This is a genomic window from Microbulbifer thermotolerans, from assembly GCF_001617625.1.
In the GTDB taxonomy this organism is placed as follows: Bacteria; Pseudomonadota; Gammaproteobacteria; order Pseudomonadales; family Cellvibrionaceae; genus Microbulbifer; species Microbulbifer thermotolerans.
Genome location: NZ_CP014864.1, coordinates 1,597,254 through 1,654,924, shown reverse-complemented (window position 1 = coordinate 1,654,924; position 57,671 = coordinate 1,597,254). Strand labels below are relative to the sequence as shown.

Sequence of the window (57,671 nt, the reverse complement as noted above, 5' to 3'; positions counted from 1 at the left end):
TTTAGTTAACTTAAAGGCCTTGAGGCGACCAGTAGAGGGCACATGCGGGCCGCGGCACAGGTCTTCGAAATCGCCCTGGCGGTAGAGAGAGATATCCTCTTCACTTGGAATATCGGCAATAATCTTCGCCTTGTACTCCTCTCCCATACCGCGGAAGTATTCGACCGCTTCTTCACGCGGCATCAGCCGGCGGCTGACCGGAATGTCTTCCTTTGCCAGCTCCTCCATGCGCTTCTCGATCTTCTCCAAATCTTCCGGCGTGAACTGGCGCTCATAGGCAAAGTCGTAATAGAAGCCATCTTCTATCACTGGGCCAATGGTGACTTGGGCTGTCGGATACAGCTGCTTCACTGCCTGCGCCAGCAGGTGCGCTGTGGAGTGCCGGATAATTTCCAGGCCTTCCGGCTGCCGATCAGTGATAATGGCCAGTTCCACATCCCGGTCAATAACATAGCTGGTATCGACTTCCTTGCCATCCACCACACCGGCTAGTGCAGCTTTGGCCAAACCAGGACCAATATCGGCAGCAACTTGACTAACGGAAACAGGGTTAGGGTATTCGCGGCGGGCGCCGTCGGGGAGCGTAACAACAGGCATTGTACTTCCTTATCAGTGGCGATCCCTACCAAAGACCGCATGAACCAATTTGAATATTGCGGGGCTTCCACATCTGGCGGAAGCACTGCGAAGATGGTAGACCCGAGCGGACTTGAACCGCTGACCTCTGCCATGTCAAGGCAGCGCTCTAACCAACTGAGCTACGGGTCTGCAATAGCTTTTAAAAATTGCAGCGGGAGACCCTTGCTGCAAGGAGCGCGAACTTTAGCACCCAACCTTAAGGTTTTCAACAACTTAGTGAACACCAAAATAAAAAAAAACGCCGCGACCAGTATCAGCACCTCTTGTTAGGGAACCTCTGATTAATTCGCTTCCTGACGGTAAAAATTCTTTGGAGCCAGATGAGAAGCTCAGGTGATAGGATGGCCATTTCGAAACCGTCGGATACAGGGATGTATCCGTCGGAGCTACAGGGAAGTACTCGTGCGTTTTCGAAATGGCCATCCTATTGCCTGAGCGCCACGGAACTAACCAAAGCGTTCACGCGAATTAATCAGAGGTTCCTTAGGTGACCAAACCAATCAAGCCTCCCCACCCTCTTTGAGGCGGGCAATTTCGTCACGCAGCTTGGCGGCCGCTTCAAATTCGAGATTTTTGGCATGTTGATACATCTGCTCTTCCAGCGCCTCGATCCGCATCCAGCGCTGCTTGTCAGACAGCGGCTGCCTGTCCACTTTGAACACACCCTTTTTCTCTGCCACCTTGCGTTTCGACTTGGGCACACCCGGCGCCACCGCACCCTCCATGATATCGACCACACTTTTGCGGATTCCCCGAGGAGAGATGCCGTGCTCCACATTGAACTGCAGCTGCTTGTCACGGCGACGCTGGGTTTCCTCCATAGCGCGCCGCATCGAGTCTGTAACCTTGTCCGCGTACAGGATAGCCCGCCCCTCGAGATTCCGCGCCGCGCGACCTATGGTCTGAATCAGCGAACGGTCTGAACGCAGGAAACCCTCCTTGTCGGCATCAAAAATAGCCACAAGGGCCACCTCGGGCATATCCAACCCTTCACGAAGTAGGTTGATTCCCACCAGTACATCGAACTCACCGATACGCAGATCGCGGATTATCTCAACGCGCTCCACCGTATCAATGTCCGAGTGCAGGTAGCGCACCCGCACTCCGTTTTCGTCCAGATATTCGGTTAAATCCTCCGCCATCCGCTTGGTAAGCACAGTGATAAGCACCCGCTGATCGGCATCCACACAGCGGTGTATTTCCGACAGCACATCGTCCACCTGGGTCGAAGCGGGACGCACCTCTACCTCCGGGTCCACCAGGCCGGTGGGACGCACCACCTGCTCGACCACTTGCCCGGCATGCTCTTCTTCATAGGGCCCTGGAGTAGCGGAAACAAAAATAGTCTGCGGTGCCAGCCGCTCCCATTCCTCAAACTTCAGCGGGCGGTTATCCAATGCCGACGGCAGACGGAAGCCGTACTCCACCAGTGTTTCCTTGCGCGACCTATCCCCTCGGTACATGCCCCCGATTTGCGGCACTGTGACGTGACTCTCATCAATAAACAACAGAGCGTCATGGGGCAGATAGTCAAACAGAGTCGGAGGCGGCTGACCGGCGTCACGGCCGGAGAGGTAACGGGAGTAGTTTTCCACCCCATTGCAATAACCCAATTCCTGCATCATCTCCAAATCGTATTTGGTGCGCTGCTCCAGACGCTGAGCCTCCAACAGCTTGCCGTTATCGCGCAACTGGGCAAGACGCTCGTGCAACTCCGCCTTTATCTGCTCCATGGCGTTGAGAATGGTTTCCCTCGGCGTTACATAGTGCGACTTGGGGAAAATAGTGATTCTGGGCACCTTTTTCAGGAGCTCGCCAGTAAGCGGATCAAACAGAGTGATCTCTTCAATTTCCTCATCGAACAGAGACAGGCGCACCGCCTCCAAGTCCGAATCCGCCGGGTAAATATCAATAATGTCACCTCTCACACGGTAGGTGGCCCGGCGAAAATCCGCATCGTTACGCGTGTACTGCAGTTCTGCCAGTCGGCGCAGGATGGTGCGCTGATCCACAAGATCTCCCCGATCCAGGTGCAACACCATTTTCAAATACTTATCCGGATCCCCCAGGCCGTATATGGCCGAGACAGTCGCCACCACAATGACATCGCGGCGCTCAATCAAAGCCTTGGTCGCGGATAGGCGCATTTGCTCAATGTGTTCGTTGACCGAGGCATCCTTCTCAATGAAGGTGTCAGACGAGGGCACATAGGCTTCCGGCTGATAGTAGTCATAGTAAGAAACAAAGTACTCCACCGCGTTCTTGGGGAAGAACTCCTTGAACTCACCGTATAGCTGCGCCGCCAGCGTCTTGTTATGCGCCATTATGATGGCCGGACGCTGTAACCGCTCGATGACATTGGCCATAGTGAAAGTTTTACCAGAACCGGTCACCCCCAGCAGGGTCTGGTGGCTGAGGCCATCCTCCACTCCCTCAACCAACTGCTCTATCGCGGCTGGCTGGTCGCCTGCCGGGCTGTACTTACATATCACCTGAAAAGGACGAGACTCCATAACCTCACTGCCGACTAGAGTTTAAAGGCAATCCGCGATTGTAGGTTGTCGCCATGGCCACCACAAATGCCCGCACAACGTCAGTAGAATTCGCTCAACCAACGATCCTGCGCCGCTTTTTTAGACAGCCGGAGGGTAGAAATTAAATTACTGGCAAATCAATAAGTTAAAGTGAAAAAAAAGGGTTGACCAACAGAGAAAGCGCCTATACTATACGCGCCATCTGAACGGCAACGGCCGCAAAGATATTCCGCCTTAGCTCAGTTGGTAGAGCAAGTGACTGTTAATCACTGGGTCGCTGGTTCGAGCCCAGCAGGCGGAGCCAAACAGAAAGGCCCCGGCGAAAGCCGAGGGCCTTTTTTATTGTATTGCGGCTGAAAAAGCAACCCAGTCTGTTGCCCACTCGCAGAAAATAAAAAGCCCCGCTGAGGTACAGGGGGCTTTCGCATCAGAATAAAAAGTGGAGGGAGACGCGCGGTTTAATCCGCTCGAGGCTCTATCGATGGCCTTCCCCTATATAAATAGGAATTAGGGGGCCTCTAATTAATTCATTTCCTGGTGGCAGAGGTTCTTCGGGGGCGGATGTGAAGCTCAGGCGATAGGACGGCCATTTCGAAGCAATCGGATACAAGGCGGTATCCGGCGGAGCTACAGGGAAGTACTCGTGCGTTTTCGAAATATCCGTCCTACTGCCTGAGCGCCCCGGAACCTACCATTGTGTTCACGCGAATTAATCAGAGGTTCCTTAGAGGTTTATCAGCGCCGCGCACCATCCGTCGGCAGCGGCAAGCGCTCTACCTGCCCCACCTTGGCCCGAGTCTGCCTCTCCCGCTTCTGCTCCCAAACCACATCCACCAAGTTTTGCTTGGGTGCGTAGTCTTTTACCGCTTCCCGCAGAATCCGGTGTACCTGCTCGCAGTCGTGCCGGCTACAAGCCTCCCGCAACTCCCCGACCAATATTTGCAAACGATCACTGGAAAGCCGCTCTTCCTCGGCACGCATAATCATAGGGTGGTCCGTGCCGGAGACATTGTCACCGAGCAGCAGCTCTTCGTAGAGTTTCTCACCCGGTCGCAGACCGGTAATTTGAATTTCAATATCACCGTCAGGATTTTCCTCATCCCGCACGGTGTGCCCCATAATCTGGATCAGGCGCTTGGCCAGATCGTAAATGCGTACCGGCTCGCCCATATCCAAAACAAAGACCTCGCCGTTACGCCCCATGCTTCCGGCTTGCAGCACCAACTGAGCGGCCTCGGGAATAGTCATAAAATAGCGGGTGACCTTGGGGTGGGTAACGGTGACCGGACCACCAGCGTTAATCTGATCTGTAAATAGCGGGATAACAGACCCGGAAGATCCTAACACATTGCCGAAACGCACCATGCACACACGAGTCTTTGCAAAGCGCCGACCAAAATCCTGGCAGACCAATTCGGCAAAACGCTTGGTCGCCCCCATTACATTGGTCGGGCGCACGGCCTTATCCGTGGAAATAAGCACGAACTGCTCCACCCCATAAGCCTCTGCAGCCTCGAGCACGGACAGAGTCCCAAGCACATTGTTATCGGCGCCTAGCACCACATTCTGTTCCACCAGTGGCACATGCTTGTATGCCGCCGCGTGATAAATAGTGTTGACAGAAAAGCTTTCAATAATTTCCGCCATTCGCGTGCGGTCGCGCACATCGCCAAGCAAAGCTGTCACTTTTAACGGCTGCCCTTCGTCCTGCTGCTGCTGTTCGAGCTCACGCTCAATTTGATAAAGGGCATATTCGGAGTTTTCCACCATCACCAGATGCGCGGGCCCCCAGTGTGCGATCTGCCGACACAGCTCCGAGCCAATGGAACCGCCGGCACCAGTGACCAGAACCACCTTGCCACTGATGGAGCCGGCGATCAGCTTCTTTTCCGGCTCCACCGGTGCACGGCCAAGGATGTTCTCGTAGATTTGCGAGACATCCGCCACCCGGCCAGCACCATCGACCAGCTCCTCAACCCCTGGTATTACTTTTACCACTAGGCCGCGCTCGCGCAGCCCACGGGTGATCTCCCGGCGACGGCGCTTAGGTACACCTGGCATCGCCAGGAGCACCTCAGCAATATCCCGTTCGGCAACGACTTCGAGGATATTGGCCGGATTGTAGACAAGTACACCATCTATCAAGGTGTTCTGCTTGGAAGCATTGTCGTCGAAAAAGGCCACCGGCTTGTAGATCTCACCGTGAATTAGTGCCTTGTACATTTGAAGGCCGGCAGTACCAGCGCCGTAAATAGCGACGCGGGTCTTGTGGATCTCCAGTGCCATCTGATAATAAATTCGTACTAGCCAGCGGGAACCGCCCACAGCAATAAGCGCAAAGCACCAATAAATCACCGGCACCGAACGCGGCACGCCAGCAAAGGTCAGGTAGGAGGCCACCGCCAGTACCACAGCAGAGGCTGTAACCCCCTGCAATACCGCCACAATGGCCTGCTGCCCCATATACCGAATAACGGTACGGTACAGCCCCAAGCGCAGAAAGATAAAACTGCTGGACCCCAGTGTAAGCACCAGACAGAGCAGCACTTCCACTTCAAATAGCGGGGACAACCCGTTGAGACGAATAGCCATAGCCACAAAAAAAGCGAGGCTCAACATCAACTGGTCGAACAGCAGCATCAAAAATGGCTTATGGTGTTTTTGCACCGCCCGCCAGATGCGTATCACTAGATCCCCCCAAAATTATTCCCAACCGCGGGGGACTCTCCCCCATCGCGGCTTTATCCCCACTACGCCATACCAAGCCAGACCAGCGAAAATGCAAGTATAGATGCGGCCAACATTAATCCCAGCTGCCAATAAAGGGTCTTTTTAACCCCTATTCGAAGGGCACTACGCTGATAAATATGTTCGCGATGGGGCTCCCACCAGCGTTTTCCCGAAATAATACGCCGCATCAAGGTGAGAGAGGCATCCAGCCAGAATGGAGCAAAGATTACAACTGGCACCAACAGGCCGAAAGCCCCCTTTTGCCAACCGAGCAGGCTGACGGCAACCGCGGCCAGGCCAAGCGATGTAGAACCCGCATCCCCGAGAAAAATACGAGCCTCAGGCCAGTTGTAGCGCAAAAAAACCAATGCGGAGACCACTAGCAATGCGCAGACTCCCGCCAGCTCTTCCTGCCCCCGCCAAGCAGCCACCAGCCCCAGGGCGCCAAAACCGACCGCCGTCATGCTACCTGCGAGGCCGTCCATACCATCCATAAAATTGTACAGATTGACCATCCACACGCCGCCCAGCAACAACAGGGGATACCACCACCAGGAAAGGCTCCCCGACAGCGACAAAAGCACCAGGGCCACTGCCAGCAAATGCACGGCAAAACGTACTGGCACGGCGACATTACGCAGATCGTCGATTACAGACACAGCCAGAAGCAGAGCAAACCCAGACAGCAGCGGCATTGGCATGGATGCAGGGCTTATCGCCAACGCGACCGCACAACCTGCTATCAGCGCCCAGCCACCTGTACGCGGCACCGGCGTTTGGTGCATAGAACGGTGATTGGGCAGATCCAGAGCCAAATCACCCATACGAGACAACAATACAGCGGTCAGGCCGTAACTCACCGTCGCCCCCGCCAACACCGCGACAATCCACTCCACCATAAACACTGTCACGAAATACTCCGCAAAAAGTGGCAGTAACGCTCTTCCGCACGCCACCGCAGTGCTTTGCGCAACCGGGCAGCGCTATATAGCTCGCTCTCCTCAAGCTCAAGCAGGGTCCGCGCAATTGGCAGCCGACGCAATGGGCGCGCCGCCGCGAGCAATAGCCGCATCAGGCGAGAACTGGCTCGCACACGGGCACCGCGGATCGCGCTCACAATAGCTGCCAAGTCATAAAAAGTGGGCTCCGCGGCAATAAACACTTGCCGATTACAGTGCTGCGCCTCCGCCAGTAGGACAATAGCCTGAACCAGGTCTGAAAGGCTGATAAAACTGCGCCGGCCACTGGCGGGAAGTAGCGGCGCAATGTTTCCGACAAATCCCAAAAGTCCAAGCCAGCGCCCGGCCCTCCCTCGGGAACCTCTGCCCCCCGTATCAATACCGTAAACGGATGCGGAGCGGATCAGGTTGACACGGCAATTGCTAAGCTCAGCAAGCAGTAATCGCTCGCCGAGCCATTTACTATGGCCATACACATCGGTGGCCGGCACACCATCGTCTTCACCTGCTACTCGCCCCCTGGGCGGACGCTTCGCCTTGACACTGGAAATATAAGTAAAGGACTCCGCGCCAGCGCGCTCAGCACAGCGCAGCAACATTAAGGGGCAGTCGCTATTGAGCCAATAAGCCTGTCTCGGATGGCGTTCACACTCTGCGCGGCTTGCCAACCCGGCGGCATAAACAACACGATCCCCCGCTTGAAAAATATGTGAAAAGTCGCTGCCAGGTGACAGCTGTAGAGATAAATGCTTACAGCCTACAGGGCCATCAGGCGCACGTGATACAGATAAAACCCGCCAACCGCTTGAATTCAGGCGGCGGCACAATGCCCTTCCAATATAGCCTGTACCGCCAACCACAACCCAGCGCGCCATTTTCTATTTTCCCCAACAAATCCTTATAATGCGAATTTCTCACCTGTACAGAAAAAAGCCCTAAGGTGCCGTACTGGCCCTACCTCACTCCCACTGCAACTTATCGGCAACTGCCAACCCGAAATAAGAAAGCAAGGCAATGAAGGGCTTATGATTCACAATCAAAACTCATAGCTCCACAGCCGCCCCACTGTTTTCGATTATTTTCGGCCGGGAAAAACGATTACCTCAAAGCCGCGACACTTTATCAGATTTGAGCGCTAATTTGTTCCTCAGTTGATTACACGGTGTTACACAAAAAAGAGTTCCCTATTTTTTTTCACCGAGCTCAGCCAGGATATTCCGCAAGGCCATCATGGGATCTGCCGCAGCGGTAATCGGTCTACCAATGACCAGATAATCCGCCCCCCAGGCTAACGCTTGAGCTGGTGTCACAATACGCCGCTGATCATCAGCGGCAGCTCCGGCTGGACGGATCCCCGGTGTAACCAGCGCAAATCCATCTCCGCATTGCCGCTTCAGTGCTTGTGCCTCGCGCGCGGAGCAGACGACACCATCCAAGCCACTGCTTTTTGCCAGATCGGCCAGGGCTAATACCTGCTCTTCCAGTGGTCGGGTAACACCAACCGCAGACAGCTCTTCCGGTGCTGTGCTCGTCAACACGGTTACACCGATCAACAGTGGCTTGCTGTCACCGAATGACTGCAGAGCGTCCACAGCGGCACTCATCATTCGCGCGCCACCACTGGCGTGGACGTTGACCATCCAAACACCCAGTTCAGCCGCGGCCCTGACTGCCGCAGCGACAGTATTGGGGATATCGTGAAACTTGAGATCGAGAAAAACCTGGAAGCCGCGCTTCACTATATCTCGCACAAGTCCAGGGCCAGCGGAGGTAAAAAGTTCCTTCCCCACTTTTACACGGCACAGGGCGGGATCCAACTGATCCACCATACCCAGCGCAGCTGCAGCCGTGTCATAGTCCAGCGCGACGATGACGGGAGAAGAAACGTGACTAAACGAATTTCGGGATTGCAAAACAGTACCTCTCAGAGATGCGCAATACGCACGCTGTTTATCATCAAATTCAATGGCGCAATGTACCGCTCACTCGCCTTCCACCCCTTTTACTGACCGTACAGAGTCCCAGTGCTTACAGCTGGGACATAGCCAGTGGAGTTGATTACCGGAGAAACCGCAATTGCTACAGCGGTACTGAGGGCGACTGGCGATCAACTGATCGATCAGTGTTTTCAATAGGGACAGATTCTCCCGCGCGCGTCCCTGGGTACTGTCAATATGCAAATCGAGGAAATAACCCAGGCCACGCAGTGACGGGCGCAGCGCCAACTGCTTGCCCATAAAGGCGGCTGCGGCCGCCTCACTCTGCTGATGTTGAATACGCTCTGTTAGGGCGATGAGCACACTGTTGGACGGATGCTCGCGCAACAGGGATTCCAGGTAGCGATCCAACCCTTTTTCATCCCCCACCTGCTCGTAACAGGCAATCAACAACTTGAGAATCTCGGGAATATAATCCGGATTCTGCTTGGGGATCCTCTGAAGCACCTTTATCGCCTCGCGAGGCCGGTTGAGCAAATGCTCCAAATTGCCCCAAAGCAAATTGGCCCGCACTGAATTGCGATCATAACCAAGTGCCGCATCAATATGCCGGCGCGCGCTCAGATAGTCCTTACTGTTGATTGCCTCCTGCGCGAGCTCACAGCAGAAATGTGCTTGAACAGGCGCCCACTCCGGCGAGAGACGTTTGAAACGGCGGCCGTGTAGTAAATTTACCGCGTGAATTGCCTTGGCCCACTCCCGCTCGTCGCGATATACCTCCACTAAGTGTTCAAGGCTGGTATTACGCAACTCTGGGGACGTCTCCACCAGCTCCTGGAGCAAACGTTCAGCCCGATCCAGCCAACCAGCAGCAATGTAGTCCCGCGCCAATTCCAGCTGTGCCTTTTGCTGACTCTGGCGGGCCAAACTGGGCCGGGCGAGAAGGTTCTGATGCACACGAATGGCCTGATCGTACTCACCGCGTTTGCGCAGCAAATTGCCGAGAGCCAAATGGGTGTCGAAGGTGGCGCTGCTGACTTCGAGCGAGTCAATAAACTTATCAATAGCGTCGTCGTGACGCTCGCTCAACAGGTAGTTGAGGCCCTGGGCATAGGAATGCGCCAATGCCCGCTGTTGTTGACTGCGCTCCGCATTCTTCCTGGTGCTGGACCGCCCGAGCCACCAGCCTATGGCAACGGCGGCGAGCAGAAAAAAGAAAAACGTGAGATCGGCCATTCAGTCTCCGGACACTTGGCGTCGCACCGTGTGCAGTTCCCGCTCCAGTCGCTGCAACTGCCGTTCCAATCCGCGCGCCCGTCGCCGCTCGGCATAAAAAGGCAACAGGCTGGCCACGAAGCCCAGCAGAAGGCCAATCAGCAGAAAGCCGATCAACCAGAAGCCAACACCCCCTTCAGGCAGGGCGAAGCCCGCAAGCCTGGGAGCGATGACATCCGGGTTGTCCGCCGCGAAATAAACTCCGGCAACAATACACAGGAGGGCCAACAGCCCATAGATGAGACGCATCAGCCAGCGCAGAAAAGACAAGGGAACCTCCGCGTTCCGCAGGGAGTGGTTAAAGCGACAATCGCACGACTGGCCCAATCATACTTCGGTCTCGGTTTCGCCGTGCATACTCCGGTTGACTCTGTCGCGTAACTCTTTCCCCGGTTTGAAATGAGGCACATACTTACCCGCGAGAGCCACTGCATCCCCGGTCTTGGGGTTGCGGCCGGTTCTCGGCGCGCGATAGTGCAGGGAAAAGCTGCCAAAGCCGCGGATTTCAATCCGCTCCCCCCGAGCCAGTACATCTGACATGGTATCCAGCATTACCTTGACCGCCAGCTCGACATCCTTGACCGGCAGCTGATCTAACCGCAACGCAATCCTTTCGATCAGTTCAGATTTGGTCATGTGCCCCACAACCTTTTGTAAGTGCTTGATTATTCTAGCTTAAGGCGGCAATCATCTAATAGAAAGCCGGACTGGGCAACCCCGGTCCGGCTTTCATATTACCCAGAGCTATTAGCCAAGGGCACACAACAAATGAGCGCTATTACTCTTTGTTGTTCATCTGCGCTTTGATCAGGTCACCGATAGTCGCGGGCTGAACCTGCTCAGCCTGCTTCTTGCTGTGATCCTTGATCGCCTGCTTCTCTTCATCCTGATCCTTGGCTTTGATAGACAGGCTGATCACACGGTTTTTGCGATCCACGCTGGTGATTTTGGCTTCGACTTCGTCGCCTTCTTTCAACACATTGCGTGCATCTTCCACTTTATCGCGGCTGATTTCGGAAGCGCGCAGCACGCCTTCCACTTCATCTGCCAGGGAGATAACCGCCTGCTTGGCGTCAACTTCCTTCACGGTGCCCTTGACGACACTGCCGCGATCGTTGGCAGCCACATAGTCTGAGAAGGGATCAGACTCCAGCTGCTTGATGCCCAGAGAGATGCGCTCGCGCTCGGCGTCGATACCCAGGATAACGGTCTCGATTTCGTCGCCTTTCTTGAACTTGCGCACCGCTTCTTCACCGGCCTCGTTCCAGGAGATATCGGACAGATGCACCAGACCATCGATGCTGCCGTCCAAGCCGATAAAGATGCCGAAGTCAGTAATTGACTTGATCTTGCCAGAGATACGATCGCCCTTGGCATATTTGCGCGCGAAGGCATCCCAAGGATTCTCCTGGCACTGTTTGATACCCAGAGAAATACGGCGGCGCTCCTCGTCGATATCCAGAATCATCACCTCGATCTCGTCGCCAACCTGGACGACTTTGGACGGGTGGATGTTCTTGTTGGTCCAGTCCATTTCGGAAACGTGTACCAGACCTTCGACACCCTCTTCCAGCTCGGCAAAGCAGCCATAGTCGGTGAGGTTGGTTACAGTCGCCTTCACGCGGCTGTTTTCCGGATAGCGCTGCTTGATGGATACCCAAGGATCCTCGCCCAGCTGTTTCAGGCCCAGGGAGACACGCTGGCGCTCGCGGTCGAACTTCAGCACCTTAACTTCGATTTCATCGCCAACATTGACGATCTCGCTCGGATGCTTGATACGCTTCCAGGCCATATCGGTGATGTGCAGCAGGCCATCGATACCACCCAGGTCGACGAAGGCACCGTAGTCGGTCAGGTTCTTCACCACACCTTTCACGGTCATGCCTTCCTGCAGGCTGGCCAGCAGGGCTTCGCGCTCTTCGGAAGTCGCAGCTTCCATCACGGCGCGGCGGGACACCACCACATTGTTGCGCTTGGCATCCAGTTTGATGACTTTAAATTCGAGCTCTTTGCCTTCCAGGTGCGAGGTATCGCGAACCGGACGCACATCGACCAGAGAGCCCGGCAGAAACGCGCGGATACTGGCCACATCGACAGTAAAGCCACCTTTGACCTTGCCGCTGATAACACCCTTGACCACTTCGTCCGCGGCATGGGCCGCATCGAGGATCTTCCAGGCTTCAGCGCGCTTGGCTTTCTCACGGGACAGACGGGTTTCACCGAAACCGTCTTCCACCGCTTCCAGGGCAACCTGTACTTCGTCGCCCACTTGCAGGTCCACTTCGCCCTTCTCGTTCGCGAATTGGGAAGCGGGGATAACGCCTTCGGACTTCAGGCCTGCGTGTACGGTCACCCAGTCTTTGTCCACGTCGATTACCACACCGGTCACAATGGCGCCGGGGGCCATCTCTACGCTTTTCAGGCTCTCTTCAAAAAGTTCAGCAAAGCTCTCGCTCATTACATTACCTATATAAATGGGCCCAGCCGTTGGTAACTCTCTAGTCTAGTCAACCGCCAGCCACTGCCCCACCGCGCTGCCAGCACGCGGGTCGGATTACAACAACGGCCGGGCGATTCTGGCTGAACCCGGCCGCTGTCTTTCAAAACAAATTGTCGATCTGCCGGTACTCAAGCGCCCGGAAGGCGGATCCGCTCAAGCACCAGCTGCAATACCTTTTCCAGGACTCCGTCGATTGTCACCCCGGTACTGTCCAGCTCCACCGCGTCTTCGGCGGCAACCAGGGGCGAAGCGGCGCGGTTCATATCGCGGGCGTCGCGGGCGCGGATGTCCTCCAGCAGGTCGCGGAGGCTAACAGAAACCCCCTTCTCCCGCAACTGCTCGTAGCGCCGCCGGGCGCGCTCTTCCGCGCTGGCAGTCAGGAAAACCTTGACCGGTGCGTCGGGAAACACAGTGGTGCCCATATCGCGCCCGTCTGCCACAAGGCCCGGCGGCTTCAGAAAATCCCGCTGACGCTGCAGCAAAGCTGCCCGGACGCCGGGCATGGCGGCCACCTTAGAGGCCGCCATACTGACCCGTTCCATACGGATATCCCGACTCACATCCCGCCCTTCCAACAGTACCGCGACCTCACCATCGCGCGGCTCGAAACGGATATCCAGACCTGAGGCGACCTTTGTCAGCGCAGCCTCGTCGGCCAAATCAATATCGCGACTCAGCGCCGCTAGCGCGGTGAGCCGATAGAGCGCACCGGAGTCCAACAGTGAGAATTTCAACTTTTCCGCCAGCAGCTTGGCAATGGTCCCCTTACCCGAGCCGCTGGGCCCGTCGATAGTAATAACAGGTGGTTGATTATCGGCTTCACTCATCAAGATTTAGTTCCCTGAGGCCCGCATTCCAGACCCCGACATCATTTAAACAACCTGCAGCCGAAGGCCCGTCTTTCCAGCCAACTCGGCAAAATTCGGAAAGGACGTCGCCACATTGGCGCAATGGAGAATGCGGATTGTATCGCTGGCGCGCAGGGATGCCACAGCGAAAGACATGGCGATCCGGTGATCGCCGAGACTGTCGACGGTACCACCACCGAACACGGCCCCCTCGCCTGCACCGCGAATCACAATGCCATCCGCTGTCGGCTCCGCGCCGATGCCGAGAATCCGCAGACCGTCCGCCATAGCCTGAATACGGTCACTTTCCTTAACCCGCAGCTCTTCAGCCCCGGTAAGCACCGTCTCTCCCTCCGCACAGGCAGCGGCGATAAATAGCGCCGGAAACTCATCGATCGCCAGAGGAACCTGCTCCTCCGGGATACGGATACCTTTTAATGGCGCATAGCGTACGCGGATATCCGCCACCGGTTCTCCACCCACCTCGCGGGGATTTAGCAACTCAATATCCGCACCCATCAGGCGCAATATGTGAATTGCACCATCCCGTGTTGGATTGATGCCCACATGCTCCAGCAGCACATCGGAGCCGGGCGAAATGGCCGCAGCGACCATAAAGAAAGTGGCGGAGGAAATATCCGCAGGCACATCGATTTTGGTGCCTGTGAGTCCGCCACCCCCGCGAAGGGTGGCCCGGGCACCATCTCGCTGCACTTGATAACCAAAGCCAGCGAGCATTCGCTCTGTGTGGTCGCGGGTCGGCGCCGGCTCGACAGTGCTGGTTTCACCTTCGGCATAGAGCCCGGCGAGCAATACACAGGACTTCACCTGAGCGCTGGCCATAGGAAGGCGGTAGTCGATCCCGCGTAATTTGCGCCCACCTTTAATCAACAACGGCGGCCGCCCTTCCGGGCCTGTCTCGATCTCCGCCCCCATTTGACGCAAGGGCTCGGCCACGCGGTTCATGGGACGCTTGGACAGGGATTCATCCCCCGTCAGCGTCACATCAAAATCCTGACCGGCGAGCAGGCCGGCAAGCAGTCGCATGGAAGTTCCGGAGTTGCCCAGATACAGCGGTCCCGGAGGCGCCTTCAATCCGCGCGGCCCCACACCGTGAATCACCACGCGGCCGTCCACCGGCCCCTCGATCACCACCCCCATGTCGCGGAACGCCTGCAACGTCGCCAAAGCGTCCTCCCCCTCCAGAAAACCCTCCACTTCGGTAATGCCATCCGCCAGAGAGCCGAGCATAATGGAGCGGTGGGACATGGATTTATCGCCGGGCACTCTCAGCTTGCCGCTGACCTTTCCCCCCGGCTGCGCGATATAAGTAACTTCCTGTGCTTGCATATTTTCTGTGTACGCTCTTCTGGCCAACATTTTTGTAAAGTGGTCCCGCGCCGCCTTGGCCCGGGTAAAAATCCCCATCAGATGCTCGCCGTCTCCAGCGGCAATGGCCCCGCGCAACGAAGCGAGATTCGTGCTGTAAAGATCGATTGCCCTCAAGATCGCTTCGCGGTTTGCCAACATAATATCCCGCCACATCACCGGATCACTGGAAGCGATACGCGTGAAATCGCGAAAGCCGCCCGCGGCATAGCGGAATATATTTTCGTTCTCGGCATCGTGCGCCAGGGTATCCACCAGGCCGTAGGCAATTACATGAGGTAAGTGGCTGGTGGCAGCGAGCACCTCGTCATGCTCCCGCACCGGCATACTCAACACCTCCGCCCCCGTCGCCTGCCACATTTCTACAATGCGCCTCAGGTGCTCCGATCCGGTATTCTCCAGCGGAGTCAGGATAATGCGGTGGGCGGCATAGAGGTCGTCGCGCGCAGCGCTGACCCCGCTCTTCTCAGAACCGGCAATCGGGTGACCGGGCACCAGAAATTCCGGCACCCCACCCCAGACTTTTTCCGCCGCGGCGACAACGTTGCCTTTGACACTGGCGCCATCGGTAACGGTAACACCAGCCGGCAGCCCCTCACGGAGCGCCACAAATACTTGCTCAACTGCCAGGGTAGGCACCGCGATAAACACCACGTCACCCGGTTCAAGCTGCGGCAGAATCGCGCCGAGATCCGTCACTGCCCGATCGACGACCCCCAGCTCCAGCGCTTGCTCACAGGTGCGCTGACGCCGCGCAACGCCGATTACCTCGCGACAGGCGCCGGCGGCCTTCAAAGCCAGGGCCAGACTGCCGCCAATCAGGCCGATACCAACCACCAGCAGACGGCCAATCTTCACCGTTCCCATCACAAAACACCGCGGGGATAAGAACCGAGTACTTTCATGTCCGAAGCGCAGGCACCCACTTCTTTCAAAGCCTCTGAGATCTCGGGCTTGTCGCGGTGACCTTTGAAATCGATAAAAAATACATAGGTCCAATTGCCGGACTGGGACGGGCGCGTCTCCACCCGCGTGAGGTCGATATTGTGGCGGCGGAAAGGTTCCAACAGATCATGCAGTGCGCCAGGCTCATTGCGCATGGATACCATCAGGGAAGTTTTATCGTCACCACTGGCGGGCACCACCTGGGTGCCGATAATCAAAAAGCGGGTGGAATTATCCGGGCGATCCTCGATTTTTTCCGCCAACACCTTGAGGCCGTACAGCTCAGCCGCCATATCGCCGGCGATGGCCGCCGCATTCCACTCCCCTTTCACCCGCTTTGCCGCCTCGGCATTGCTGGCCACCGCCACCCGCTCAACATTCGGGTAGTGAGAATCGAGCCACTTGCGGCACTGGGCCAGACTCTGGGCGTGGGAATAAATGCGGGTAATCGCATCCGGTCGAGTAATATCCGAAATCATCAGGTGGTGGTGGATACGCAGCTCCACCTCACCGCAAATCTTCAGATTGGAATTCATAAAATTATCGAGTGTGTGATTGATCACCCCCTCGGTCGAATTCTCTACCGGTACGACACCATAACTAACCGCTCCAGCCTCTACCTCTCGAAACACTTCGTCGATCGCAGCCAAGGGACGGCATTGTGCCGAGTGCCCAAAGTGTTTCAGCGCTGCCTGCTGGGTAAAAGTACCCTCCGGTCCCAGATAGGCGATTTTCACCGGCTCTTCCAGAGCCAGGCAGGCGGACATGATTTCACGGAACAACCGCGCCATTTCCTCGTCGGTCAGCGGCCCCTCATTGCGCTCCATCGCCCGGCGCAACACCTGCGCCTCCCGCTCCGGACGGTAATAGAGAACATCCTCGCCGGAAGCTTTTTTTACTTCCGCCACTTCCAGCGCACACTTTGCGCGCTCACTGATCAGACGGCCAATGTCGCCGTCAATCTCATCAATGCGATTGCGCAACTCCAGCAGGCGCCGGTCGCTGCTCACAATTTCTTCTGTCATCCGTTTTGCCTACATATTTCCTGAGTAATTGCAGAGCGCGCTGAGGAACCAGCACATAGCACACGAAATCCCGGCACCAGTGCCCTCCCCTTAAAACACCCTATGCGACTACTAGAGCGATATTCGCCCAAGAGCGGCAGTGCAACCTACGCACAGCGCTTTTCGAAATCAGCCATAAAGGAAACCAGCGCCTCCACCGCTTCCAGCGGCACTGCGTTGTATAGAGAGGCACGCATGCCACCCACGGAACGGTGCCCCTTGAGATTCAGCAACCCGGCCTCCTCAGACTGGCGCAGAAATTCCTTGTCCAGGCGCTCGTCCGCCAATACGAAGGGGACATTCATACGCGAGCGGCTGGATTTCTCCACTGGACAAGAATAAAAATCACTGCGATCGATAAATTCATACAACAGGGTGGATTTCCTGTCCGCCAGAGTAGACATCGCCTCGACGCCGCCCTGCCCTTTCAGCCAGCGAAATACCAGCCCAGCCAGGTACCAGGCAAACGTCGGCGGCGTGTTGTCCATGGAGCCCGCTTCCGCCGCGACCTTCCAACTCAAACTGCGGGGAATACCCTCCATGGCCCGATCCAGCAAGTCGTCGCGCACAATCCCCACTGCAATGCCGGAGGGACCGATATTCTTCTGTGCACCAGCATAGATCACACCAAATTTCTCCACCGGAATAGGGCGCGACAGGATATTTGAGGACATGTCTGCGACTAATGGACAAGTCACATCCGGCACATAATCAAATTCCACCCCGCCGATGGTTTCGTTGGGCGTATAGTGGAAATAAGCTGCGTTGTCACTCTGTGTCCAACTTTCCGCTCCCGGCGCATAGGTGAAACTGCGGTCTTCACCGGAAGCCACGATATTGACCTGTCCATAACGCTTGGCCTCACGAATCGCCTTGTCCGCCCACTGACCAGAATGAATATAGTCAGCAACCTTGTCACCGACACCAAACAAGTTCCAGGGCACGGCACTGAATTGTGCGGTAGCGCCGCCCTGCAGGAAGAGCACCTTATAATTGTCCGGAATTGACAGGAGGTCGCGCAGGTCCTGCTCGGCACGCTCTGCCACCTCGAGAAATTCCGCTGACCGGTGGCTGACCTCCATCACCGAGCAGCCGCGGCCACCCCAATCGAGCAGCTCTTGCTGCGCCTGGCGCAAAACTGGCTCCGGCAACGCAGCGGGGCCGGCGCAGAAATTAAACTTCCTCATAAATCAACTTCCAGAAGGGCTAAATTTGGTTTCAAAATAAACTAGATATAGCGACGCAAAAAAACACAAAAAAGGAAAGGAACATCATTCGTAAACGGCATTTTTTAGGGCACCAGAGTCAAAAAAGGCCGCGAGAATCGCAGCCTTTTTTGAGAGTCCTTACGGGAATCACTCTTCATCCCCCTGGTCTTCCGTCTCCTGAACCCGGGCCAGCCCCACCAACTGTTCACCCGTCTTGAGGCGAATCACGCGCACGCCCTGGGTATTTCGGCCCAGTACTGAAACTTCATCGACGCGGGTCCGCACCAGCGTACCTTGATCGGAAATCAGCATAATCTCTTCACCGGGGAACACCTGACAAGCACCGACGAGGGCGCCGTTGCGCTCGCTCTCGGCAATGGCGATCACTCCCTGGGTGCCGCGACCCTTGGTGGGGAAATCCGCGGTGGCAGTGCGCTTACCGTAACCGTTTTCAGTCACCATCATTACTGTCCCACCCTCTTCCGGGATGACCATGGCGATGACCGAGACTCCATCTGGCATACGGATACCACGCACACCACGGGATACACGCCCCATAGGCCGCACATTCTCTTCCGCGAAGCGCGCCGCCTTGCCGGCGCTGGTCAACAACAACACATCGCGACGGCCGTCGGTAATGGCAGTGGCTACCAAGCGGTCCCCTTCATCCAACTCTATCGCTTTCAACCCCACGCTGCGGGGGCGGGCGAAAGCGGAAAGCGGCGTCTTCTTCACAGTGCCATTGGCGGTAGCGAAGAAAATAAAATGATCTTCGTCATATTCGGACACCGGCAACATACTGCTGATACGCTCGCCCTCCTCCAACTGCAGCATGTTAACCATCGGTCGCCCGCGGGAAGCACGCCCAGCAGTGGGGACTTCGTAGACCTTCAGCCAGTAGACCTTACCCTTATTGGAGAAGCAGAGAATCGTATCGTGGGAGTTGGCGATCAGCAGATGCTCAACGAAATCCTCATCTTTTACCTGGATAGCGGACTTACCCATACCACCGCGGCGCTGCGCCTGATAATCGGCCAGAGGCTGGCTTTTGGCGTAACCACTGTGGGAGATAGTTACCACCTTGTCTTCCGGAGTGATAAGGTCCTCTACAGTCAGATCCTGACGGGAGGCCACTATGTCAGTGCGGCGCGCATCTCCGAACTCTTTATCAAGCTGCTCAAGTTCCTCGCGGATCACCTCCATCAGGCGATCGAAACTACCGAGGATATGCAGGTACTCTGCAATCTGCTCAAGGCGCTCCTTGTATTCGGCCAGAAGCTTGTCGTGCTCCATACCGGTCAGGCGGTGTAAGCGCAACTCCAAAATAGCCTGGGCCTGAGCCGGCGACAGATAGTATGCGCCGTCATCCCGGAGACCGTATTCCCTCGGCAAATCATCCGGTCGACAGGCATCAGCGCCGGCGCGTTCCAGGAATTGTTGCACCTCTCCAACAGCCCAGCCCCGGGCCAACAACGCCTCGCGGGCATCCGCCGGGGTGGCAGAGGACTTGATCAGCTCGATCACAGGGTCGATGTTGGCGATGGCGATTGCCAGCCCCTCGAGGATATGCCCCCGCTCCCGCGCCTTGCGCAACAGGTACACGGTGCGGCGAGTAACCACTTCCTGGCGGTGGCGGATGAAGTGCTCAAGCAACTCCTTGAGGTTTAACACCTTGGGCTGCCCTTCTACCAGGGCCACCATGTTAATGCCAAAGACACTCTCTAATTGCGTCTGCGAATAGAGGTTGTTCAACACCACCTCGCCGAGCTCGCCGCGCTTCAGCTCAATCACCACCCTCAGGCCGTCTTTGTCAGACTCATCGCGCAGCTCGGAGATACCCTCGATCTTCTTCTCCTTGACCAGCTCGGCGATGCGCTCTATGAGGCGCGCCTTGTTCAGCTGGTAAGGAATCTCGGTGATAATAATCGTCTCGCGATTGGACTTGTCATCGCGGACTACTTCCGCTTTTGCCCGCACGTAGATGCGCCCACGCCCAGTGCGGTAGGCCATCAAAATACCAGCGCGGCCGTTGATGGTAGCGCCGGTAGGGAAATCCGGCCCCGGAATATGCTCCATTAGCTCATCGACGGAGAGATCAGGGTTATCGATCAACGCCAAACAAGCGCGCACCACCTCACCCATGTTGTGCGGCGGGATATTTGTGGCCATACCCACAGCGATACCCGAGGAGCCATTTACCAACAGATTGGGCACCCGCGACGGCAACACTTCCGGCATCTGCTCGGAGCCATCGTAGTTGTCGATAAAATTGACTGTTTCCTTATCTAGGTCAGACAACAGCTCGTGGGCCAGCTTGTCCATGCGGATCTCGGTGTACCGCATGGCCGCCGGGCTGTCGCCATCGATAGAGCCGAAATTGCCCTGGCCGTCAACCAGGGGGTAGCGCATGGAGAAGGGCTGCGCCATGCGCACAATAGTGTCGTACACCGCAGTATCGCCGTGGGGATGGTATTTACCGATCACATCGCCAACGACACGCGCCGACTTTTTGTAGGGCTTGTTCCAATCGTTTTTGAGTTCATTCATGGCGAAGAGCACTCGCCGGTGTACCGGCTTGAGGCCGTCGCGCACATCCGGCAGCGCACGCCCCACAATCACGCTCATCGCATAGTCGAGATAAGACTGCTTGAGTTCTTCTTCGATATTGATCGGAGAAATTTCTTTGGCTAATTCGCCCATAGCTTACCGCGTTCCTTTTATAACGCAGGCCGCTGAAACCTGGCCCGGATAAGCGGGCGATTCTACCACAGATTTGAGTGTGGGACTCAGTCACCACCGGGGCGAGTAGCTACCCCGGCCTTAAAGGGCGACAACCGTATATCCATGTTTCTGCCTGGACTTCCGCACCGCGGCATTCAGCCTTCCCCCAAAGGGGCTGGTATCATCTGTCGGTCATCCGCATCTTCCACCCCGAATATGATCGATACACTGATACACGCACGCTGGATCATCCCCGTCGTACCCGAACAAAAAGTGTACGAAAACTGCTCTCTTGCAATCGATAAAGGGAAAATCATCGGCCTACTTCCCTCCCCGGAGGCCGCCGCGCGATTCGAAGCCAGCGAAGAGATTCACCTGGATCAGCATGCACTGATCCCCGGCCTAATCAATACGCACAACCACGCTGCCATGACACTGCTGCGTGGGTTTGCCGACGACCGGCCATTGATGGAGTGGTTGGAAAATCACATCTGGCCTAATGAGCGCAAATGGGTGGACCCGGAGTTCGCCACCGACGGCAGCCGTCTTGCGGTGGCGGAGATGCTTCGCAGCGGCACCACCACCTTTTCGGATCAATACTTCTTCCCCGAAGCCACGGCTCAGGTGGCCAGGGAAACGGGAGTGCGCGCGCAGATCGCCTTCCCCGTTATCGACTTTCCCACCCCCTGGAGCCGGAACAGCGAAGACGCCTTGCAAAAAGGCCTCGCTCTGCGCGACGACTACAAAGCCAATGAACGCATCGATGTGGTCTTCGCTCCCCACGCCCCCTACACGGTCGGCGATGCCACCCTGGAAAGAATCGCGGTATACGCCGCCGAGGCCCAGATCGCAGTGCAGATGCACCTGCACGAAACCGCCACTGAAGTGGAACGGGCTCTTGCTGAAACCGGTGAGCGGCCAACCGAACGGCTGCTGCGCCTGGGGCTGCTGGGCCCACAGACCCTGTGCGTACACATGACAGCAGTAAACGAACGGGACATCGAGCTGTTACAAAGCAGCGGCGCTCACGTAGCGCACTGCCCCAGATCCAACCTGAAACTGGCTTCCGGCTTCTGCCCTACGGCCAGACTTCTACAGGCTGGCGTCAACGTGGCCTTAGGCACCGATGGCGCCGCCAGCAACAACAGCCTGGATCTTTTCACCGAAGCCAATACTGCCGCCCTGCTGGCCAAGGCAGTCAGCGGTGACGCCGCCGCCCTACCCGCACATCAGGTACTGGCCATGGCAACAATCAACGGCGCGCGGGCATTGGGAATCGACCAAATCACCGGCAGTCTTGAAACCGGCAAAAGTGCGGATCTGGCCGCCATCCACCTGGGCCAATTGGAGCAGCAGCCGCTCCACGACCCCGTATCGCAACTCATCTATACCGCCGCCGGTCACAACGTCAGTGATGTGTGGGTTGCCGGTAGGCGGCTTCTGAGAGACCGCCAACTGCAAACAATAAACGAGATTGAGGTCATTCAGCGGGCACAGCAGTGGCGTGCTAGAATCGCAGGCCAAGCCTGATGGGAGTTACAAAGAGCTCCGTATCCTACACCGATGCGGAGATATTGCCTCCCGTAAGCGCCATAGAGCCCAGAAGTAAGCACGGACACCAGATGACCAATCTAGACCCGGTAGAAATCGCCAAGTTCGAACAGATCGCCAGCCGCTGGTGGGATCTTGAAGGCGAGTTCAAGCCACTGCACGAAATCAATCCGCTGCGTGCCAACTATATCGACCGGTGCGCCCCGGTAGCCGGGAAAAAACTGCTCGATGTAGGCTGCGGTGGCGGCATACTCACGGAAGCCATGGCCCAACGCGGCGCTGAAGTAACCGGTATCGATATGGGCGAAGCGCCGCTAAAAGTGGCCAAGCTGCACGCGGCCGAGAGTGGCGTCCAGGTGAACTACCAGCGCCTGACGGTGGAAGAGCTGGCCGCAAAGCAACCGGGCAGCTTCGACATCGTTACCTGTCTGGAAATGCTCGAACATGTGCCAGACCCGGCCTCGGTAATCCGCGCTTGCGCACAACTGGTCAGACCCGGCGGCCACCTGTTCTTCTCCACCATCAACCGCACAGCCAAAGGGTGGCTCTTCGCCGTAGTCGGCGCGGAATACCTATTGCGACTCTTGCCCAAAGGGACCCATGAATACGGCAAGTTTATCCGTCCCTCGGAACTCGGCGCCTGGCTGCGCGAAAGCGGCCTGGAGATCCGCGATATAACCGGTATGACTTACAACCCGCTGACCCGCAGCTACAAGCTGAACCCGCGGGACGTGGACGTAAACTACCTGGTACATGCAAGCAGACCGGCGTGAAGGCCAGGAACAGCTGATCGGAAACAGAATGAAAGCGGTTTTATTTGACCTGGACGGCACTCTCTTCGACACAGCTCCCGACTTTATCCGGGTGCTGAATCAGTTGCGCAGAGAAGAGCAGCTGCCGCCACTGCCCGACAGCGAAATACGCGCAGTGGTCTCCAACGGTGCTCGCGCACTAGTGACACTTGGATTTGGAACCGACGAAAACCATCCCACCTTTGAGGGGCTGCGCCAGCGCCTGCTGGACCTGTATCTCGCACACTTGGCCGAAAAAACCCAACCCTTCCCGGGCATTGAACCCCTGCTCCACAGACTTTCCGAACGGGGGATCGCCTGGGGCATAGTGACCAATAAACCGGAAGCCTACACAACACCGCTGATGCGGGCCTTCAGTCATCTGCCGACACCAGGTGCCGTGATCTGTCCCGACCATGTCGCCAACCGCAAGCCCGATCCAGAGCCCATACTACTCGCCTGTCAACAGATCGGCTGCCGCCCGGAGGAGGCCATCTACGCCGGTGACCACGAACGGGATATTGCCGCAGGTCGCGCGGCAGGCCTGCCGACCATCGCCTGCAGCTACGGCTATATCGACAATGGCGACGACCCGGCGCGCTGGGGGGCCGACCACTTGGTGCACTCCGCGGAGGAAATCTGGCCCCTGTTGCAACGCCACTACATTGAAAATAGTGAATTGGGCCCCTTCAACACCTCTGGGCTGAAAACCTCTCTTTAGGAGACTCCCGAGCAGGCCGGAAGATCGCTCCCCGAGGCTCCCCCCTATCGGCGAGCGCTGTCAGCCCGGCAGAACTACGGAAAATAGGAAGAAATCTGGAAGCCTTATGTCTGAGTTTATCGGCGACTACCACGCCCCCAAAGAACTTCTCAAAGACAAGATCATACTGGTCACAGGTGCCGGTGACGGCATAGGCCGTACCGCCGCCAAAACCTTTGCCGCCCATGGTGCCACAGTGATACTGCTCGGGCGCACCACACCTAAACTGGAAAAGGTCTACGACGAAATTGAAGCCGCCGGGGGTCCCCAACCGGCCATCTTCCCGATGGACCTGAACGAAGCGCGCATCGAAGCTTTTGAACACTTTGCAGAAGCCGTAGACCAGGAATTCGGCCGCCTCGACGGTCTGCTACACAACGCCGGTTTGCTCGGCCAGCGCACCCCGATCGCCAGCTATCACTTCGACACTTGGCAGCAGGTGATGCAAGTCAACGTCAATGCGGCCTTTGGCCTCACTAAAGTCCTGCTGCCGCTGTTGGAAAAGTCTGATGCGGGGTCGGTTGTCTTTACCGGCTCCGGTGTCGGCCTCAAAGGACGCGCCTACTGGGGTGCCTACTCGGTCTCCAAGTTCGCAACCGAAGGCCTGATGCAGGTACTGGCGGACGAACTGGACGGGGTTTCCAATATCCGTGTCAACAGCGTCAATCCCGGCGCCACCCGCACCAACATGCGCGCTGCGGCTTACCCCGCCGAAAATCCAGCTTCCGTTACCACTCCGGAAGAGATTATGCCCACCTATTTGTACCTGATGGGCGACGACAGCCGGGGCGTGAGCGGGCGGCAATTCAACGCCCAGCAATAGCGGCCACCTTTTTCCCGGACAATACACTACCCGGCCACTACGACTGGCCGGGTATATACGAGGCCCTTACGGCAGGAGTGGATTACCCCTCCGTGCGGCCGGTCGCCTCCTGCGGCACACCTTCATCCACCGTTTCTCCAGCGCCACCATTTTGGCCCGCGGAATCCACCATATGCTCGGGGACATCGGCAAATACGTCACCCTCGAACTCCATCATCTCGCTGTCGGCGACCATGTCTGCCCCCGCGGACATCTCCGCCCCTGCGGCCTCTTCCACCGCAGCCTCCAGCTGTCGGGCAACGGTTTCCTCAGCGCCAGCGGAATCCATGTTTTGAAAGTAAAGGTAGCCCCCGACAGCGGCAACGGCGATCGCGGGAACAATCAGTTTTTTCATTTTTCGACCCCTGCATAGTGTGGATTTATCATTGCTATCGGCTTCAATTGGTACGGATTTATAGTTGTAATCGGCCTCAATTCTTCCACGCTGGCCTTGACAAAAATGTGATGACGGACACGTTTTTGTTTGTCGATCACCAGTTTAAAAGGCAAAATTCACTGATATATCCGCAGATTCGTGCGCGCATGCTGTAGCACCCCTTTAGCAGCGCTCTCAGAGAAATGAACATTAGGGGGCACACGGACACACTCATTTGCGGCCAAACCTGGCTCATCGCCCGAACAGTCGCATGAGATGCAATATGCCCCGAAAAGCAGATGAATCACAAACTCACTCAACAGCCCAAGCAGAAGTTATGCGAACTCTACTGATAATCCCTACCCTGGTCCTTGCCGCGGCCGGCGCCAGTGCCGACACCCTCAGTAAACAACTGCGAGCCTGCGCAGCCATTGAGGCAAGTGATAAGCGCCTGGCCTGCTACGACACCTTGAGTGGAACCCTCGACCAGCGCGCTGAACAAAACTTCGGCCAAGAACAGTTGCGTATCACTGAAGACGCTCCTGACACCATAGAGGCTGCCATCGCCGATATCAGCAAGACCGCTTACAACAAGGCTCTGATCACTCTGGACAACGGGCAGGTATGGCGGCAGAACGACAGTACGCGGCTGACCTGGAAGGTTGGCGATGCAGTCGTCCTTGAGCGCGGCCTATTGGGTTCCTTTTTTATGAAGCAAGCCGATGGCGGGCGCAAGATCCGCGTTAAACGCATTCGCTAGCGCCCCGCTCAAGTCGTATGAGCGCTGTCGCTGATTGCGGGGCGCTCATGCGAGAACTGCCCGGTAAAAGGACGAGCCTACAGGGAAGTGTCCGCAGACACCCGCAAAGCCTCCTATTACTACAGGAGCCCCCACTCGGATCTTTTCCCACAGTCCCCCAGCCCCCATTTGGGCGATTATAACCGCCAGCTTTTGTCATTTAGCGAAAGTTCACTTTGGCCCAATCAAAGATAAAACTCCCTGGTCAAACAAAGTAAGGCGCCCCATTCCACATTCATCTATATTAAAAATGAATTCCGCGCCATCCTATTGCGGGTGCTGTCGCGGCCACGCCAACAGCCAATAGAAGGTTTTGCACTTGTCCCGAGACAATTTTTACTCAAGGGATGAAGCCTGGCTGAAGGATGCAGACACCCCTCCTCCCGAGGCATCGCCGCTGGATGACAATGCCATCGAGGATTTGAGCAAAGCCCCCCTGGTAGAGGACAACGGTACGGAGGGCGGCAGCTCTCCAATGCAAAATTACCTAAAACATCTATACCGCCTGCAACTGCTCACCCCCGAGGAGGAGCAGTGCACCACCAGTCTATTGCGGGAGCTTGAAGACAAACTGATTGCACTGCTGCAAAAGCGCGGGGTGGAACTGGTGGCACTGCGGAGCGAGGGCGTCGAGCAGCGCGGCAGCACCGGAGCCTACGACCACGGATTGATCATCGCCCACGCAGAGGAGCTACTCGCCTCTGAGAGGCTATCCAAGCGAGACCGCAACAGCCTAAGGAGCCTCTTGCGGCGTTTCCGGGAACAGCGCCAAAAGCTGATTCAGTGTAACCTGCGCCTGGTGATCGCCATTGCGAAACGCTTCCGAAACCCATCGATCCCCTTTATCGATTTGATCCAGGAAGGCAATGTGGGCCTGATGAAGGCCATAGAGCGCTTCAAGCCGCAAATGGGTTACCGCTTCTCCACTTACGCCTACTGGTGGATACAGCAGGAGATCCAGCTGGCCCTGCGCCGCAACGACGACCTGGTGCGCCAACCCGCCAATGTGCAGGATGACCTGCGTGCCATCTACCGAGCAATCGCCGATGTGCACGCGCAAGGGCTGCCCGCCTCCGATGAAAACCTGGCCAGACAGTCCGGTCTTGACCTCGAAAGGGTTCAGGCACTGCTCAAATTACCGGGACCCACGGGGTCGCTGGACGAACCCTTGGCTGAAGATCAGAGCAGCACCCGTCTGGACTATGCACCAGCGGACGAGCTCTACAATACCGATGAACTGGTTACCAATCAGGAGCTGGCGGAGCGCCTTCGGGAAGCGGTAGCGCGCCTGCCGATGCGGCAGCGCACAGTACTGTACCTGCGCTACGGCCTCATCTCCGACCACGACTGCTCCTTCCGCGTTATCGGCGAGCAGTTGGGGCTCAGTCAGGAACGCGCGCGCCAGCTGCACGCAGATGCACTGCGCCAGTTAAAGCGCCAGTGGAGGTGATTTCGACATCGACGCCCGATCACGCTTGTCATCGCCGAATATACCGCTAGGCTTATGGAATCTCTGTTCAGTTCCGCGATAAACGTTCCATAAGTCATGTGTAACAATCCGCCCGCGCCCGCCTTTCTGTCCCTGCTGGCTTGCACACTCTGCTGCGGATTGTTGTCTTCCCCCCCTGCCTTAGCAGAACGGGAGCTAATTCTCAGTGCCGGAAAAGGACTGGGGGACGCACTGATTCAGCAAGATTCCATTGCTGACGCCGAAATGGCGGGGCTGAACTACGCGCAACTTTTCTCCGAGCACAGCTTCGGCTCCGGCCAGTGGCAGTGGTGGGCTCAAGGCAGTTACGCATTTTTGCATCAGGACTATCGCGGCGAGACACAGCAACAAAATATTATCGAACTGAAACCCGTACTGCGCTGGTACCCCCACCAGGAAGCTTATGGCCTCTTCGGAGAATTCGGCATCGGTGCCGCCTACCTGACGAACAAAGACTTCGGGGACATCCACCTATCCACCAAGCTCAATTTTGCCCTGCACTTTGCCGCAGGCTACCGGCTGCGCAACGGCTATATTCTGTCACTGCGCTACAGCCACTTCTCCAATGCCTATACCAACACCCCCAATCCCGGGTTCGACTTTGCCTCTTTGAATGGGCATTTCAGTTTCTAATCTCCGCCCTGCCAGCGCACCGTCATCTCTGTCACAGCAGAACTCGTTGAAGCATCCAAGCGCGGATTAACGGCGCGCTTCCACTTGCTGGGAACCGCATACAGGAACCGTCACATCCCGATCAAAATTCTGTAATGTCACCGAGTCAGAATACCCCGCACAAGAACACGGGGGGACCTATGAGCCTTAAACGTTCGGCGTCACAGAGCGGCGATTTTACGATTCCGCCAGTTGGCCCTGCGCCCCACCCTGCCGCAGTCAAATCAGCGCCTCGAAAAGATGCCCAGGACGGCGACATCAAATCGATTCAACGCATTTGTCACTTGGTGGCGAGCCGCGAGCACGGCGAGCTGGAAAAACACGTGGCAGACCTTTCCCGCTGGCAGGCGCACAACACCAACGCGCAAGTCTCGGTTATCGCCCACCCCCGCTACCAGAACACGCTGGATCAAAGGGTCAACTTCATTCCGCTGAATACCGACCGCAGCCGCCACCACCCGACTTTGATCTGGCGCTTGGCCAACCATATCCGCGCCGGTGGCTTCCAGATCGCCCACGGGCACGGCAGCAAATCGGCACAGCTGCTCGCGGCAGTACAGAAATACACAGACGCCCGACAGGTTATCACCCGCCACAATGTGCGCCACCCTAGGGACAAACTCGCCAGTGCCTTCGACGCGAGAATCGCTGTCAGCCGCAGTGCCGTCGCCAACTCACGGCTGGATTGGAATATCATTCCCAACGGTATCGAAGTAAAGTGGCAAGCGAGCGCTCCCCTGGACCTCCAGCTGTCCCCTGAGCCCAAAGCTCTGGTGGCCGCACGCCTAATCAGGCTCAGGGGCACCGAGCCGCTGCTGCAAGCGTTGAACCAAGTGTCCGGGGTACAGTTAATCATCCTCGGAGACGGTCCCGAAAAAAGCGCCCTGGAACAGCAAAGCCGCGAATTAAAGCTCGACAAACGGGTAATATTCGTTGGCCGCACCGACAAGGCCAGTGCCTTTCTGCGCACTGCCGATCTGCTGGTGATATTGTCGCGCAATGAGAGTCCCCCTTACGCCCTGGCCGAAGCGCTGCAGAACCGCTGTCCAGTCATTGCCAGCCGCGAGGGAGACGCAGAAGACTATGTGCCCCCGGAATACCTTTTGGACAACCTGGACCCGGCCCACTTGGCGAAAAAACTCCGCTTCGCACTGACGAACAAAGATCGGCTGCACAAAGACTTCAGCACCGCCTTCGAACGCGCCGCCAATGAACTCTCACTGGACAATACCGCACGCGCTATCTGGCGCGTCTACGCACAACTTGTGTCTTGAGTGATACGCATGGGAATCTCTGCTGTATTTGGCTTCCGGGCGATTAGCTTCGCAAGCGATTGTCAAGCAAGCGTCACGCGGTCTGCAGCAGCTCACGGTACAGTGCCAAGGTCTGCGCCGCAGTATCCTCGTGGGTAAAATCGCTAAAGCGGACCATCTGCGGCTGATCGAGGATACGCAGAGTGGTTTCCACCAAGGCATCGGGGTTGCCGCGCTCCACCAATCCCTGGGGAAAACACCGCTGCAGCACCTCCGCAGAGCCGCAGTCTGCGTAGGCTACAACCGGACAGTTCATCGCCAACGCCTCGGCGGCGACACGCCCGTAAGGCTCCGGCTGCTCAGCCAGGCTGTAGCAGACCTGCGAGCTCGCGTAGAGTTCGCGCATATCCCGGCGCGGGCCGAGAAACAGAACCCTGTCGGCAAGCCCCAGCTCCACGGCCATTTGTTCCAGTTTCCGCGAGTACTTTTCTCCACCCGCACAGGAATCTCCAACAATCAGACCGAACACATCCCGCTGCGAAACCACAGCAGCCAGCATCCGCAGAAATGGAATCAGCCCCTGGCCAGGCTCCAAACGTGCGGGCATCAGCAGCCAGTGCCGGCCCTCAAGCTGTGGGTACTGATTGAGCAAACGCAGCTGCCACTGACCGGATACCGGCGCATCGCGATCAAATTCGCGCGTGTTTACACCGTAGTGCACCACCCGTGGTGGCTGGTTCAATTTCCCACTAAAGTGCAACTGTAGGGAATCTGCCACACACCGGGAGACAGCGGTTACACGCTCCCCAGCGGCAAGCGCCGCACCATAGAAACTCTTGCGGTAAAAATCGTGCGCCCCAGTAACCAGACGCGGCCGCTTGTCAGCGGGCATCCCCCGCCAAGCGCGCCAGGCGATCCACGCGGGAAGCGCACCGCGGGCGTGTACCACATCCACCTCCAATTCCGCCAACGTCCGCCTCAAGCGACGGACAAGGCGCAGCGACCACAAGGGGTTTCCCTGTAGTGGCATACGGATATGGCGCCCGCCGCGCAAAGTGAGACGCGGCACCAGCTCGCCACCATTGGATATCACAATGGCTTCATGGCCGAGCCGCAACAGTTCGCCGGCAAAATCCAGGGTGGTGCGCGCCAGATCCCCCGAATCAAGCTCAGGCAGCAATTGAACAATTCGCATAAATCCCGCCCGGTTTCCCGGGTACTCTCAACTTTGTTACATCTAGCCTTGTTAAGTGGCGCCTATTTTGCGGTATTCCGCGGCGCTTGCCGAGCAGCAAAATGCCCCTCTCATCACACTTCTTGGGATCAGCCCCCATTACGGCGCAAAGCACTATCGAATTTGGTGTGGGCAAACCCTAAGATGTTGTATTCAATCACTTGACGAAAGGTCTCCCATGGAAATCTCGAACCCGATCAAGCTGCTCAGGTACGTCTCTCTCACCGCGTTATTGCTCTTCAGCGGATACGCATCTAGCGCGAACGACAAGGGGCTTTTCTGGCTTGCACAGAAAGACGGCCACAGCGTGTATCTACTGGGATCAGTGCACTTAGCCAGCGACGATTTCTACCCTCTGCGCAAAAAAATCCAACAGGCCTACAAAAACAGTGACGTTCTGGTAGTCGAAGCCGATATTCTGGCTGCGGAAAGTGATCCGGCGCTGCAACAGCAAATCATGCAAGAATCCCTCTATCTGGACGAGCGCACCCTGCGCGACGACCTGTCGCCAACGGTATACAGCCAACTGCAGAAATGGCTGCAAAAACATCAGCTGCCGGAACCGATGTTTATCCGTCAACGCCCCGCCATCGCAATGATCACTATGAGCATGATGGAGCTGAAGGCACAGGGGCTAAACCCCGGTCTCGGCATCGATCGCCACTTTCTTCAGCAAGCGAAACAGAGTGGCAAACCCATTGTAGAACTGGAGGGCGTACTGCAGCAGCTACGACTGTTAAATCAACTGGAAAGTCCAGATCTGCTGATGCAGCAGACACTGGAACAACTGGATGAGATCAAGACATTTGCACCGCGCATGGTAAAGGCATGGAAAAATGGCGACGCAGATCACCTCTACCAACTGATCATTGCCGACAGCCTGAACGAACACCCGGAATTCAAGCCACTCTATGAAACACTGTTCTTTCGCCGCAACCGGGACATGGCCAAACGCATCATCCATACAAGCGACTCGTATAAATCGCAGTTCGTAATTATCGGCGCCGGCCACCTGGTGGGAGAACACAGCGTCATAGAATTGTTGCAACGACAAGGCTACAACATTGAACAACTGTAAGGCGTACTCCTGCGCCTCTTGCGACAGAAGGCGTTTACTTGACATCAATATTTAATACAAGCCGCGCCTTGCGCCGTTGCTAAACTCAGGAGGCATTGAGCAGGGAAACATTCGCTGAGCTGGCACACAGGGAGGTGTCCGGTGTATTGCCGCGGCTTTATTTTTTCTTTTATGGGGGCCGCATTATTTCATCCTGCGGTTGCGGATCAGCCGGAGACCAAAAGTTGGTTAAAGATTTCTGCAAACGAAGGAAACTTCTCCGCCGAACTTGGCGGTCGCATCCACTTTGACACCTACCTATTCGACAGCGATATCGAAGATCCCATCAGTACGACGGAATTCCGCCGCGTGCGCCTGGCGGTGACGGGGCATCTGTGGAAATGGAAATACAAACTGGAACGGGATTTCTCCTCCAGCGGCACCAGTGGTCTGCGCGATGTATATATCGCCACGGAGGTACTTGGCGGCAAACTCACCATCGGCAATTTCAAACCCTACCGCTCCATGGAAGAGCTGACCAGCTCCAATGAAATTACAATGATGGAACGCTCCTTCACCAGCGCCAGCGGTATTTATTTCGATCGATCGCGCCAACAGGGTATCGGCTGGCACACCCATTGGGGCTGCTACACCTTCGGCGCAGCCGGATTTAACCTGCGCAATCCCGGTGCCCCTCGCAATGAAGGTCTTGGCGCCGCCGGGCGTATTACCTGGGCACCGATCAACGACCAAATCAGCACAGTGCACCTCGGTATCTCCGCCAGCCACGAAAACGCCAACCGCAATTCAAACCCCATTGAAGCCGATGTCGCATACGCCGGCCGCCGCGGCCCCACTCAGCTGACCGCACTGACACCAGGGGGCAGAGACTTCTTTTTCGATATAGTCAACGATAATGGCGATCAGCTCTTCTTCTTTGGCAACCAAGGCGGCAAGGCCGATATCGCGGGATTGGAGTTCGCGGCTACCTACGGCCCCGTTTATCTGCAATCAGAATACGCCTACGGCAAATTTGACGGCGACTACTATCTGTCAGAGGTTGTGTTCGAGGACTTCTACGGCATACCTCCCACATTCGCCTGCGACCCGGACAACGGCTGCTTTATCGGCGATCAGGATGTGAAGACCTGGTACATCATGGGCAGCTGGATGATTACCGGGGAGCACAAGCCCTACGACAGCGCGAAAGGCGTATTCAGATCCGCCAAGCCTCACAGCGACTGGGGTGCCTGGGAGCTGACCGCCCGCTATGAAACCATCGAGAACAAGGACATTCCCGACCTGGAGGCGGACAGCTTCAGGCTGGGTGTCAATGTCTACCTCAACCCCCGAGTACGCTTTATGCTCAACATTGTACTGGGGGACGATGAATTTACCGGCGACAAAACCAGGCAACTGGCGTTTCGCGCTCGGGCGAGCTGGTAACCCGCCCGCACGAATTAACCCACCTGTTGTGCCTTGGCTGGATCAAAAACCGCCACTGGCGCTGATTCATTTAGCTCCGCCCCCGGATTTTCAAAGCGCCGCAGAGCGGCCGACCGCAACTTCCGCGCCCGGTCCAGACTGGCTTCCTTGACCGGACCATAACCGCGTATCGCATCCGGATAGCTGAGCAGCTCAATCGCTGCGGCGTGGTTCTCGGCGTTCAGTTCTCCGATCACCCTGTCTACCAGCTGCTCGTACTCGCCGATCAAGGCGCGCTCGATTTTGCGCTCGGCCGTGTAACCGAAGATATCCAGCGGCGTGCCGCGCAGGACTTTGAGTTTTGCCAGCAAGCCAAAAGCTTTGTACATCCAACCGCCGAATTTGAGCTTGCGCGGACGGCCCAATGCCTTATCAAAAGGAGACAGCAGTGGTGGGGCCAAATTGAATTCCAGGGCAAAATCGCCGGAGAAATTTTCCCGCAGAGCTTTGGCAAACTCGCCGTCAGTGTAGAGCCGGGCCACTTCGTACTCATCCTTGTATGCCAGTAGCTTGGCGTAATTGCGGGCGACGACCTCCGCTAGCGCTTCACTGCCAGGCACTTTGAGAATTTCCGCGGCTTTTACCCGATCCACCAGGTCGCGGTAGCGTCGCGCGAGCTTGCTGTTCTGATACCCGGTGAGGTGGTGCACGCGGTGAGCAACGATTTCTTCCAAGCCTCGGGGCAGTCCGACCTCTTCAGCCGCCCCCGCCAAGAGAGCGTCCAACTTGTCACGGTTAGCCGCGGCTAAGCGGCCGGCGGCAAACCCTTGCAGATTGGCCTCCACCGCTACACCGTTTAAGGCAATCGCCTGTGTCAGAGCCTCCCGACCGAGAGGGATAAGCCCCTTCTGCCAGGCAAAACCGAGCATGAAAATATTCGCAGCCAGAGTGTCGCCCAGCGCCGCGCTGGTAAGCTTGTGCGCTTCCACTGTTTCCAGCACTTTCACCGCCGCACCCAGGCTATCCAATACCACTTGCGGCGAATGCACATCTTCACGACCGAGCACCGACGCCGCAGTGGGCGTCAGGTGTGTGTTCACCACCGCACGGCTGTGGGTTTCGTCCAGCTTGGCCAGACAGGCCTGGAGATTGCCCGCAGCTATCAGGTCGCAGGCCATCAATGCATCCGCACGACCGTCGGAAATACGCACCGCCTTCAGTTCGCCCGGCGCCGCGGCCAAGCGTACATGGGAGTATACCGCCCCTCCCTTTTGTGCCAGACCGGTTTGATCCAAGGTGCTGCTGGCCTTGCCTTCAATGTGCGCCGCCATTGCCAGCAGTGCACCAATCGTCACCACGCCGGTGCCACCAACGCCGGTCACCAGTAGATTGTATGGCGCATCCAGTGATGGCAACTCCGGCTGCGGAAGCTTGTCCGCCTCGGTGAGCAACACATCGCCGACACCTGCCCGCTTCGCCAACTCGCCACCCTTGACTGTGACAAAAGATGGGCAGAAACCATTGACACAGGACATATCCTGATTACAGCCGGTTTGGTTAACCCGGCGCTTATCGCCAAATGCCGTCTCGACCTTTTCCACCGCAATACAGCTGGACTGTTGCACACAGTCTCCACAGCCTTCACAGACCCGCTCGTTGATAAACGGGCGCCCCTCGGCCTTCGGCAACAATCCGCGCTTGCGCTTGCGGCGCAGCTCCGTGGCACAAGTCTGGTCGTAAAGGATAACGGTACAACCTTCGATTTCGCGCAGCGCCTCCATAACCACCGGCAGGTGGTCCCGGTGGCGAACCTCTACTTCTCTGGGAAAGTGCAAGGCGCCTTTATATTTGTCCAGGTTGTCCAGAACCAGCACAACTTTGCGCACGCCTTCCGACAGTACCTGGCGGCAAATCATATCCGGCGTCAGCTCGCCGTCATGGGGCTGGCCGCCAGTCATGGCCACGGCATCGTTGAACAAAATCTTGTAAGTGATATTTACCTTTGCCGCCACTGCCGCGCGGATGGCGAGAATACCGGAATGGAAGTAGGTACCGTCCCCCAAGTTGACGAACACGTGTTTTTCCCGCGTAAACGCGGACTGACCAATCCAGTTCACCCCCTCTCCACCCATCTGGGTAAAAGTGTAGGTTTCGCGGTCGAGCCACTGGGCCATATAGTGACAACCGATGCCCGCCAAGGCCCGGCTGCCCTCAGGCACCCGGGTGGAACGGTTGTGTGGGCAACCGGCGCAGAACATCGGCAGACGCGAAACGTTAGCACCGGCATTCTGCGAGATCCGCTGGGCCAGCGCGTCCAGGCGGCTCAGCCTGTGCCGGGCCGTCTCATCGAGTTTTTCCCCGAGAATCTTGCCCAACACCTGCGCCACAATCGCCGGGGACAGTTCGCCGTACATGGGCATCAGCGGGCGGTCATTTTCATCCACTTTGCCCAGGATGCGCGGGAAATGGGGATCTTTCAGGTGTACGTTGTACAGCTCTTCCTTAAGCTGCACTTCCATCAGGCTGCGTTTTTCCTCAAGCACCAGCAAGGTGTCCAGGCCGCGGGCAAACTCCTGAATGCCTGGTACATCCAGTGGATAGGTCATGCCCACTTTGAGGATGCGAATGCCGAGAGCTCTCGCCTTCCGCTCATCGATACCCATATCCTCAAAGGCCTGCATTAAATCCAGGTGCGCCTTGCCGGTACTAACAATACCCAGGCTCGCATCGGGGTTTTCCAGCACCACCCTGTTTAATTTGTTGGCGCGGGCAAAGGCTAAGGCCGCCGGGCGCTTGTAGCGCCAGAGACGCTCTTCTTGCTCCAGTGGGTTATCCTGTTTGCGGATGTTGAGCCCGCCTTCCGGGCGCTCTATTTCGGGATAGGAAAACTGCACCCGCTCCGGGTCAACATCCACGGTAGCGGAACTGTCCATATTTTCCGCCAGTGTGATCATGGCCACCCAGCAACCGCTGAAGCGGGACAACTCCAGGCCGTAATGGCCATAGTCCAGCACCTCCTGCACCGTGGCCGGATTCAGCACCGGGATATGCATATCAACAAAAGCGAACTCGGACTGACCGGGATAGGAAGAGGATTTGCAACCGTGATCGTCGCCGGCAACGATCAATGCGCCGCCATGTGCCGAGGAACCCGCCGCATTCGCATGGCGAAAGGCATCGCAGGAGCGGTCCACTCCGGGGGTCTTGCCGTACCAAATGCCGCAAACACCGTCCACCTCGGCACCTTCAAACAGGCCCACCTGCTGTGAACCCCAGACCGCCGTGGCCGCCAGCTCCTCGTTCACTCCCGGCTGGAAACGAATATTGTGCGCATCGAGTAATTTTTTCGCCCGGACCAGCTGCTGATCGTAGCCACCCAATGGGGAACCGCGGTAACCGGAAATAAATACGGCCGTCTTGAGCCCCCGGGCCCGATCCATACGCATCTGGTCGATGGGCAGGCGCACCAGCGCCTGAATACCGGACAATAGTACCCGCCCTTTGAGGGTGGTATAACGATCGTCCAGGGATACTTCTCTCACAGGACCGGACTCCTGCGCCCGGGCGGTATCTTGCACACCGCTCGCGATTTCACTCATAGGCCTACTTCCGATTATCTGTCTAATTCGAAACCAGTTTCGAATTTTTAGTCATTATTTTTTCGGCTATTCCGCCGTCTGCCGTCCCGTACCGGCAAGCGGACTGGCGGGCAATCACAAAAAAATCTTCCAGTGCGAAGATTTGTCCAGACCATACTAGTGCGTTCAACGCAATAGAGCATTGCTTTATTTACGCATATATGCGTAAAATTATGATAGAAATCTCGAACAACACAATTATTATAGGATAGGAGTTTATATGAAGCGTTCAGCGGACTTGGATGATTTCGACCGCAAGATTCTGCGGGCGCTGCAGGAGAACGCCGATTATTCCATGGCGGAACTCGGAGACAAAGTGGGCTTATCCCACACACCCTGCTGGCGCAGAATTAAACGCCTGGAGGCAGAGGGCATTATCCGCGGTCGCGTTACCCTCTTAGACCCCCGAAAACTCGACCTGGGGGTCACAGTATACTGCTATGTCACCATACACAACCACGACGAGGAGTCCCTAAACAACTTCGAGTCAGCGGTGCAGGATGTGCAGGAAGTAGTGGAATGCTATTCCACCAGTGGTGACAAGGATTATGTCCTGCGAGTGGTTGTGGACAGTGTAGAGCACTACGAACAGCTGTTAAAGCGCTCACTGGTGCACCTGCCCAATGTTGCTTCCGTTAACTCCACCTTCGCCCTGAAGCAGGTGAAGTACACCACTCAGCTACCGCTTTGATTCTGCTTGGGGAAAGCGCACTGAGACCGAGGTAAAGGTCCCGCCAGTATCGGCGGGGCCCGGTCCGTGCACAGGCCTTGCCACCTAGATCCGGGCCTCCAGCTCCCTGCATACTTGATCCAGCACTTGCTGCAGACTTCTGCCATCGCAATCAACGGTAATATCCGCATACTTGCGGTACAGCGCCTGCCGCTCGGCGAACAATTCCTCGAACGACTGCCCCGGCGCCTTGGCGATACCGCGCTGTTCATAATTGTGAATACGCCGGCGCAACTCCTCTGCAGAACAATTCAGGAAAATCGCGGGCCCGAACCGCTTCAAGTTGGCCATTCCCTCCTCGCTATACACGGCACTGCCGCCGGTAGCAATCACATGATTTGGCAGATCGGCAGACGCAATCACCTCTCCCTCTATGCGGCGCAGATTCAAATAATCGCTCTCATTAATGATCTCCTGAAGCGTCTTACCCTCCCGCAGCTGGATCAACATGTCGGTATCGACAAAATCCAATGCCAGCTCTTTGGCCAGCAATACTCCCAAAGTACTCTTGCCGGCACCCGGCATACCGATTAATACGATGCTATTGTATTTCTTCATTTGGCTATTCTATTACTTGCCCGGCGGGCAGTCAGTTACTGCTGCAACCATCAATCGCCCCGCCTCGGCAATACCAGCGAGCGCAACCACCCCCAAAGCGAATTGCCATCCAGTAGCATCTTATCCAGCGCATCCATATTGTGAGCCTGGCGGAAGGCGTCAGCGAACAAGGCCTCGCGGGTGATCATTCTCCGGCGGGGATTGAGCTTTTTGATCTCGCGGGCGGGGTTGCCAGCCACCACAGTATTATCGGGCACGTCTTTTGTCACCACGCTACCCGCGCCGACAACCGAATTGTCTCCAATATGAACTCCCTTGCAAATTATTGCACTGTCCCCCACCCAAACGTTATTACCCAGGCTCACGGGTGCCGTACAGCGGAAAGGTCGTGTTCTGTTGTACAACCCATGCCAGTCGGAATCGGAAATGTAGACATTGGCAGCAATCATACAGGCGTCGCCGATGGCGATCGATTCAGCTGCGGAAATTCGCACACCGGGGGAAATCAACACATAATCACCGATTGTGATAAAAGCATCCGCGCCCTTGTGGCCCAATGTAGTCAGGCGGATACAATTGTCCGGCGTGGAAATCAGATGCGGGTAATCTCCCAAACGGATATTCCCACCAAATACGTGCACCGAACCTGGATTCATAATTTCCGGATCCTTCCCCACGGAATCAAATTGCGGCAATAAAAAATACCGCGCACGCCATTTTCGCAACTTATATTGCCAGCGCTTTAACCAGTAGGGCTTATGATCCCTGCGCATCTTAAACTCCTCTGATTAATCCCGGCATATTATGCACGCTCACGGAAAACAACGCGCATTTGGAAACACAATTGCATTTCCTCTCCATGCGGTTTAGTGTGTGCGCCACTGAAAAAAAAAGAGCGGTATACCATGTCTCTCAAACTGCCAATAAATATTCACAATATCAAAGGTTTTCTCGCCGCCCGCGAGGGAGAAGCCCTCTATCACTTAGCTGCAGAAGCCAGCAGTCTTGGTCCCAGCCTGGAGGTGGGCAGTTACTGTGGTAAATCCACAATTTATCTCGCCTCAGCGTGCAAACTGACAGACAGGGTGCTGTTTGCAGTGGATCACCACCGCGGCTCAGAAGAACATCAACCAGGCGAGGAATACCACGACCCCGATTTGTTCGACAAAAACACGCAGCTCATGGATAGCTTTCGCACCTTCCGCGAAAATATCCGAGCGGCGCACCTCGAAAACTGGGTGGTACCCATCGTTGCGCCTTCCGCGGTAGCTGCGCGCTGCTGGAACACCCCCCTGGGCCTGGTATTTATCGACGGCGGACACTCGCTCGAAGCGGCCATGACAGACTACCGCAGTTGGTCCCGCCACATTGTGCCCGGTGGCTACCTCGCCATTCACGATATATTCCCCGATCCCGCCGACGGCGGACAGGCGCCCTATGAAATCTATAAAATGGCCCTGGCATCAGCACAATTCGAACTGGTGGAGATGGTGGATACTCTCGGAATTCTGCGGAGGATCTGAAGGGCCCCGGATTCGTTCGCACCCGGGCCGCTCCCTACAAAAAGTGTTTCAGACACAGGAGCGGTCCGAAACTATCCACAGTCCTCAGGCGTATTTGCAGAAACTCGCTAGCTCAGCGCCACCAGCGCAGGGTCCTGCAACAGCCGCACAGAAGTAAAAAGTTTACTTGCCGGCGTCAGTCCGGCCAGGGCGTCAGCGGCAAGTAACATGGCACCCACTGTCCAGGTGGTTTTCTCCTCCGGCCAGATGGCCATATCCCGGTAGACATAACCCGTCCAGTAACCGCCATCCCTGTCCTGCCAGCGGTGCAGGCCACGGTAAAGTTTCGCCGCACGACCACGCTCTCCCACCGCCAGCAGCGCCATGGTCAACTCACAACTCTCTGCCACCGTCACCCAGGGCTCGTCGTTTACACAACGGCAGCCGAGGCCAGCAACCACAAATTCATCCCATTTTTTCTGTAGGCGCGCGCGCGCAGCAGCGCCGGAGAACACACCAGTCAACACCGGATAAAACCAATCCATCGAGAAGCGCGCTTTGCTCTCCCAAGTGCGATCAAAACGCTGTGGCTTCTCTCGTAGGGCAAAACCAAGTGCCCGTCTGGCGTGCATCCAACGGGGGCGGGAACAACCGAGGCGGTGCGCGATATTGAGCGCACACTCCAGGCTCTTATAAATGGAGGAACAGCCGGTGATCAACGCGTCCTGCAAAGGGCGTCCATCAGTGTCAACGGCCCAGTGAATTTCTCCGTGCTCCGTCTGCAAGCCGAGTACAAAATCCACCGCGCGCTCAACCACGGGCCAGTAGCGCCGCAAGAATGCTTCGTCGCCACTAATTAAATAATGATGCCAAATACCCGTGGCAATATAGGCAACAAAATTACTTTCCCGCCGTTCGGTGTTGTGTGCCCTACCGTTTTTATAGGCTACCCACCAACTGCCGTCGGGCAACTGGTTGTCCGCCAGCCAGCGGTAGGCCTTTTCCGCCGCGGCAAATTCACCAGCGATACTGAGCCCCATGGCCGCTTCCACATGATCCCATGGATCCGCATAATGGCCATCGAACCAGGGTATGGCGCCGTCAGTTTGCTGACGTGCCAGAATATATCGAGCACTGTCACGCACAAATCCTGCCGGAAAAAATTCTGTAGGAACAAGGGCGGGCATTGTGAGACCGTTCAAGACCGCCCCTCCACTGCAACAGAAGCACCCGCTCGAGGGTATTCGGCACCAGCCGTTTCACAATCGCGGGGCTTCACAAAATAAAAGACAATGCTCTTGCCCAACAGGGGATTCAGTAGTCGCTCCAAGACACGGGTCAGCCGCGGTTTTTGCATCATGTCCCACACCAACAGCTTGTGGTACGCCGCAAGGACTCTGGACTCCGGCTTGTGCCAGAGCAGGCATTTCAGCCACCAATAAGGGGAGTGCAGAGCATGCGCCTTGTGCCGGAAGTAAAGGCGGTGCCCCAGGTCCTCAATACTGCCGCGCAGTACCCGCTCACGAAAAATACGGATATGGCCACCTTCCACCTGATGGTATTCGTCGCTCAGGCGCCAACAGATCCACTCGGGAAAAAATGCGGGCACACTTGCGGAGAAAACGCCCGCAGGCTTCAAAACCCGGTCGATTTCCGCCAGCAATCCGCGGTAATCCTCGATATGCTCCAACACTTCCGAGCAAATCACCACATCAAAGGTATTATCTGCAAAGGGTAACTGTTGCCCGTCGGCGACGCCGAGAAGTAATCGTCCGGGAGGGGTCGCATTTTCAGCAAATGGCCGGGCGCGGTCACAGGCTGTGCGTACATCGGTAAAATTGAGGTCAACCCCGACAACATCCACTGCATCGGAAAGCCATAAGTGAATTGCATGGCGCCCCTCCCCGCACCCTAGATCCAATACTTTCTGCCCCGGCTGTAAGTGCAGTCTTTGCGGCTCCACTGTGATCATCAAGCAGCCTCCACACGACTGTTCCCGGCGGCCCCTCGCTCCCGCAACGGCAGTGATTTAATTTTTTTCTGCCCCAGAATCTCGCGGTAATAATTTACCAAGTGCGCTGCGGCCAAGCGCCAAGAGAACTGCTGCTCTATACGCTGTCGGCCCTTCTCACCAAGCTCCGCGCGGAGTTTGTCGTCAGACAGTAATTTTTTCAGAGCTCGCACCAGCGCCGCGCTGTCTCCGGCAGGCACAATGATGCCCGCATCGCCGACAACTTCCGGCAGCGCGCCGCCATCGCTGGAAATCACCGGCACACCACAGGCCATGGCCTCCCCAGCCGGCAGCCCAAAGCCCTCGTAAAGTGAAGGGCATACCACCACGCTGGCACTCGCGTAGTAGTCCACCATTTGCTGGTTGGAAATACCGGAAACAAAGTGCACCGCATCCTGCAGTCCCAATTGATGCAAGAGCTGTTCGGTAGCGCCCCCCTTCTGCAACCGTCCCACTACCAGCAACTCAAGCTCCGGCTGACTGTGGCGCAACTGAGCCACTGCCTGGAGCAAAAAACGCAGGCCTTTGAGCGGCTGATCCGCTGAAGCGGTGGTCATAATCCGCTGTGTCCTGCGCTGAATCTGGGGTTGGGGCTTGAATACATCGGTATCTATACCGTTGTAGATAAGCCGAATCTGCTCAGGCTGCACACCGAATTGATCGATAATATCCCGCTTAGACTGCTGCGAAACGGTAACTATGTTGCGCAGCTTCCGCGCCACCTTTATTTGCATATTCAGGAAGCTGTGCCAGCGACGCACCAGCAGGCGATAGCGCCAATCGGGCGCTGCCTCCAGCGCCAGCTGGCGATCGCGGGTAATCGGGTGATGGATAGTGGCGACAACCGGCAAACCGCTCTTTTCTATATTGAGCAGTCCGTAGCAGAGAGATTGGTTATCATGCACTATGTCGTAGCGATGGCCGTGTTGGCGCAGATATTTTGCCGCGCGCCGGCCGAACGTGTAGGGTTCGGCGAAGCCGCCACTCAGCTTGGTCCACCACTCGTAGAAATCTGTCCAGGACAAGAGATGCCGCCAGCGCAGAGCGCGGGTCGGGTTTTCCACCTCAAAGAGGTTCAGGCCCGGCATCTTGATAAGCTTTACACGCGGGTCCAGTTCCGGATAAGGCTGGCCGGAGATCACATCCACCGAGTGGCCGGCCTCTACCAGCGCTTTACTCAGATAGTGAAGGTAGATTCCCTGACCTCCGCAGTACGGGTGACTGCGATATCCCAGCAGGCATATTTTCAGCGGCCGCGTGTCCGCGGCCGGCAGACCGTCTGCACAATTCTCCAAGGCGGTCATGAATTCCCCATTTGCGTTGTTATGGTGCCGATGGCGAGTGCGAAGAATACACTGGTGCAGAAATGACTGCCAGAAGGAAATAATTCACATTAATGGAACACTGCTAATACCGAACAGGCGATTCCTTCACCTTTCAGTCACCTCAGGTGGCGCTCTCCGACCGCCCGGCAAAGTGCGGGTGCCCGCCCGGCCAGCAAAATCACGGCGCCGTCGCGAACCGCAGCTACACAGTGGTAGTGCAGGCCGCCCCGGCTGCCGGAGTGTAAAACGGCGCCTAGAAGCTAAAGCGGTAACCCACCCCCAGATTGATTATCCACGGATCGAAGTCCAGATCACTGCGGATACGTACCGGAAGCACTACCGACTCACCAAATCCAGCCGGCTGAGTCGTGGTATCGTAGCCCAATTCGAGACTGGGGTCGGACTTCACGTACATTGCAGAGAGATTGATCAACCAACCATTGTCGCGGCCAAAGTTAAAATCCACACCTACCTGCGCGGACCAATTGAAGTCGCTGCCGAGACGGAGTACTCCAAATTCTTCCCCAAATGCTCGGAACACCGGTCGGATAAATTCATCCTCGAAATCGACATAACTGACGCCAATACCCACATAAGGCTGTATCAAACATGTCGGGTCCATTGGATACCAATTGGCATACAGGCTGGTCGTATAGCTGTCAAAATCGCTAATTCCCGTAGAAAAATCACCGACAAAAGCCCCCTCACTTCGAGCCGACGAAAAAAGTGACGCATCGTGGCTGCCATCGGCTGCAAAGTACAACTCCAGGCCAAAGTGTTCTATCGGTAACCAGACACCGCTGATATACCAGGTGGTATCGTCGTCCAGGTTCACTCTGGTAAACACGTCTACCGGCACCTCACCGACAACATCACCGGACGGATCCTCCACGAGGAAAGACTGAGTACCCTCGTATACATCCTTATTGTCTGGCTCTATGTAAGCAGCGCCAATGCGCACTAAAACGGTACCGGCGGTGTATATCCCTTGAGGCGGCGCCTGAACCGGGTAACCGGAAGGACCCGCCAGCACCGATGGGGCGGCAAGGCCGGTGAAAACCGCCATTGCCAGTGGGACTAGGAGGGACTTCAATCTCATGGGGCAACTCCTTGTAACGCTCAAAAGCTCCTTTGCCGCCGCTGCGGCTACCTCCAGTATAGGCAGGCTGTTTCCGACTGCAGCCAAGCGCATCAAGTCCCCAGTAAAATTGAGGAAAGAAATACCGTCAAATTTCTGCAGTAAAAAAATGCCCGCCAAGAGGCGGGCCAGCTTTCTCGAACACACTTTCAGGAGGAGAGTCTCAAGCGCGTCACGCGCTTAAACTAGGTATAGCAGAGGATGCTCCACCCTGCCTCGCTTGTCGCTAAAGCCGTTTCCCAGGCTATTGCGGACCGACTCACTAGTCCAACATCTGCAGGGATCCGATGTCCGGGGCCTGCGCAATACACAGCGAAGGCAGCGAATAGCTGAAAGCCACCAATTTCACACCCGGTGCAGGTAGCTCTGATACTCCACGTCTGTAACGCGCGCGCCAATCTCCGCCAGCTCCTGGTGTTTCAACAATAGGAATAGCTCGACAAACCGCGGGTCAAGATATTCCTTCCACAGGGCACTGCGTGCAAAGCGGTCGAGCGCACCGCTCCAGGTATTGATGAGCTGTTCACTCTCCACCTGATAAGCATCGCCCTCGACCGCTTCCGGCGGCTCCAGCTTGTGCTCGAGCCCGTGACAAACAGCGGCGAGAATCGCCGCCAGCACCAGATACGGATTGGTATCGGCACCGGCGATGCGGTGCTCGATACGGCGCGCCTCGGGCTGGCTCGCCGGGACACGCAGTGTGGTCGTGCGGTTGTCGTAACCCCAGCACAGGTTGAGCGGCGCATGCGAACTTTCCTGAAAACGGCGGTATGAGTTGCTGTGCGGCGCAAAGAAGGCCATAGCATCATTGGCGCTGGCCAGCATGCCAGCAACAGCGTGACGCAACAAATCGGACCCCCGCTCACTGCCGTCATCGAAGACATTCTTGCCGCGGCTGTCGACCAAACTCAGGTGCACATGCATACCGTTGCCGGCCTGCCCGCCAAACGGTTTGGCCATGGTGCTGACGCGCAGTCCGTGGCTGCGCGCCACCCCTTTGAGCAGACGCTTGAACAACAGCGTCTGGTCGGCGACCTGCACCGCATCGGCACTGTGCAACAGATTGATCTCAAACTGCCCCGGAGCGCACTCGGAGAGAATTGAATCCGCGGGAATCCCCTGCTCCACACAGGCTGCGCGCACATCGGCGAAGAAATGCCGCTGGGCATCCAGCTCGGACAAATCATAGACATCGGTGGAGGGCACCAAGTCAGCGTCATTGTCACTGACCGGTCGCGGCCGCTCCAAGTGATCTACTTCTTCCCGCAGCAGATAAAATTCCAACTCGGTGGCACACACCGCCGTATATCCCAGCGCCTTCAATTTCTCCACCACCCGCTGCAGCTGGGTGCGTGGATCTGCATAGAGGGGGGAGCCATCCGCCTCATGCAGCTGCATATGCAGCTGTGCCGTCGCCTCCCGGTGCCAGGGTGCCAGGCAGATTGGGGATACCGGGATACAGACCCCGTCGCTGTCGCCACTGGCAAACACCAACGGGCTGTTTTCAATATCCCGCCCCCAGATATCCAGGCTGACCGCACTGCGCGGCATTTGCAGGCCGCCCTTGAGCAGCTTCTCCGCCGACGCCGCGGGCAGCCATTTGCCACGGGGCACGCCGTTGATATCGAACACAAAGCCCTCAATCCATTTCAGCTCGGAGTGTTCATCAAGGAAACGCCGCGATTGCTGCAATAACCCTGTCTGCGGAGCAAGTTCTTTTTCTGTAGACATAAATTGCCTTTTCGGTGTCCCCGATCCCGGGACCATTACGCCAGTGCCTTGGCGGTATCATCCAGTGCCCGGCGGGCTTTTTCCACCAGCTCGTCCACCTGCTCTTTAGTCAGAATCAGCGGCGGAGCAATGATCATAGTATCGCCAGTAGCCCGCATGACCAGACCGTTTTTGATGCTCAGATCCCGGCAGACGCCGCCAGCAGTGCACTTGTCGTCGAAGCGCGCGCGGCTGGACTTGTCCTTGACCAGTTCCAGCGCCCCCACCAGACCGAGGCTGCGCGCCTCACCAACAATCGGATGATCCGCCAGTTCCGCCCAGCGCTTGGCCAGATAAGGGGCGGTATTTTCGCGCACGTTTTCAATGATCTTCTCGTTGCGCAGGATATTGATAGTCGCCAAACCGGCTTTACAGGCCGCCGGGTGCGCGGAATAAGTGTAGCCGTGGGTGAACTCTCCGCCCTTGGCTTTGATCACCTCCGCCACACGGTCCCCCACCATGGTGCCGCCGAGCGGGAAATACCCGTTGGTCACCGCCTTGGCGAAAGTCATAAGATCCGGCTGCATGCCATAGTAATCGGCGCCGAACCATTCACCGGTGCGGCCGAAGCCAAAGATCACTTCATCCATTACCAGAAGGATATCGCCGTACTGATCCAGCACCTTCTTTACTTCCGGCCAATAGGTTTCCGGAGGAATAATTACGCCGCCGGCCCCCTGGATGGGCTCGGCAATAAAAGCCGCCACGTTTTCGGGCCCCAGCTCCTGGATTTTTTCATCCAGACAGCGGGCAGCGTAAACGCCAAACTCCTCCGGGGACATATCCCCACCCTCACCAAACCAGTACGGCTGCTGGATGTGCTCAATATAGTCCAGGGCCTGAAACTGCTTGTGCATGCCGCTCATGCCTCCCAGGCTGGCACCGCCGATGGTGGAACCGTGGTAAGCATTTTTGCGTGAAATAACAATTCGCTTCTCGGGCCGCTCCATCAAGTCCCAGTAACGGCGGATAATGCGCAGATTGGTATCGTTCGCCTCACTGCCAGAGCCGGTGAAGAAGACATTATTCATGTGCGCCGGAGCCACTGCCGCCAATGCATCCGCCAGCTCAATAGATGGGACGGTGGTGCACTGGAAGAAGCTGTTGTAGAAAGGCAGGGTATTCAGCTGTTCATAGATGGCATCGGAAATTTCCCTGCGGCTGTAGCCGAGGTTACAGCACCAAAGGCCGGACATGCCATCGAGCATTTTGTGACCATCGATATCGGTGATATAGACCCCCTCGGCACCGGTGATCACCCGGGTGCCCTGCTCACCCAGCTCGTGGAAATCGGTAAAGGGGTGCAGTAAGTGCTCCCGGTCCTGTTGTTGCAGTTCGCTCTTGTTCATTGCTCACTCCTGGCTATCTGGCTGCAACGACCGGCAACGGGCCGGCCTCTATGCGATTCGTCATCAGTCATTCACGGCGGCCAAGTCCAGCCCGGCCCGTTTGTGATCACATTTTAGGGGCGGGTTCGGGCGGAGCGCAAGATCTGCCGGAACCGCACGCACTGGTTCCGCTGTTGGGTAAGAGGCACCGGTGACGGAGATAAAAGCTTTGCAATCAGCAGCTAGGGAGCCTCTGATTAATTCATTTCCTGGTGGCAGAGGTTCTTCGAGGGCGGATGTGAAGCTCAGGTGGTAGGACGGACATTTCGAAACCGTCGGATACAAGGCGGTATCCGACGGAGCTACAGGGAAGTACTCGTGCGCTTTCGAAATGTCCGTCCTATTGTCTGAGCGCCCCGGAACCTACCACTAGGTTCACGCGAATTAATCAGAGGTTCCCTAGGGGGATACAAGTGACAAGGGGACACCAGCGCCTTTTCGACAAGCGCATGGCTTGAGCGCCGAGAAACCAACTTCAGCGCCCACAGAGGCCAAGCAGCCCTTTAGACACCACAGTCCAAGGCATCCAGCAACATATGGGTAACCAGACCGATCCCCAGGTAGCGCACCGGCTTCCAGGGCAGAAACATCATGGCACCGTAAAGAGAGATCGGCAGCATCTTGTGTAACGGATGAAAGTTGATACTGCAGCGGTTAGGGTCGTACACGGGACTGGCGAGAAAATGGTCCAAATCGACCAGATTGGCGGCGAGCATGATCAACGCGGCCCTTTTCCAGTCCGTGCGGAAGAAAAACCAGGCAATGCCCACCGGCACAAGAAAGTGCAAGGCAATATGGAGATATGCAAACATCGTTATAAAAGCTCTTCTGCAGAGATGGAGCCAAGCCCCTCCTCGATATCCTGACGGATGGCGGTGCGCACCCGCACGGGGTCACCAGCGGAGATGGCCTCGAGAAGATCCCGGTGCCGGTCGGGCAGTTCCTGCACGCCAAAGCGCCGGAAAACCAGGTGCTGCAGAGGCGCCGTCTGCAGCCACAGACTCTCTATCAAGGACAGGATGATATGCGGTCGACCTAGACGGTACAGGGTGAAGTGGAACTCCAAATTAGCGGTGACATACGCTTCCGTATCTCCATCCGCAAGCGCCGCACTGACCCGGTCGTCCAGACTGCGCAGCCGTTCCAGCTCGTCCGGGCCCACATAGGGCAGTGCCCGCTCCGCGGCCTGGCACTCGAGCGCCACCCGCGCCGCGCAAATCTCGGCCAGCTTTTCCGGGGTCATAGTGGGCACCGTCACCCGCCGCGTGTCCGACAACTCCAGCGCACGCTCGGAGGTAAGGCGGCGCAACGCCTCGCGTACCGGCATGGGACTACAGCCGAGCTCCGCGGCCAGCCCACGAATCGTGACTGGATGGCCAGGCAAAAATTTTCCACGCAGAATAGCCTCCCGCACCTGGTGGTAGACCCACTCCTGGGTGGTACGGAATTCCTCCTGGGACACTCCCAGTTCCCGCGCACCACTCATATGGCTGCCACCTGCGACAGCTTGTGAGGACTTTCATCTCGCCCAACTTCGATCAAGTGATCGGCGACGGCCCCCGTCTGCCAGAGCTCATAGAAGTCATCAGCCACCCGCCTGCCCATATCCACCACGGTATTCCAGTACTTCAACCGTTCATCGGTGCCGAGCTGGTAGAAGTCGTTGCGGTCAGGAATCTTGCCGTAGGGCAAGCGAGCAACGAACGCCGGGGACGGCGCTACCAGTAATGTGTTTTCCATGGCATCCCCCCTGACGCGGCGCCAAGGCAGGCTTTTATCAAACCAACCTGGCACAAGAAAAGGGAAAAAGTGCGGATAAAAGACCAGCCCCTCCGGATGCTTGAAGCGCAGATCGAAGTGATAGTCGGTGATACCGCCATCGCGATAGTTGCCCGCTGGCGCCCCCCGTGGATTTTGCACCCCGGCCATTACCAGCGGAATCGAGCCACTGGCCAATACGGCATCGCAGACATTTTCCTCCGATAGCGCCGCATTGATCGTTCGCAGCTTGTCGAAACGAACACCGGCGGCGCTGCCCGAGTGGAATACCACCCTGTCCCAGAAGCAACTCAAGCTGTCTCTGGACAGGGCGTTTGCCAGCATTGAGGCAAGGAGCGCCGGCGCCAGCAGTGCGCGCCGCTCGCTGGCCAGAAGGCCGCGCCCTCGCACAGTGACAAAGTGGCTGTGCCAGAGGCGGTTTTCCGCGACTTCTCGTGCCCCTCCCCGCCTCAGAACTTCTTTAAGGATCTTCTCAGCGGCAGCGGTGATCTCCGCGGGCGCGGGTTTTGCGGAGGCATAAGTTTGGTTGATATAGCCGTACTCGAGGCGCTCCAGAGCGCCCAGGGAGTCCTCCATCGCATAGCACAGGTTGCGGAAACTGCCTATGGATGAACCAAGAGTTACGATGGGCCGACTGCGCCCCTTGAAAAACTCTCCTATAAGCACCCTGTCAAGCTGACTGATCACCAGCCACTTGGGCCCTCCGGAAGCCCCCACCAGAGTGGAGAACTGCTCCTGGCGCAACCCCTCCGCGCGGATGCGATCCGCTGCCGATTTACCGGCCAGTAATACGCAATTAGATCTTTTCACTGCCTTTCTCTAACCTTGCGGACGGGCACTGCGCCCGCCCCTGCAAGCACTCCTGCCGGTATGCTTACCACTCGCCAGTATTTTCCATGGATGCCCAGGGCTCCTGCGGTTCCAGCGGCTCACCTTTCTGCAACAACTCAATGGAAATGCCGTCCGGGGAACGCACAAACGCCATATGACCGTCCCGCGGCGGACGGTTAATGGTGACACCCTTATCCATCAGCTGCTGACAAGTTGCGTAGATATTATCCACTCGGTAGGCCAAATGGCCAAAATTGCGTCCCCCGGTATAGGTTTCCGGGTCCCAGTTGTATGTGAGTTCAAGGCAGGGCGCCAGCTTCTCCCGCGCAGTTTCCGCATCGCCCGGAGCGGCCAGGAACACCAGCGTAAAGCGGCCCTTTTCGTAATCCTTGCGGCTGACCTCCTGCAACCCCAGTTTGTTGCAATAAAACTCCAAAGACTCATCCAGATCCGAAACTCGCACCATCGTGTGCAGATATTCCACAGTACTACTCCTTCTATCCGTCACCATCTAAAATGCCGGCAACAATTTATTACACTCGGTTTGCCGGCGCCAAAACCAAATGTATCAAAAATACTATCGACAATTTTTACAATCCCAGTGCAGCCGCTTTGAAAACCCACTGCACATGGCGTGCCACTCCCACCACTACTGGCCGGACGTGACCTTCGAAGCAGCGCAACAGTATTGGCGCGACGCCGCTATGCTGGCCGATGACAAGTGGCGCCTTCTGTTCGAGAAGAAGATCCCGGCCTGGCAAGCTGCGGTGGCGCGCACCCTGCGTTTACCAGCCCCCGACCGGATCGCTATAGCGCCCAATACCCACGAGTTGGTTTTCCGCTTGATCAGCGCCTTCGATTTGACCAAGCCGCTGCGCATTCTCACCACCGATGGCGAATTCTACAGCTTCGCCCGTCAACTGCAGCGGTTGGAGGAGCTGCCAACGATCGAAGTCACCCGCGTTGCCAAAGAACCCTACGCTACCCTGGCCGCCCGCTTCGAGCGGGAACTCCAGCGTGGTGACTACCAACTGGCCTACGCGAGCTTGGTTTTCTTTGATTCCGGCGTCGAGTTTCCCCAACTGCTCAAGATCGCCGCGCGCAAACCGCAATCCACAGAATTTGTTATCGACGGCTACCACGCTTTTTTCGCCCTGCCCATTGATCTTAGCGAAGCCGCGGACAAGGTCTACTTTACCGCAGGTTCCTACAAATACCTCGGTGCCGGCGAAGGTTTGTGCTTTATGACCATTCCCGCCAACTGCCAACTGCGCCCCTTGAATACCGGCTGGTTCGCCGAATTAACGGAGCTGGAAAACCGCAGTGGCAGAGTCCAGTTTGACGACAACTGGCTGCGTTTTGCCGGCGCCACCATGGATTACTCAGCCCTTTACAAAGGCCTTGCGGTCTTCGAGCTGTTCGAGCGCGAGGGCATCACCGTAGAAAAAATTCATTCCTATGTACTGGCCGCACAGCGGCGCTTTCTCACCGCGATGGACCAAGCCCATCACCCGCTTCTGAACCGGAGCAACCTCATCTGTCACGATCTGGAAAACGGCCACGGCCATTTCTTTGCCTTCGACTGCGGCAGCGGGGAAAAATCGGAACAGCTGCAGCGGGAACTCGAATCCCGCGGGGTACTGTGCGACCGACGCCAGCGGTTACTGCGCCTGGGCTTTGCGATCTATCACGGCGAAGCGGAAGATTACCGGCGGGTATTCGGCTGACGCAACCCGCTCAGTGCCTGTTCAGCTAACGGAGGTTACTGTTCCGCCTTCTGTTTGTCACAAAATTTTCACTGCAACCCACAAGGAAAACGTCATGAAGGTTGTCAAATTGTCCACCATCGCCCTGTTCACCCTGCTGGCCACTGCCTGCGGCGGCGACCGCTCCCCGGCCGAGCGCGGCACTCTCATTTCCATCTCCGCAACCGGCGAGGCAAGTCAAGCACCAGATGTAGCCAACATTTCGGCGGGCGTGGTCACTGAATCGGAAGACAGCGAGCAAGCTATGCGCGATAACGCCACGCAAATGGACAAACTGATAAAGGCGATCAAAAAAGCCGGCATCGACGAAAAAGATGTACAAACCAGTGGCATCAGCCTGTCGCCGCGTTATGACTACCAACAGGGCCGCAAACCCCAAATCACCGGCTACCAGGCTAGAAATACCGTCAGTATCAAGGTGCGCGATCTGCCGGCGCTGGGCGAGGTGCTGGACACATTGGCCGCAGCCGGCGCCAACCAAATCCACGGGCCCAGCCTGGAAATCGGCGAGCCGGAACCGGTGTTGGCCGAAGCGCGCAAGCGGGCACTGGACATAGCCCGCGCCCGAGCGGAAACCTACGCCAAAGCGCTAGACATGAGGGTGCGCCGTATCGTCAGCATTTCAGAACAAGGAGGCCGTATCCCCCAACCAATGCCGATGATGCGCGCGGAGATAGCGGCAGCAAAAGACAGCGCGGCCACACCGGTAGCCCCCGGAGAAACCACCCTGTCCGTCAACCTGGACCTGGTATTCGAATTGCGATAACTGTGGCCCGGAAGCGCTGATTACTCAGGGCTTCCGGACCTTATCAAGAAATATTGCAAGCGCTCAGTAGCGTCATGGGGCCTTGTAAATTTTTCCGTCCTTCATCACGAAGGCCACCCGCTGCAACTCAGTGATATCTTCCAACGGGTTACCACTTACCGCGACAATATCCGCTCTCTTACCTTCACTGATACTCCCCAGCTCATCCCCCATTTTTAGCAGCTGCGCCGCATTCCAGGTGGCGCTGCGGATGGCGTCTGCAGGGGTCATACCAGCGGCCACCATCAGGGCGAATTCACGCGCATTGTCGCCGTGCCGGCTGACACCACTATCGGTACCAAAGGCAATTTTCACGCCGCGCTTGTAGGCATCGGCGAAGGTGTTTTGAAGCAGTGGGCCTATGGTGGACGCTTTTCCCCGCACCACCTCGGGGAAAAAACCGTCCAGCATAGCTTTCTGTGTAACCCATTCACCCGCCAGTAGTGTGGGCACATACCAGACGTTGTGGCGCCGCATCAGCTCAATGGTTTCCCCATCCATATAGGTGCCGTGTTCAATGGAGTCGACACCCGCGCGTATGGCGCGATCCATCCCTTCTTTGCCGTGGGCGTGTACCGCCACTGTAAAGCCGTAATCCCTCGCCGCGGCGACAATGGCCTCCAGTTCATCCTGCATAAACTGCGGATTCTGGCCGCTCCTGGCCACACTCAATACACCACCGGTCGCGGTGATCTTGATCAAATCGGCACCGTCCTTATAGCGTTGCCGCACGGCCTCGCGAGCACTGACCGGACCGTTGATAACGCCATCCGCGGGGCCGGGACTACCCATCAGGTCGTAACGGAAGCTGTTGGTGGGGTCGGCGTGACCACCGGTGGTAGCGATGGCCTTGCCAGCGGTAAAAATCCGCGGACCTTCAATGGTGCCGGCCTCTATCGCCTTGCGCAGACTGATGGTGACATTGTCGCTGTCACCCAGGTCCCGCACCGTGGTAAACCCGGCCCGCAGAGTGCGCCGCGCCGTATCCACGGCACGCAAAGTGTAATCCGCTGGATTCCAGGTGAAGGGCTCCATATAGGTCCGCGGGCCATACTCATAGGCCAAATGGGTGTGCATATCCATCAGCCCCGGCAACACTGTGTAGTTGCGCAGATCCACCAAACGCTCCCGATCGCGCTTGGCAAACCCTTTCTGCACCGACTCGATACGGCCATCGACAATATGAATAGTGCGATTTTCCAACAGCTTGCCACTCTCGCTGTCGAACAGTTTTCCCGCATAGACCGCCGTAGATTCCGCCGATGCCAAACTGCTACACAGGCCGCTCAATAAGGCCAGCAACAGAGCAGCAGCGCGGTTGCGGAAGTGGCCTCCTTTGGTATTTGTTGTCATTGCCCCACCCGTTTAATCCCTCTTAAAGTCGTTCGTTCAGGCGAACCTCTGATTCTTTCGCGTGAGCGCTGTAGTCAGCTCTAGGCGCTCTTCAAAAGCGCTCGAGTACTTTCCTTTAGCGCCGCCGGGCACCTTCTTGTATCAGGTATCAGGCAGTTTTGAAGTGCAGCCCATCACCCGCACAGCTCATTTGACTTCCAACTATCTTTACCGCCGGGAAGCGAATGAATCAGAGCCCCTGACAAAGCGTACAATGTACCCCAAGCTTATGCTCACCCCAAGAATCGCGTCGAGAGGAAACCCAATGAAAATCTACGAGTTCGCCAGCGCGCCCAACTGTCGCCGGGTACGCATGTACCTGGCGGAAAAAGGCATCGACAATATCGAGTTTGTTCAAGTGGACATCACCAAGGGGGAAAATCTCACTGAGGATTACCGGCGCCGGGACATTAACGGCAAAGTTCCGGTGCTGGAACTGGACGACGGTACCTGCATCGCGGAATCCGTCGCCATCCAGCGCTATTTCGAAGAGCTGTACCCAGAACCACCCCTCTTTGGCCGCGATCCCAAAGAGAAAGCACTGGTAGAGATGTGGCACCGCCGCGCCGATCTGAACATGATGATGAATATCGGCGGCTGCTTTCAGCACGGCACCGGCTTCTTTAAAGACCGCATGAAAGTATTCCCCGACTTTGGCGAAGAGTGCGGCAAGAAGGCACTGCAATTTTTTGACTTGCTGGACCACCATCTGGCGGATAACCAATACTTGGTAGGGGATTACCTATCGGTAGCGGATCTCAGCATGCTGTGCATACTGGATTTCGGCAAAGTCGTGCAATTGCGGCCCACCCCGGAAAAGTACCCTCACCTGGCGCGCTGGCATGGACAACTGAGCGCACGCCCCAGTGCCAAGGCCTGAGCCGCCAAATCAACTTTGCACCTACAGCAACTGATTTCGGGGCGCCCGCCGGGAAACCGGCCGGGGCCCCTTGCTTTTACCAAGCGCAACCCGCGCCCAGCTAATCGCCGGGAGACAGCACTTCCACCGGCCCTATATTCAGTGCCTCCACTTCTTTTTGTATCCGACTCAGGTCTCCGATGATTACCCAGGTAAATTGATCTGGTTGCAGGAACTGCCTTGCAGAGGACTCCACCTCATCCACCGTCAGTACCTCCACCCGCTGTGGATATTCGGAGATATACTCCGGCGGCAAGCCCTTCTCCACCTGCCAGGCAATACTCGACAGCAGCTGCCCCTTGGTCTGGAAGCGAGCACTCTGCTTGAGTACTTCATCGTCTCTGTAGTCCGCCAACTCCCGCTCAGTGACCGGCTTATCGCCGAGGAAGCTGCGGTATTCCTTCAACAATTCAAGAATGGCCGGGGCCGTCTTGTCGGTCTGCACAGGTGCAAAGAGGATATAGGGGCGCTGCCCTTCTGTGTCCAGAGAAACAGCGCGGGCACCGTAAGTCCAGTGTTTGTCTTCACGGAGGTTCATATTCACCCGTGAAGTAAATTTGCCGGCGATTACCGCCGCCATCGCCTCAAAAGCTTCCGCTCCCTGCGGCTGCCAAGGCGGCATCACCAGGCCGGCCATAATATAGCTCTGTTCGGCACCGGGACGGTCCACCAAATAGATCCTGGTCTTTTGCGGCCGCTTCACCGTCGGCACCTCGATACGCGCCAATTCAGTTTTTGGCGCCCGCCAATCCGCCAGTGCACGGTTCAGCGACGCCTGGATCTCCTCCCGGGTGACATCACCGACAACGATCAGAACCGCGTTGTCCGGGCGCACCCAGGTATTGTGGAAGCGCACCAAGTCATCGCGCTCAATTGCTTCAATTCCCTCAACAGTGCCGGAACCGGTCAACGGTGCCCCGTAGGGGTGCTTGTCGCCAAACAACAGCGGCGGCAGCGTGCGCAACGCCAGTCCCTGCGGCTGCGCCTTCTCCTGGGCAATAGCATCGAGCCGGTTGGACTTAACCCGAGCAAGATCTTTCTCCGGGAACAGCGGTTCCAGCACTACCTTGGCAAACAGCTCGAGAGAGGGCTCCAGCTGATTTTTGAGGGCACTCAAAGTGATGTTGTTGTAATCCAATCCACTACCGGTGCCAATGCTGGCCCCCAGCTCCTCTTGGCGCGCGCTGAACGCCAGCGCATCCAGGTCTCCCGCACCCTCGCTCAACATGCTTGCGGCCATGGAAGCCAGACCCGGCTTGTCGCCATCGGCAGCCGCGCCGCTTTTGAATTGCAGGTTCATCAGCACGACCGGCGTATCGTGGCGTTCCGCCAGCACCACTTTCAGGCCATTATCGAGTGTGAAGGACTCCTGCTTGGGCAACTCCAGCTCCACCTTTTTATCCACCGGCGGTAAACGGCTGCGATCGACCTTTTTTTCCGAGGTGGCATACTTTTCCCGCGGGCGAATGATCAAGGTATAGCTTTCCGGTGTGAGCCAACGGGCGGCAACAGCTTGAACTTCCTGCGCGGAGACACCAGCGTAGTGCTGCAGGCCTTCTATCAGCGCACCGGGGTCACCGTAGTAAAACTCGGACTGAGCGAGGATATCGCTTTTGCCTCCGAAGCCGCCGATTTTTTCCAGTCCTTTTACCAAGCTGGCAAATTCACTCTGCTTGATACGGCGCAATTCCCGGGCATCCACACCATTATTTACGAAAGCCCAAAGCGACTCATCCAGCACTGCCTCCACTTTTTCTACCGACTGACCGGGTTTGACATCCACAATAATCATCAGCTGGCCCGCCAGCTGACGCCCGTAATAAAAGGCGCTGACGCTGGTAGCCAGTTGCTCATCGCGCACCAGGCGGCGGTATAACAGCGAGTTTTTGCGGTTCGCCAGCAGAGAAGTGATCAGGTCCAAAGCATCCTCTTCCTCACTGCCGACCGCCGGAACATTCCACACTTTGTAGATGCGGGTCTGCGGCACCTGATCAAACATCTCTTCGCGCTTATTGGGCTGCACTGGCAATTCCCAGTTTTTCAGTCGCGGCTGCACGCCACTGCTGGGAATATTCCCGAAGTATTGCCGCGCCTTGGCCATGGCTTCTTCGACAGTGATATCACCTGCGATCACCAGTATTGCGTTGGCTGGCTGATAGTAGTCCCGGAACCACTGCTTCACATCTTCGAGGCTGGCGTTGTCCAGATCCTCCATGGAGCCGATGGTTGTCCACGAATAGGGGTGGTACGGCGGGAAGGTGCCACTGGCAATGCGCTCGAAAGCCTGACCATATGGCGTATTTTCGCGCTGACGTTTTTCGTTTTTGACTACACCGCGCTGCTCATCCAGCGTCTCCTGGGTAATCGCCCCCACGAAGTGGCCCATCCGGTCAGACTCCATCCACAGTGCCATATCCAGGGCCCCGGTGGGAACTGTCTCGAAATAGTTGGTGCGGTCATTATTGGTGGTGCCGTTCATATCCGTGGCACCGGAGCGCTGAAAGGGTTCGAAGTACTCGCCGGGATAGTTTTCCGAGCCGTTAAACATCAGGTGCTCAAATAGGTGTGCAAAGCCCGTCTTGCCCGGCACTTCATCCTTTGAGCCCACCTTATACCAGATATTGACCGCCACCACTGGCGCCTTGTGGTCCTCGTGCACAATTACTGTCAGACCGTTCTCCAGCTTCTCCTTATAAAACGGAATATCCAATTCGGGCGCCGCCACATAGGCGGGGTTGTCGGACTGCGCGCGGGCGCCATCCACCGACTCGCCAGCCACAGCCTGTACACGATGGCGCCCCTCATCCGGCTTACCGCAGGCACCGAGAGAGAGCGCTCCTAGGGACAGGAAAATGATAAGAATGCTGCGCAGTGTCATAGATCGGATATCTCCAGAGGTAGTTCGGGCGGCCGCCGGCTTCCGTTACAGCGGACTCTAGCACTTCAGTCAGCGTAGCACCGGGCATTTGGCCATATTGCGGTGTATCAGACAAAAAAACGGGCACCGAAGTGCCCAAATAAATACCTCAAAGAGAAGCGATGACGCAAATCGCTCCAGGGGAGAGAGTGACTCAACGGACTTATGCCCGCTCAATAATCAA

The 57,671-nt window shown here is 56.9% G+C and carries 48 protein-coding genes and 2 tRNA genes (2 of these 50 cut by a window edge); 16 read left to right on the top strand and 34 right to left on the bottom strand.

Features of this window, described 5'->3' with window-relative positions; genetic code table 11:
* The 3 genes from thrS to uvrB all read right to left on the bottom strand — a co-directional run.
* A protein-coding gene (gene thrS, locus A3224_RS06980; RefSeq protein WP_067152879.1) for a threonine--tRNA ligase crosses the window boundary here: on the bottom strand, window positions 1–597 show its 5' end (the start). The gene continues 1,335 nt to the left of window position 1, outside the view; only the first 597 of its 1,932 coding nucleotides appear in the window; it begins with the start codon at window positions 595–597; its stop codon lies off the left edge, out of view.
* Window positions 598–691: 94 nt separating this feature from the next.
* Window positions 692–768: transfer RNA gene (locus A3224_RS06975), tRNA-Val, on the bottom strand.
* Window positions 769–1,139: 371 nt separating this feature from the next.
* Window positions 1,140–3,152: an excinuclease ABC subunit UvrB gene (gene uvrB, locus A3224_RS06970; RefSeq protein WP_067152878.1), complete on the bottom strand. Its 2,013-nt coding sequence runs from the start codon at window positions 3,150–3,152 to the stop codon at window positions 1,140–1,142.
* 249 nt (window positions 3,153–3,401) lie between these two features.
* Here uvrB and A3224_RS06965 point away from each other — a divergent pair.
* A tRNA-Asn gene (locus A3224_RS06965) sits at window positions 3,402–3,477 on the top strand.
* Window positions 3,478–3,908: 431 nt separating this feature from the next.
* Here A3224_RS06965 and A3224_RS06960 read toward each other — a convergent pair.
* From A3224_RS06960 to gyrA, 13 genes are all read right to left on the bottom strand, one after another.
* Window positions 3,909–5,861, bottom strand: a complete 1,953-nt coding sequence (locus tag A3224_RS06960) for a polysaccharide biosynthesis protein (protein ID WP_139223274.1) — start codon at window positions 5,859–5,861, stop codon at window positions 3,909–3,911.
* 62 nt (window positions 5,862–5,923) lie between these two features.
* A complete protein-coding gene (locus A3224_RS06955; RefSeq protein ID WP_067152876.1) occupies window positions 5,924–6,814 on the bottom strand; it encodes an MraY family glycosyltransferase in 891 nt (296 codons plus the stop codon).
* Window positions 6,811–7,737, bottom strand: a complete 927-nt coding sequence (locus A3224_RS06950; protein WP_082817427.1) for an NAD-dependent epimerase/dehydratase family protein — start codon at window positions 7,735–7,737, stop codon at window positions 6,811–6,813. The genes A3224_RS06955 and A3224_RS06950 overlap by 4 nt, the downstream gene beginning before the upstream one ends.
* Before the next feature lie 309 nt (window positions 7,738–8,046).
* The gene (pyrF, locus tag A3224_RS06945; protein WP_231902516.1) at window positions 8,047–8,691 is read right to left on the bottom strand and encodes an orotidine-5'-phosphate decarboxylase; all 645 of its coding nucleotides are present in this window, start codon (window positions 8,689–8,691) and stop codon (window positions 8,047–8,049) included.
* 153 nt (window positions 8,692–8,844) lie between these two features.
* On the bottom strand, window positions 8,845–10,035 hold the full coding sequence (lapB, locus tag A3224_RS06940) for a lipopolysaccharide assembly protein LapB (RefSeq protein WP_067152870.1): 1,191 nt from the start codon (window positions 10,033–10,035) through the stop codon (window positions 8,845–8,847).
* Window positions 10,036–10,344 (bottom strand): lipopolysaccharide assembly protein LapA domain-containing protein, encoded by a 309-nt coding sequence (locus A3224_RS06935; protein WP_231902487.1) that lies wholly within the window; start codon window positions 10,342–10,344, stop codon window positions 10,036–10,038.
* A gap of 57 nt (window positions 10,345–10,401) precedes the next feature.
* Window positions 10,402–10,710, bottom strand: a complete 309-nt coding sequence (gene ihfB, locus A3224_RS06930) for an integration host factor subunit beta (RefSeq protein WP_067152868.1) — start codon at window positions 10,708–10,710, stop codon at window positions 10,402–10,404.
* A 142-nt stretch (window positions 10,711–10,852) separates the two neighbouring features.
* Window positions 10,853–12,532: a 30S ribosomal protein S1 gene (rpsA, locus tag A3224_RS06925; protein ID WP_067152867.1), complete on the bottom strand. Its 1,680-nt coding sequence runs from the start codon at window positions 12,530–12,532 to the stop codon at window positions 10,853–10,855.
* Between the two features lie 170 nt (window positions 12,533–12,702).
* Complete coding sequence (gene cmk / locus A3224_RS06920; RefSeq protein ID WP_067152864.1) at window positions 12,703–13,401, bottom strand: (d)CMP kinase; 699 nt, start codon at window positions 13,399–13,401, stop codon at window positions 12,703–12,705.
* A gap of 45 nt (window positions 13,402–13,446) precedes the next feature.
* Window positions 13,447–15,678 (bottom strand): bifunctional prephenate dehydrogenase/3-phosphoshikimate 1-carboxyvinyltransferase, encoded by a 2,232-nt coding sequence (locus tag A3224_RS06915; protein WP_067152862.1) that lies wholly within the window; start codon window positions 15,676–15,678, stop codon window positions 13,447–13,449.
* Window positions 15,678–16,781, bottom strand: coding sequence for a prephenate dehydratase (pheA, locus tag A3224_RS06910; RefSeq protein ID WP_067152860.1), 1,104 nt, complete (start codon window positions 16,779–16,781; stop codon window positions 15,678–15,680). Before pheA ends, A3224_RS06915 begins: the two co-directional genes overlap by 1 nt.
* Before the next feature lie 146 nt (window positions 16,782–16,927).
* Window positions 16,928–18,007, bottom strand: coding sequence for a 3-phosphoserine/phosphohydroxythreonine transaminase (serC, locus tag A3224_RS06905; RefSeq protein WP_067152858.1), 1,080 nt, complete (start codon window positions 18,005–18,007; stop codon window positions 16,928–16,930).
* Window positions 18,008–18,175: 168 nt separating this feature from the next.
* Entirely contained in the window at window positions 18,176–20,728 is a 2,553-nt protein-coding gene (gene gyrA, locus A3224_RS06900; protein ID WP_067152857.1) for a DNA gyrase subunit A, read from the bottom strand.
* A gap of 237 nt (window positions 20,729–20,965) precedes the next feature.
* Here gyrA and A3224_RS06895 point away from each other — a divergent pair, with 237 nt between their 5' ends.
* The 4 genes from A3224_RS06895 to A3224_RS06880 all read left to right on the top strand — a co-directional run bounded on the left by A3224_RS06895 (window position 20,966) and on the right by A3224_RS06880 (window position 24,674).
* Entirely contained in the window at window positions 20,966–22,279 is a 1,314-nt protein-coding gene (locus A3224_RS06895; RefSeq protein WP_067157623.1) for a TRZ/ATZ family hydrolase, read from the top strand.
* Window positions 22,280–22,371: 92 nt separating this feature from the next.
* A complete protein-coding gene (gene ubiG, locus A3224_RS06890; RefSeq protein WP_067152855.1) occupies window positions 22,372–23,073 on the top strand; it encodes a bifunctional 2-polyprenyl-6-hydroxyphenol methylase/3-demethylubiquinol 3-O-methyltransferase UbiG in 702 nt (233 codons plus the stop codon).
* A gap of 28 nt (window positions 23,074–23,101) precedes the next feature.
* Window positions 23,102–23,812, top strand: coding sequence for an HAD family hydrolase (locus tag A3224_RS06885; protein WP_067157620.1), 711 nt, complete (start codon window positions 23,102–23,104; stop codon window positions 23,810–23,812).
* A gap of 106 nt (window positions 23,813–23,918) precedes the next feature.
* Window positions 23,919–24,674 (top strand): YciK family oxidoreductase, encoded by a 756-nt coding sequence (locus tag A3224_RS06880; RefSeq protein ID WP_067152853.1) that lies wholly within the window; start codon window positions 23,919–23,921, stop codon window positions 24,672–24,674.
* An 82-nt stretch (window positions 24,675–24,756) separates the two neighbouring features.
* Here the strand turns inward: A3224_RS06880 and A3224_RS06875 are convergent, their stop codons facing one another.
* Window positions 24,757–25,068 carry a hypothetical protein gene (locus tag A3224_RS06875; protein ID WP_067152851.1) on the bottom strand — a complete coding sequence of 104 codons (312 nt, stop codon included), beginning with the start codon at window positions 25,066–25,068 and terminating at the stop codon, window positions 24,757–24,759.
* Window positions 25,069–25,426: 358 nt separating this feature from the next.
* Here A3224_RS06875 and A3224_RS06870 point away from each other — a divergent pair, with 358 nt between their 5' ends.
* The 4 genes from A3224_RS06870 to A3224_RS06855 all read left to right on the top strand — a co-directional run bounded on the left by A3224_RS06870 (window position 25,427) and on the right by A3224_RS06855 (window position 29,323).
* The gene (locus tag A3224_RS06870) at window positions 25,427–25,849 is read left to right on the top strand and encodes a hypothetical protein (RefSeq protein WP_067152849.1); all 423 of its coding nucleotides are present in this window, start codon (window positions 25,427–25,429) and stop codon (window positions 25,847–25,849) included.
* 358 nt (window positions 25,850–26,207) lie between these two features.
* Complete coding sequence (locus A3224_RS06865; RefSeq protein WP_074903850.1) at window positions 26,208–27,338, top strand: sigma-70 family RNA polymerase sigma factor; 1,131 nt, start codon at window positions 26,208–26,210, stop codon at window positions 27,336–27,338.
* 162 nt (window positions 27,339–27,500) lie between these two features.
* Window positions 27,501–28,010, top strand: coding sequence for an acyloxyacyl hydrolase (locus A3224_RS06860; protein ID WP_231902486.1), 510 nt, complete (start codon window positions 27,501–27,503; stop codon window positions 28,008–28,010).
* Window positions 28,011–28,189: 179 nt separating this feature from the next.
* Window positions 28,190–29,323, top strand: a complete 1,134-nt coding sequence (locus tag A3224_RS06855; protein WP_175487805.1) for a glycosyltransferase family 4 protein — start codon at window positions 28,190–28,192, stop codon at window positions 29,321–29,323.
* Window positions 29,324–29,396: 73 nt separating this feature from the next.
* Here the strand turns inward: A3224_RS06855 and A3224_RS06850 are convergent, their stop codons facing one another.
* Window positions 29,397–30,497, bottom strand: coding sequence for a glycosyltransferase (locus A3224_RS06850; protein ID WP_067152843.1), 1,101 nt, complete (start codon window positions 30,495–30,497; stop codon window positions 29,397–29,399).
* Window positions 30,498–30,714: 217 nt separating this feature from the next.
* On the opposite strand from A3224_RS06850, the gene A3224_RS06845 reads away from it, so the two are divergent.
* Both A3224_RS06845 and A3224_RS06840 read left to right on the top strand, forming a co-directional pair.
* Window positions 30,715–31,614, top strand: coding sequence for a TraB/GumN family protein (locus tag A3224_RS06845; RefSeq protein ID WP_067152841.1), 900 nt, complete (start codon window positions 30,715–30,717; stop codon window positions 31,612–31,614).
* A 171-nt stretch (window positions 31,615–31,785) separates the two neighbouring features.
* Window positions 31,786–33,039 carry an OprO/OprP family phosphate-selective porin gene (locus A3224_RS06840; protein ID WP_067157617.1) on the top strand — a complete coding sequence of 418 codons (1,254 nt, stop codon included), beginning with the start codon at window positions 31,786–31,788 and terminating at the stop codon, window positions 33,037–33,039.
* 14 nt (window positions 33,040–33,053) lie between these two features.
* Here the strand turns inward: A3224_RS06840 and A3224_RS06835 are convergent, their stop codons facing one another.
* Window positions 33,054–36,617, bottom strand: coding sequence for an indolepyruvate ferredoxin oxidoreductase family protein (locus A3224_RS06835; protein WP_067152839.1), 3,564 nt, complete (start codon window positions 36,615–36,617; stop codon window positions 33,054–33,056).
* Between the two features lie 259 nt (window positions 36,618–36,876).
* Between A3224_RS06835 and A3224_RS06830 the strand changes: the two genes are divergently transcribed.
* A complete protein-coding gene (locus A3224_RS06830; protein ID WP_067152837.1) occupies window positions 36,877–37,347 on the top strand; it encodes an Lrp/AsnC family transcriptional regulator in 471 nt (156 codons plus the stop codon).
* Between the two features lie 84 nt (window positions 37,348–37,431).
* On the opposite strand, the gene A3224_RS06825 is transcribed toward A3224_RS06830, so the two are convergent.
* Both A3224_RS06825 and A3224_RS06820 read right to left on the bottom strand, forming a co-directional pair.
* Complete coding sequence (locus tag A3224_RS06825; RefSeq protein WP_067152835.1) at window positions 37,432–37,944, bottom strand: shikimate kinase; 513 nt, start codon at window positions 37,942–37,944, stop codon at window positions 37,432–37,434.
* A gap of 50 nt (window positions 37,945–37,994) precedes the next feature.
* On the bottom strand, window positions 37,995–38,717 hold the full coding sequence (locus A3224_RS06820) for an acyltransferase (RefSeq protein ID WP_067152833.1): 723 nt from the start codon (window positions 38,715–38,717) through the stop codon (window positions 37,995–37,997).
* 132 nt (window positions 38,718–38,849) lie between these two features.
* Here A3224_RS06820 and A3224_RS06815 point away from each other — a divergent pair, with 132 nt between their 5' ends.
* Window positions 38,850–39,467 carry a class I SAM-dependent methyltransferase gene (locus A3224_RS06815; protein WP_067157614.1) on the top strand — a complete coding sequence of 206 codons (618 nt, stop codon included), beginning with the start codon at window positions 38,850–38,852 and terminating at the stop codon, window positions 39,465–39,467.
* A gap of 107 nt (window positions 39,468–39,574) precedes the next feature.
* Here the strand turns inward: A3224_RS06815 and A3224_RS06810 are convergent, their stop codons facing one another.
* The 10 genes from A3224_RS06810 to A3224_RS06765 all read right to left on the bottom strand — a co-directional run bounded on the left by A3224_RS06810 (window position 39,575) and on the right by A3224_RS06765 (window position 50,172).
* Window positions 39,575–40,633: a prenyltransferase/squalene oxidase repeat-containing protein gene (locus A3224_RS06810; RefSeq protein ID WP_067152831.1), complete on the bottom strand. Its 1,059-nt coding sequence runs from the start codon at window positions 40,631–40,633 to the stop codon at window positions 39,575–39,577.
* Between the two features lie 11 nt (window positions 40,634–40,644).
* The gene (locus A3224_RS06805) at window positions 40,645–41,418 is read right to left on the bottom strand and encodes a class I SAM-dependent methyltransferase (RefSeq protein ID WP_082817423.1); all 774 of its coding nucleotides are present in this window, start codon (window positions 41,416–41,418) and stop codon (window positions 40,645–40,647) included.
* A complete protein-coding gene (locus tag A3224_RS06800; RefSeq protein ID WP_067152829.1) occupies window positions 41,418–42,761 on the bottom strand; it encodes a glycosyltransferase family 4 protein in 1,344 nt (447 codons plus the stop codon). Before A3224_RS06800 ends, A3224_RS06805 begins: the two co-directional genes overlap by 1 nt.
* Window positions 42,762–43,035: 274 nt before the next feature.
* Window positions 43,036–43,881: an OmpW/AlkL family protein gene (locus tag A3224_RS06795; protein ID WP_175487806.1), complete on the bottom strand. Its 846-nt coding sequence runs from the start codon at window positions 43,879–43,881 to the stop codon at window positions 43,036–43,038.
* A 384-nt stretch (window positions 43,882–44,265) separates the two neighbouring features.
* Entirely contained in the window at window positions 44,266–45,651 is a 1,386-nt protein-coding gene (locus A3224_RS06790) for a glutamine synthetase family protein (RefSeq protein WP_067152825.1), read from the bottom strand.
* A gap of 35 nt (window positions 45,652–45,686) precedes the next feature.
* Window positions 45,687–47,039, bottom strand: a complete 1,353-nt coding sequence (locus A3224_RS06785; RefSeq protein WP_067152823.1) for an aspartate aminotransferase family protein — start codon at window positions 47,037–47,039, stop codon at window positions 45,687–45,689.
* A gap of 542 nt (window positions 47,040–47,581) precedes the next feature.
* Window positions 47,582–47,890 (bottom strand): DUF6122 family protein, encoded by a 309-nt coding sequence (locus A3224_RS06780; RefSeq protein WP_067152820.1) that lies wholly within the window; start codon window positions 47,888–47,890, stop codon window positions 47,582–47,584.
* Window positions 47,891–47,892: 2 nt separating this feature from the next.
* Window positions 47,893–48,564, bottom strand: a complete 672-nt coding sequence (locus A3224_RS06775; RefSeq protein WP_067152818.1) for a GntR family transcriptional regulator — start codon at window positions 48,562–48,564, stop codon at window positions 47,893–47,895.
* Window positions 48,561–49,667, bottom strand: coding sequence for a patatin-like phospholipase family protein (locus tag A3224_RS06770; protein ID WP_067152816.1), 1,107 nt, complete (start codon window positions 49,665–49,667; stop codon window positions 48,561–48,563). The genes A3224_RS06775 and A3224_RS06770 overlap by 4 nt, the downstream gene beginning before the upstream one ends.
* A 64-nt stretch (window positions 49,668–49,731) precedes the next feature.
* On the bottom strand, window positions 49,732–50,172 hold the full coding sequence (locus A3224_RS06765; RefSeq protein WP_067152814.1) for a VOC family protein: 441 nt from the start codon (window positions 50,170–50,172) through the stop codon (window positions 49,732–49,734).
* Between the two features lie 79 nt (window positions 50,173–50,251).
* Here A3224_RS06765 and A3224_RS06760 point away from each other — a divergent pair, with 79 nt between their 5' ends.
* Window positions 50,252–51,415, top strand: coding sequence for a hypothetical protein (locus A3224_RS06760; RefSeq protein WP_067152812.1), 1,164 nt, complete (start codon window positions 50,252–50,254; stop codon window positions 51,413–51,415).
* 94 nt (window positions 51,416–51,509) lie between these two features.
* Window positions 51,510–52,220, top strand: coding sequence for an SIMPL domain-containing protein (locus A3224_RS06755; RefSeq protein WP_067152810.1), 711 nt, complete (start codon window positions 51,510–51,512; stop codon window positions 52,218–52,220).
* A 72-nt stretch (window positions 52,221–52,292) separates the two neighbouring features.
* Here A3224_RS06755 and A3224_RS06750 read toward each other — a convergent pair whose 3' ends face one another.
* Entirely contained in the window at window positions 52,293–53,612 is a 1,320-nt protein-coding gene (locus tag A3224_RS06750; RefSeq protein WP_067152808.1) for a metal-dependent hydrolase family protein, read from the bottom strand.
* Window positions 53,613–53,916: 304 nt separating this feature from the next.
* On the opposite strand from A3224_RS06750, the gene A3224_RS06745 reads away from it, so the two are divergent.
* A complete protein-coding gene (locus A3224_RS06745; protein ID WP_067152806.1) occupies window positions 53,917–54,531 on the top strand; it encodes a glutathione S-transferase family protein in 615 nt (204 codons plus the stop codon).
* 100 nt (window positions 54,532–54,631) lie between these two features.
* Here the strand turns inward: A3224_RS06745 and A3224_RS06740 are convergent, their stop codons facing one another.
* Complete coding sequence (locus tag A3224_RS06740; protein WP_082817422.1) at window positions 54,632–57,448, bottom strand: M16 family metallopeptidase; 2,817 nt, start codon at window positions 57,446–57,448, stop codon at window positions 54,632–54,634.
* Window positions 57,449–57,667: 219 nt separating this feature from the next.
* Window positions 57,668–57,671, bottom strand: partial view of a Glu/Leu/Phe/Val dehydrogenase dimerization domain-containing protein gene (locus A3224_RS06735; RefSeq protein ID WP_067152804.1) — the 3' end only. The gene runs 1,073 nt beyond the window's last position; only the last 4 of its 1,077 coding nucleotides appear in the window; its start codon lies off the right edge, out of view; its stop codon occupies window positions 57,668–57,670.

Coding starts and splice junctions, on each gene's coding strand:
- uvrB (WP_067152878.1), bottom strand. CDS start 3,152: ATGGAGTCTCGTCCTTTTCAGGTGATATGTAAGTACAGCCCGGCAGGC.
- A3224_RS06950 (WP_082817427.1), bottom strand. CDS start 7,737: ATGGCGCGCTGGGTTGTGGTTGGCGGTACAGGCTATATTGGAAGGGCA.
- pyrF (WP_231902516.1), bottom strand. CDS start 8,691: ATGGTGGATCAGTTGGATCCCGCCCTGTGCCGTGTAAAAGTGGGGAAG.
- lapB (WP_067152870.1), bottom strand. CDS start 10,035: ATGGCCGATCTCACGTTTTTCTTTTTTCTGCTCGCCGCCGTTGCCATA.
- ihfB (WP_067152868.1), bottom strand. CDS start 10,710: ATGACCAAATCTGAACTGATCGAAAGGATTGCGTTGCGGTTAGATCAG.
- rpsA (WP_067152867.1), bottom strand. CDS start 12,532: ATGAGCGAGAGCTTTGCTGAACTTTTTGAAGAGAGCCTGAAAAGCGTA.
- cmk (WP_067152864.1), bottom strand. CDS start 13,401: ATGAGTGAAGCCGATAATCAACCACCTGTTATTACTATCGACGGGCCC.
- A3224_RS06915 (WP_067152862.1), bottom strand. CDS start 15,678: ATGGGAACGGTGAAGATTGGCCGTCTGCTGGTGGTTGGTATCGGCCTG.
- pheA (WP_067152860.1), bottom strand. CDS start 16,781: ATGACAGAAGAAATTGTGAGCAGCGACCGGCGCCTGCTGGAGTTGCGC.
- serC (WP_067152858.1), bottom strand. CDS start 18,007: ATGAGGAAGTTTAATTTCTGCGCCGGCCCCGCTGCGTTGCCGGAGCCA.
- gyrA (WP_067152857.1), bottom strand. CDS start 20,728: ATGGGCGAATTAGCCAAAGAAATTTCTCCGATCAATATCGAAGAAGAA.
- A3224_RS06895 (WP_067157623.1), top strand. CDS start 20,966: ATGATCGATACACTGATACACGCACGCTGGATCATCCCCGTCGTACCC.
- ubiG (WP_067152855.1), top strand. CDS start 22,372: ATGACCAATCTAGACCCGGTAGAAATCGCCAAGTTCGAACAGATCGCC.
- A3224_RS06885 (WP_067157620.1), top strand. CDS start 23,102: ATGAAAGCGGTTTTATTTGACCTGGACGGCACTCTCTTCGACACAGCT.
- A3224_RS06880 (WP_067152853.1), top strand. CDS start 23,919: ATGTCTGAGTTTATCGGCGACTACCACGCCCCCAAAGAACTTCTCAAA.
- A3224_RS06875 (WP_067152851.1), bottom strand. CDS start 25,068: ATGAAAAAACTGATTGTTCCCGCGATCGCCGTTGCCGCTGTCGGGGGC.
- A3224_RS06870 (WP_067152849.1), top strand. CDS start 25,427: ATGCGAACTCTACTGATAATCCCTACCCTGGTCCTTGCCGCGGCCGGC.
- A3224_RS06855 (WP_175487805.1), top strand. CDS start 28,190: ATGAGCCTTAAACGTTCGGCGTCACAGAGCGGCGATTTTACGATTCCG.
- A3224_RS06850 (WP_067152843.1), bottom strand. CDS start 30,497: ATGCGAATTGTTCAATTGCTGCCTGAGCTTGATTCGGGGGATCTGGCG.
- A3224_RS06845 (WP_067152841.1), top strand. CDS start 30,715: ATGGAAATCTCGAACCCGATCAAGCTGCTCAGGTACGTCTCTCTCACC.
- A3224_RS06840 (WP_067157617.1), top strand. CDS start 31,786: ATGGGGGCCGCATTATTTCATCCTGCGGTTGCGGATCAGCCGGAGACC.
- A3224_RS06835 (WP_067152839.1), bottom strand. CDS start 36,617: ATGAGTGAAATCGCGAGCGGTGTGCAAGATACCGCCCGGGCGCAGGAG.
- A3224_RS06830 (WP_067152837.1), top strand. CDS start 36,877: ATGAAGCGTTCAGCGGACTTGGATGATTTCGACCGCAAGATTCTGCGG.
- A3224_RS06825 (WP_067152835.1), bottom strand. CDS start 37,944: ATGAAGAAATACAATAGCATCGTATTAATCGGTATGCCGGGTGCCGGC.
- A3224_RS06820 (WP_067152833.1), bottom strand. CDS start 38,717: ATGCGCAGGGATCATAAGCCCTACTGGTTAAAGCGCTGGCAATATAAG.
- A3224_RS06815 (WP_067157614.1), top strand. CDS start 38,850: ATGTCTCTCAAACTGCCAATAAATATTCACAATATCAAAGGTTTTCTC.
- A3224_RS06810 (WP_067152831.1), bottom strand. CDS start 40,633: ATGCCCGCCCTTGTTCCTACAGAATTTTTTCCGGCAGGATTTGTGCGT.
- A3224_RS06805 (WP_082817423.1), bottom strand. CDS start 41,418: ATGATCACAGTGGAGCCGCAAAGACTGCACTTACAGCCGGGGCAGAAA.
- A3224_RS06800 (WP_067152829.1), bottom strand. CDS start 42,761: ATGACCGCCTTGGAGAATTGTGCAGACGGTCTGCCGGCCGCGGACACG.
- A3224_RS06795 (WP_175487806.1), bottom strand. CDS start 43,881: ATGAGATTGAAGTCCCTCCTAGTCCCACTGGCAATGGCGGTTTTCACC.
- A3224_RS06790 (WP_067152825.1), bottom strand. CDS start 45,651: ATGTCTACAGAAAAAGAACTTGCTCCGCAGACAGGGTTATTGCAGCAA.
- A3224_RS06785 (WP_067152823.1), bottom strand. CDS start 47,039: ATGAACAAGAGCGAACTGCAACAACAGGACCGGGAGCACTTACTGCAC.
- A3224_RS06780 (WP_067152820.1), bottom strand. CDS start 47,890: ATGTTTGCATATCTCCATATTGCCTTGCACTTTCTTGTGCCGGTGGGC.
- A3224_RS06775 (WP_067152818.1), bottom strand. CDS start 48,564: ATGAGTGGTGCGCGGGAACTGGGAGTGTCCCAGGAGGAATTCCGTACC.
- A3224_RS06760 (WP_067152812.1), top strand. CDS start 50,252: ATGTATCAAAAATACTATCGACAATTTTTACAATCCCAGTGCAGCCGC.
- A3224_RS06755 (WP_067152810.1), top strand. CDS start 51,510: ATGAAGGTTGTCAAATTGTCCACCATCGCCCTGTTCACCCTGCTGGCC.
- A3224_RS06750 (WP_067152808.1), bottom strand. CDS start 53,612: ATGACAACAAATACCAAAGGAGGCCACTTCCGCAACCGCGCTGCTGCT.
- A3224_RS06745 (WP_067152806.1), top strand. CDS start 53,917: ATGAAAATCTACGAGTTCGCCAGCGCGCCCAACTGTCGCCGGGTACGC.
- A3224_RS06740 (WP_082817422.1), bottom strand. CDS start 57,448: ATGACACTGCGCAGCATTCTTATCATTTTCCTGTCCCTAGGAGCGCTC.